This is a genomic window from Actinoplanes sandaracinus (assembly GCF_030009775.1).
Lineage (GTDB): Bacteria > Actinomycetota > Actinomycetes > Mycobacteriales > Micromonosporaceae > Actinoplanes > Actinoplanes sandaracinus.
This window is the reverse complement of the sequence record NZ_JASCTH010000012.1, coordinates 170,934-213,970: the sequence shown is the minus strand read 5'-3', so window position 1 is coordinate 213,970 and position 43,037 is coordinate 170,934. Positions and strand designations below refer to the sequence as shown.

Genomic DNA, 43,037 nt, shown 5'->3' with positions numbered 1-43,037 from the left:
TGCGGTGTGGGGTGGTGCTCGGCCCGCCCCGGGACCGCCCCACCCACGCTCCCGTCAGCGGAACCGGCGGATGAGGACGACCGCGACGGCGGCTACGGCCAGCGCGGCACCGGCTAGCGCGTACCGCTGCCTGTTGCCGGAAGCCTGATCCTGCAGCGTGCCGGTCGCGTCGGACGTCCGGTGCCGCAGCGTGCCGATCGCGTCGGACGCCCGGCCGGGCAGCGTGCCGATCGCGGTGGTCGCCCGCTCGGCGGCCTCGGCGGCTGTCTCGACTAGATGAGCACCGGTCTCCGCAGTGGCCTGTCTCGCCCCGCTGGCTTCGCCACGACCGGTCCCAGTAGCCCCAGCGGTTCCGGTGGCTCCACTGACCCCAGCGGGTCCGGTTTCCCTGGGCGTTCTCGCAGCCCCGGCGCTCCCGACGGCCCCGGGAGTTTCGGCAGTCGGGGCTGCGGTGGGCTGTGTGGTGGCGAACCCGGCTTCGCCAGGCGACGGCGCCCGGGTGGGATCGCCGCCAGGCTTCGCCTTGGCGGCTAGCGCGCCGACAGCCTCGGTAGCGGCCCCCGCCTTGGCGGCTACGGCTCCCGCGGCGTCCTTGATCCGGGCCGGACCAGCCTTGGCCGCCAGGTCGCTGGCGGCCTCGGTCATCCGGTGCCCCTTCTCCGCGATCGCCCCGGCCAGACGGCTCGTCGTGTCGGTTGCGGCTTCGACCATCTGGTCCTTCTTGTCCGCCGCGGCGTCGGTCAGCTGACTCTTCTTCTCCGCTGCGGCATCCTTGACCCGGCTGGGTACGTCCAGCTTCGCGACCAGGGCGGCGGCGGTCTCACCCATCTCAGCCCTGGTCTGCTCGATCTCGGCTCGCAGCGCCTCCGCCCGCTCCGAAGCCGTTCCGCTCTGGTCGTTGAGTGCCCGTTCAGCGGCGGCGGCGGTGTCATCGCTTCTGCTCTGATCCGGCGTACTGTGCCCACTCGCACCGCTTTGCCCGGCATGTTCCTGGTGTCCGGTGCGGTCCTGCTGATCGGCCGGCCTTCGTTGATCGGCGCGGTCCGGTTGCCCGGGCCGAGCCGATTGCCCGGAGTGAGCCCGATCCGGTTCCTGCTTCTCCGGCTTGCTCATGTCGTGCTGGGCTCGCGTGCCGGTCCGCTCCGTCGTGTCCGGCTCGTCGACGGCGAACGGTGGCGGCATCGAGCTGCCGCCCCACTCCGAAGGCTGCGGTTCCCGCGTAGGCACCGCTGCCCGGCCGGTCGCCCGGCCCGTCGTCGCCCCGGTCGCGGCGGACCTGGCTGTTGCCGGGCCGACCGCCTGCGAAGCGGCTGCTTCCGGACGGTTCGCCGTGGTCGCGCTGTCTCCCGGCGTGGCCCTCCCGGCAACGGTATGGCCGCCGGTGCTGCCAGAACCGGATCCCGTCTGGCTTGTGGCGGTGCCGGGGCTGGAGCCCGTCATGTGTTGTGCGGGGCTCGGCGTACCGGAACTGCCCGGCGATGCCGCCCTGGTCCCGGATGCGGCACCTGACGGAGGAGCGGCTGCCGGTGGAGGTGTGGGTTTCGGAGTCCCGGGATTCCGTGGAGGGGTCGCGTGACTGGCCGGGATCGACGCCGGTGGTGGGGTCGGTTTCGGCGTCCCGGGGCTACCTGTGGATGTCGTGTTCCCGGGCTTCCGGGCCGGTGTGCTGTTCGATCCCACCGGCTCCGCCGTTGTCGGCGCGGCGGAACCGGACCGTTCCGTGCTGCCTGAGGCCACCGGCCTGCCCTTTTCCGTCGGCATGGCGCCCGGCGGCGTGGCGCCGGCCGATGCGGAACCGGACGGTCGGGCGCCGGTCGGTGTGGCGCCGGCAGACGCGGAACCCGGCGACGCGGAACCCGGTGGCGCGGAACCCGTTGGCGTGGCGCCGGTCGATGCGCTGTGGGTCGATGTGGCACCGGTCGTCACTGTGCTCCGGGATGCCGGGCCGGGTGTCACCGTGCTGTGCCCGGTCTTGCCGGTCTCTGCCGTGCCAGCCGCCATGGTCCCTGCCTTCGCGGTGCTGGACGGAGTGCCGGCGGCCTGAGCTTCCGGTGAGGGCGGTCCTGAGGCCCGGCCCCCCGTGGTCGGCGGCGTGCCTGTCGGTGGGCCGTCGGCCGGGGCGCGGCTCGACGCCGGCGGGCCGGGCTTCGGCCGGTTGCGGTCGGGCGCCGCGCGGCGGGACTCGGTGCGGCTGCGGTTGGGGGAGCTCATCAGTGCGTCCCGCGCCGGGTCGCGGCCATGAACTCGTCCATGTCGCGGCGGCCGCTGGCGATCGCGGCATCAGGGATGGGTGGCACAGCTTCCTGGACCTCTCGTTTTCCGGCGATCGCGGCGATCCCGGCACCGGCCATGAGGACCACCGTCACGATCAGGGCGGCCACCCAGACCGGCATGACCAGCGACAGTGCCGCACCGGCGGTGAAGAACAGGGCGCCCAGCCCGTACAGGGCGATCACGCCGGCCCCGCCGAGCAGGCCCGCGCCCTTGCCGGCCTTCTTGCCTTTCTCGGTCAACTCGAGACGGGCGAGTGCCAGCTCATCGCGGACCAGGGTGGTCACCTGTTCGCTGAGTTGGCTCACCAGTTCCGCGGTCGAATGATCGGTTCGTGCGTCTGTGTGGGTCATCGTCCCTCCGTCCTGCGCCGTTGTTCTCGCAGACGTACCCCCACTAACCCCTACTAATCACCTCCAATCACCACACCCCATTCCGCGGGTACGGGTGGGACCGGCTCCGCCGGTGGACCTCTCCGCGCCGGCGCCGGCTTCGGCGGGCGGCACGGTGAGACGACCGACGCCGGGCACGGCCGGTTCGCTTCCGGTCCACCGGCCGGGTTGATGGCCGGGGCGAACCGCCAGCCCGCCGTGAATCAATCAATCCGCCCGGTGACTACGGGGTGCCCGGGGGAGAGGACGGGGCGGGGGCTTGCCGGGAGAGGTGGCGGGTCCCCGTGCTTACCCGGGCGGGTTGGCAGGGCGTCGGGCGTGCTCGGGCGGGTGGCGGGGCGCCGGCCTTGCCCCGGATAGGTGGCGCGAGCCCCAAGTCGCCCGGACAGGTGGGGCGGCGCTTCGGGCGTCCCCGCCAGATGGTGATCGGCCGGGGAGAAGCGGAAGGCGCGCTGCGGCGCCGGCCCGCGCGTTCGGTCGCGAACTGATCGGGACCGAACGCGCGGGGCCGTCAGCGGGCCGGGACCACCAGGCCGGTCTCGTAGGCGACGATGACGAGCTGGGCGCGGTCGCGGGCCTGCAGCTTGGCGAGCAGCCGCCCGATGTGGGTCTTCACGGTGGCGAGGCTGAGCTGCAGGTGGCCGGCGATCTCGGTGTTGGAGAGACCGCCGGCGACCAGGGCCAGAACCTCCCGCTCGCGCTCGGTGACGCTCGCCAGCGCCGCGGAGGGACGCGCGGGGGCGGGCTCGGGCAGGGTGGCGAAGTGGGCGATCAGCCGGCGGGTGATGCCGGGGGCGATGAGGGCGTCGCCGCCGGCCACCACCCGGACGGCGGCGATCAGATCGGCGGGCAGGACGTCCTTGAGCAGGAATCCGCTGGCGCCGGCCCGCAGCGCCGCGAACACGTACTCGTCGTAGTCGAAGGTGGTCAGGATCAGCACCCGCGTCGACGGGGTCTCCGGGGAGCCGCAGATCCGGCGGGTCGCCTCGATGCCGTCGGTGCCGGGCATGCGGATGTCCATGAGGATCACGTCGGGCTGTTGCTGCCGGGCCAGGGCGACGGCTTCGTCGCCGTTGCCCGCCTCGCCGACCGCCAGCAGGCCCGGGGTGGTGTCGACCAGCAGGCGGAAGCTGGCTCGCAGCAGCGCCTGATCGTCCGCGATGAGCACCCGGACCGGGTTCTCGGCCTCGGTCATCGCCCGATCCCGCCGATCTCTCCGATTCCGGCGGTTCCGCTGCCGATCCCGGCCGCGCCGCCGCCCTTCCCGGCAGCCGCGGCCGCGGGTGAGGGCGTACCGGCGGCGCTTCGGTGGCCCGAGCCGACGGCGGCGGCCTTGCCGGAGCCACCGGTGGATCGGTAGGGAAGGGTGGCGACCACGGCGAAACCGCCACCCGGACGCGGCCCGGCGCTGAACGTGCCGCCGTAGGCGGCGACCCGCTCCTGCATGCCGACGAGGCCCGTCCCGCCGCCGGACGCCGGTGCGGGCCGCCGGGCGCCGTCGTCGGTGACCGAGATCCGCAGCCCTGCGCCGGTGCTCTCGACGGCCACCCGGCACGAGGCGGGCGCGGCGTGCCGGACCACGTTGGTCAGCGACTCCTGGACGATGCGGTAGGCGGCCGCCGTCACCGACTCGGGGAGATCGTCCCCGACCTGGACGTCGAGGCGCACCGGCACCCCGGCGGACTCGGCCCGCTCGGCGAGCCGGCCCAGGTCCCGGAGGGTGGGCGGTGTACCCCACTCCGGTTCGGTGCGCAACGCGCCGACCACGCGCCGCAGCTCGGCGAGGGCGCCGCGGCTCTCCGACTCGATCACTTCGAGGGCGTCGCCGACCTCTTCGGGGCGCTGCCGGGCGACGTGGTTGGCGACCGCCGCCTTGACCGCGATCAGGCTGAGGCTGTGCCCGACCGCGTCGTGCATCTCGCGGGCGATCCGTAGCCGCTCCTCGGCGACCGCCTGCGCGGTGCTCTGGGTGGCGGTGATCCGGGCGTGCCGGCGCCGCTCGCGAAGAGTCCAGCCGATGGCCCAGCTCGCCCCGCAGATCAGCGCGGCGAAGACGACTCCGGCCGCGCCGGGTGAGTCGGATGATTCGGCGGAGCTGCCGCTGAACCCCATACCGACCAGCAGCACCGCGGTCGCCGTCACGGCTCCTGCGCCGCCCGGACGGCCGGGCACGAGAAGCCCGATCGTGTAGAGCGCGACTCCTGCGGCCGTCACCGGGGCGGGGGAGGCGGCGTTGGGGATGACCCGGGTGATGAGCAGGATCGAGGACGACGCGGCGATCGCGACGGCCGTCACGATCGGCCACCGGCGCCGGACGGCGAGCGGGCCACCGACCGCCACCCCGGCGAGCACGGCCACCCAGGCCGGCTCGGGCGACGCGCGGACCGAAGTGTCGGCGGCCGCGAACCAGCACAGCAGACCGGCCGCGACGGCGGCCAGCAGATCGACGGCCCGCTGCGCTGCCGGGCCCGGGCGTTGCACCAGAATGGACGGTACGGGCATGCGGCGAGCGTATCCATCCCCGTCTCCGGGTGCGTCCACCCCCGGACCGTCAGCCCAGGGTATGACTCCGGCCCTCCAAGAGCATTCCTGGGCTCGACGACAGCGGCAGGGGCGCGGCGGCATCGTCATGGCATGGCAGTCGAGTTGCACGACCTTGGCAAGAGATATGACGGCGGCGCCGGTCCGGTGACCGCGCTGGACGGCGTGACCACGCGTTTCGCCGAGGGCACCTTCACCGCGGTGATGGGGCCCTCCGGCTCCGGCAAGTCCACCCTGCTGCACTGCGCGGCCGGACTCGAAGCGCCCACCAGCGGCACCGTGACGATCGCCGGCACCCGGCTCGGCGACCTCGGTGAGACCGCGCTCACCCGGTTGCGCCGCGACCGGGTCGGGTTCGTCTTCCAGGACTTCAACCTGGTCTCGTCGCTGACCGCGGCGCAGAACGTCGCCCTGCCACTGCGTCTCGCCGGCCGCCGCGCCGACGACGAACTGGTACGGGCGGCCCTGGCCGAGGTGGGCCTGGCCGACCGAGTCGGGCACCGGCCGCGTGAGCTCTCCGGCGGTCAGCAGCAGCGGGTGGCGATCGCCCGGGCGCTGTTCACCCGCCCGGCGGTGCTCTTCGCCGACGAGCCGACGGGTGCGCTCGACAACCGTACGTCGCATCAGGTCTTGGATCTCCTGCGCGGTCTGGTCGACCGGCACGGGCGGACGATCGTGATGGTGACCCACGACCCGGTGGCCGCGGCCGTCGCCGACCGGGTGGTGCTGCTGGTCGACGGGCGGATCACCGATGAGCTGACCGGGGCCGACGCGGCCACGGTCGCCGACCGGATGACCGCGCTGGAGCGGGCATGCTGACCCGGGACCGAGCCGGCACGTTCGTCGCGATCCTGGTCGGCACCGTGATCGTCACGACTTTCCTGTTGCTGCTCACCTCGGCCCGGCCCCGCGTGCCGGACCGTTTCGAGGGGTTCGCCGCCGTGGTGCAGAGCCCGGCGGCCGCCAACCGGGCCGACGAGTTCGCCGAGCCGGTCCCGTGGCCGGCCGACACCGTGCAGTCCCTGGCGCAGCGGCTGCGCTCGGTTCCCGGCGTGACCGGGGTGACCGTGGACCGCGACTTCTACGCCCAGCCGCTGAAGGACGGACGGCCGGTTCCCGGCGTCACCCGCGGGCACGCCTGGCACGGGCCGGACCAGAGCGGCGCCGTCGTCGACGAGGCGCTCGGCGTGCCGGTCGGCGCCGACCTCACCGTGCTCACCGGTTCCGGGCCGGCGCAGTGGCGGGTCACCGGGCACACCGACCTGCCCGGGGTCCACCTGCCGGAGGAGGCGGCGGCCCGGCTGGCGCCCGGTGTCCGGACGATCGGGGTGTCCGGCGACGTCGATCCCGCCGCGCTGCGGGCCGCGGCCGGCGCCGACGGCACCGTCCTGACCGGAGACGACCGTGGCCGCGCCGAGTCACGCGCCGACGCCCGGGTCCGCTGGATCGGCATGCAGGTGCTCACCGCGACCGCCGCCGTCGCCGGGTTCGCCTGCCTGTTCCTGGTGGCATCGACCTCGGCGTACGAGGTGAACCAGCGCCGCCGCGAGATCGGCCTGCTCCGTGCGGTCGGGGCGACGCCGCGCCAGGTCCGCGGCATGCTCTACCGGTCGGCGCTGCTGCTCGGCGCCGCGGCCGCAGCGGCCGGCGTGCTCCTCGGCTCACTGGCCGCGCTGCCGATGGCCGCGTTGCTGGTCCGTGCGGATCTCGAACCGGCCGGCTACACCGTGTACTGGCAGCCGTGGGTGCTCGCCGTCGCGTTCGCCGCCGGTCCGCTCGTCGCCCTGGCCGGCGCCGCCACGGCCGCCCGCCGGGTGTCACGGATCGGCGCGCTCGAAGCCCTGCGCGTCGCCGAGTGGGAGCCCCGCGCGATGAGCCGGGCCCGCTGGGTGGCCGGCCTGATCGCGGTCGCCGCCGGTGTCGCGGCCGGTGTCGCGGCCGCGGCCAGCGAGAAGATGAGCGACCTGGGGTCGTACGCCCTCCTCGGCGCGATGGCGTTGATCGCGGGAACGGCCCTGCTCGCCCCGGCGGTGGTGCCGGCGCTCATCCGGCTGCTGCTCGCCCCGTTGCGCGGGGTCATCGCCACCCTGGCCCGCGAAAGTGCCCGCACCGCCGTCCGGCGGACCGCGTCGACCGCGGCGCCGGTGCTGTTCACCGTCGCGTTCGCGGTCTTCGTCACCGGGACGGTGCAGACCTCGGCCGCCGCCTGGGACACGCAGCGCGCCGCCGCGCTGCCGGCCGGCGACATCCTGATGCCGGACGACACTCCGGGGCTGCACGACGGGGTCGCCTCCCGGGCGGCGCTTGACACCACCGCCTACGTCGGCGGCCGGGCCGTGGTGGTGGTCGGGGTGGACGAGGTCCGGCCCGGAACGGCACTGCTCCCGGCGGAGAAGGCCGGCGCGGTCCAGGTCACCGTCACCTACGCCGACGGCGTGACCGAGACGTTGCCGGTGGCCGGCACCGCGCCGCCCGGCCCGTTCCGCGCCGACCTGATCGTCGCCCGCGACACGGTGCGGCAACACGACCCGTCCGCGCTCGCTCCGGCGGCCTACCCCGCCCCGGCCGGGCCGGCCGGACCGGGCGCGCGCAAGACCACCCCGGGCGACGTGGCCCGGCAGGCCGAGGTCGAGGACGACCGGCTGATCGACACGTTCACGCTCCTGCTGCTCGCCGTCTCCGCCGGAGCGGGCGCCCTCGCCGTCGTCAACACCCTGCTCATGACGGCCCGCCGGCGAGCGCCCGACCATCGGGTGCTGCGCCTGGCCGGCGCCACCGGGTCGCAGGTGCTGCGGGCGGTGGCCCTGGAGACGGGGCTGGCGGTGGTGATCGGCGCCCTGCTGGGCGGCGCGGCCGGCGTCGTCGCGGTCGCCGGGTCGGCCCGCTCGCTGGCCGCCCAGATCGGACAGGACGTCCCGACGCTGGTGTCGTGGCCGGTCATCACCACGACGGTGCTGGCCTGCCTGGTGCTCGCGATCGGCGCCGCGACGATTCCGGCCGCCCGGCTCACCCGGCGTCCGGCGACCGCGAGATAGGGCGACGGGGTGCGTACGCGGAACAGGATCAGCCGAGGTGAGAACCCTCACAGGCCGGTGTGGAGACCGTCAGGGCGAGAAATCCGGCGGGGGAACGGCCCGGGAGGGCCGCCGGATGCCCGTTATGCGGCTTGGCGCAAGTGGGGGCTGGAGTTACACGTGCGCCGGGCGGGTATAACGGTGCCCATGCCTGATGCGCCCGTGTTGCTCGCCGGACGGTACCGGCTCGGTGAGATCCTGGGCCGCGGAGGAATGGGCCAGGTCCTCCTGGCCCGTGACGAGACCCTCGAACGGGACGTCGCGATCAAGGAGCTCTACCAGCCGTTCGGCAGCGACGACGCGGCGTCCGCCCGGCGCACGCTCCGCGAGGCACGTGCGGCGGCGCGCATCAGCCACCCCAACGTCGTTCAGGTGTACGACGTACTGCAGCTCGACGACCGCACCTGGATCGTCATGGAGTACGTGCCCTGCCGGTCGCTGCGGGAGGAGATCGCCGAACACGGGCCGATCGACCCGTACCGGGTGGCCCGCATCGGCCTGGACCTGCTCGGCGCGCTGCGCACCGCACACCGTCTGGGCGTGGAGCACCGCGACGTGAAACCGGCGAACGTGCTGCTCGCCGAAGACGGGCGGGTCCTGCTGACCGACTTCGGCATCGCGGCGGTCGACGACGACGGCGTGATCAGCCGCTCGGACGTCCTGGTCGGGTCGCCCCAGTTCATGGCGCCGGAGCGGGCGCAGACCGGCGCCAGCGGGCCGGCGGCGGACCTGTGGTCGCTCGGCGCCACCCTGTACGCGGCGGTCGAGGGCCAGGCGCCCTACCAGCGTGGCTCGACGATGGCGACGCTCACCGCGCTCACCACCGAGGAACCGGACCCGCCCCAGCGGGCCGGCGCGGTTCGCCCCCTGCTGGACGGCCTGCTCCGCAAGGACCCGGCCGCCCGGATGACCGCCGAGGACGCGGAGAGCCTCGCCCGCGCCATCCTCGACGGCACGTTCGGCTCCGATGAGGCCTCGGCCGACGAGCGGCCGGCGCCCACCGGTCTGGCGGGGCTCGTCGCGGCTTTCCGGATCCCCCGGCCCCGCGCGTCGGGCGACTCCAAACCGTCCCTGTTCACCAGGGGTGGCGGGGCCAAGAGCGGCGCGGCGGCGGCCGGCGGTGCTACCGGTGCTGCCGCTGACAGCGGTGCGGCCAAAGGCAGTGCGGCGATCGCCGGCGGGCCGGGCGGGAGCGGCACGGCGGCAACGGCCGGGGACGCCGGCGCTGAGGCCACCGGCGGATCGGGCGCCGAGTCGTCCGGTGCGGCGCTCTCACCGGATGCCTCGCCTGGTGACGGCCCGAAAGCTGAGGCGTCCGGCGGGGCGGCGGGCGGCTCCCGTGACGCAGACTCGCCGCTTGCGGACAGCGCGGACAGCGCGGCTGGCCCGGGCGACAGCGAGCCGGACGCGGACGCTGCGGCCGGTCCCAGCGGCAGCGAGCCGGACGCGGACGGTGCGGCCGGTTCCGGCGGCAGCGAGCCGGACGCGGACGGTGCGGCCGGTTCCGGCGGCAGCGAGCCGGACGCGGACGGTGCGGCCGGTTCCGGCGGCAGCGAGCCGGACGCGGACGCTGCGGCCGGTCCCAGCGGCAGCGAGCCGGGTGCGGACGGTCCTGGCGACGGCGAGCAGGCCGCGGACGGTGCGGCCGGGCCGCGCGCCGCCGAGCAGGATGCGGGATCGTCCGGCACGGCCGCCGTCGTGGCTGATCCCGGTGGCGCCGAAGCGGGTGACCGGGGTGACGCCGAAGCGCCCGGCGATTCCCCCACGGTGGTGGAGGCGGGCCCGGCGGCCGTCTCTGACACCCGGATCGACGAGCCGGTCACCCAGCCAGCCGTCACGCCGGTCGCGCTGGGCCGTGGTGTCGTTCCGGCGCAGCGGCGCCCGCACGTGCCGGACAATGATGCGCCGCTCGCGCTGACCGGAAATGGTCGCTCACGCCGCGGCCTGGTCCTCATCGCGGCCACGCTGGCCGTCGTCCTCGCCGCCGGCACGGCGTGGGCGCTCGGCGCCGGAGACACCGACACCCCCGCTGCCAAGCCGGCGCCCACCGCCGCGGCGACGCCGGCGACGTCGGCGGGGCCGTCGACATCGCCTGCCGCGCCGCCGGTCGACGCCGTGCAGGCGCCGCCGCCGTCGACGGAGCCGGTCGCGAGCGCGAGCCCCGCCGGCCCGGCGAGCATGAGCCCCAGCGCGGGCGGTCGTCCGGAGCGACCGGACGGGTGGATCGAGCACAAGGACCCGACCGGCTTCTCGGTCTATGTTCCGGAGGGCTGGCAGAAATCGCAGGAGGGGACGATCGTCTACTTCCGCGCCGGCGGCAAGATCCTCGGTATCGACCAGACCAACCAGCCGAAGTCGAATCCGGTCGCCGACTGGCGCAGCCAGGCGGATTACCGGAAATCGCGGGGCGACTTCCCTGGTTACAAGGAAATCCACATCATGGCGGTGGACTTCTTCCAGAAGGCCGCCGACTGGGAGTTCACCTTCAACCGCGACGGTGTCCGCAAGCACGTCAACAACCGTGGCGCCGTGATCTCCAGCAAGAAGGCCTACGGCTTCTACTGGGAGACCCCCGACGCCGAGTGGAACGATCACCGCGACGATCTCCAGCTGGTCTTCGACAGCTTCCAGCCGGCGAAGTGAGTCACCAGTCGAGCAGGTCCACGGGTGCTCACCGAGAAAGGGAAAGGCACGTCACTGGTGAGCGTCTGGCCGTGCATCGCGACCGCGTGCTGGACATAGCGGCTCCCTTTCCGGCGGAACAGCCGCACCGTGACTGACTGGTAGGCGGTCAGATCGGGTTCGACCAGCAGGTACCAGTCGATGCCGGCTTCGGCGTAGAGGTGTTTTCTGAGCACTCTGTCGACGAGAACGGTGCCGTGCGAGGTGATCTCGCCGAGCAGGACGACCTCGGAACCGTCAGTCACCTCGACATTGCGCTTGTCGGAGGTGACCACCAGATCGGGGCCGACGATGGTGTCGGCCCGGAGCGAGACGTTGACCCCGTAGTAGGTACGAAGGCCCGCATCTGTCGCAGCCGATTGGATGGCGCCGATCAAGGGCAGGACGATGGCTTGATGGGGTCCTGCTCCGGCTGGGCCGGCCCAGAGCGCGCCTTGGATCAGGTCGACCCGGCTCATGGTCTCGCCGAGCGCAAGGTATTCGGCGGCGGTCCACGGCCGTGAATGGTCGAGCACGGAATCGAACACGAAGGTGATCCCCTCAGAAGTCGATCAGAAAATTGGTGCTGAGCGACATCGGGATCGGGTCGGCCGAGATCAGTGTTTCACCGTGTTTGGCGGTTGCCGCCTTGGCATATTGCTTGTCGCGTAGTTGGAACAGATGGAGGGAGACCGAACGGTAGTCCCCGAAGTCCGGTTCTGCGAGCAGGTGCCAGGGGATCCCCGCCTCGGCGTAAACCTGCATCTTCAGGCTTTGGTCATAGGCGGCGTTGCTCGGTGAGGTCACCTCGCAGGTGAGAACGACACCGGACACGTCGCCGAAGACGAGGTCACTCGGCTCCCTCTCGATGACGAGGTCAGGGGAGACGATCCTTCGCGGGGCCAGGCGCACGCTGACTGTCGTGCGCACTCGCAGGCCGGCGGTCAGCGCGGGCGGGCGGAGAAGAGTGGAGAGTGCCGAAGCGATGTCGTTGTGGCGCCGATTCGGTTCCGGGGTCACCCAGAGGCTCCCGTCGATCAACTCGATCTTGTTGAAGGACTCGTCGAGCGCGAGGAATTCCTCCTCGGTCCACGGACCCGAATGGCCATCCAGTGAGACCTTCTCCATGGCCAGAGTGTCGCATGTGCTCATGACGAAACTGTCGCATGACTACCCGTCGTGCGTCAACGGGTCGTGCGTCAATGGATGAGTGTCAGCGGGGGATCGCCTGGGTGGCCGCCCGCGCCGCTGCCGCCAGGCGCTCCGCGACCCCGGCGTGGTCGTCGGTGATTAGCCCGACCGTGACCCGCAGGTGCGGCGCCATGCCCGGCCCGACCGCGAACGCCGTCCCCGCCGCCGCCCCGATCCCGGCGCTGGCCAGGCTCAGCAGGGCGGCCTGCTCGTCGGCCACCGGCAGCCAGAGGTTCAGCCCTTCACCGGCCGGCAGGTCGATGCCGTGGGCCGCGAGACCGGTCGTGATCAGGCGGCGCCGCCGGGCGTACTCGTCCCGGGCGGCCGCCACCGCGGTGATCGACGCCGGGTCGGTGAGCATCGTCAGCAGCAGGTGCTGCAGCAGCCGGCTGGTCCATCCCTGGCCGAGCAGCCGGCGCTCCAGGATGGGGTCGAGGATCGTGGCCGGCCCGCTCACCGCGGCCAGCCGCAGGTCCGGCCCGTGCGACTTGGAGAAGCTGCGCACGTGCACGGTCTGCCGGGGCAGATGGGTCCCGACCGAGCAGAGCGGCCCGGAGGCGAGGTCGCCGGCCGAGTCGTCCTCCACCACGTACACCGCCGGGTGCCGGGCGAGGACCGCGGACAGCGCGGCAGCCCGCTGCGGTGACCACGACGCGCCGGTGGGGTTGTGCGCCCGGGGTTGCAGGAAGACCGCGGCGGGACGCCGGGCGAGGGCGGCCGCGAGCTGGTCCGGGAGCATGCCGTCGGCGTCGGTGCCGACACCCGTGACCGACACGCCGAGCGTCTCCAGCAGGTCGAGCAGGGGCGGGAAGCACGGGTTCTCCACCAGCGCCAGGTCGCCGAGCCGCAGCAGCGCCGACGCGACGTGGTCGATCGCGTCCATCGCCCCGTCGAAGATCGCCAGCCGTTCCGCGGGATGGGGCCAGCGGTCCCGCAGGAGGGCCGCGAGGGAGGGCAGCACCGGCTCGTCGAGGTAGCTGCTCGGGGCGGGGGAGAGGCCGCGGAGGTCCGGTATCGGCGGCAGTAGATGGGGGTCCGGCACTCCGGTCGACAGGTCCAGCCCGAACCCCGGGGTCTGCCGCAGGGCGGCCCGATAGCGGCCGGGCCCGCCGGCACCGGGGGTGGCGACGACCGTGCCGCGCCGCCCGTCCGTGCGGATGGCGCCGGCGCGTCGCAAGAGCTGCCACGCCGCGTTGACGGTGCTGGGGGAGAGGCGCAGCTCGGTGGCGACCGAGCGCACGGGCGGCAGTTTCGTCCCGCCGGGCAGGGCGCCCTCGCCGACGGCGCGGCTGACCGCTTCGGCCAGGCCGCGTGCGGTGGGTTCGGCGAGCCGGTCGATCACGGCCAGGTAGAACATTTTTGTGACAGTACAACCGGAGCATTGTACGGTCCAGAGTCGTCACATAATCTCGGCACATGATTCACATTGCGCACTGGATCGGCGGCGCGGAGCGTGCCGGCGAGTCCGGCCGGGTCGGCCCGGTCTTCAACCCTGCCACCGGCGAGCAGATCGCCGAGGTGGATCTGGCCGGCGCCGGCGAGGTCGACAGCGCCGTCGCGATCGCCAAGCGGGCCGCGAAGCAGTGGCGGGCGGCGAGCCTGTCGAAGCGGTCCGCGGTGCTGTTCAAGTTTCGTGAGCTGCTGGCCGCGAGCGTGGACGAGCTGGCCGCGATCGTCACCACCGAGCACGGCAAGGTGCTCGCCGACGCCGCCGGTGAGATCGCCCGCGGCCTGGAGAACGTCGAGTTCGCCACCGGGATCCCGCACCTGATGAAGGGCTCGTTCTCGGAGCAGGCCGCCGCCGGCGTGGACGTGTACTCGATCCGTCAGCCGCTCGGTGTGGTCGCCGGCGTCACCCCGTTCAACTTCCCGACGATGGTGCCGCTCTGGATGTGCGCCACCGCCATCGCCGCGGGCAACGCCTTCGTGCTCAAGCCGAGCGAGAAGGACCCGTCCGCCTCGCTGTTCCTGGCGCGGCTGTGGAAGGAGGCCGGCCTGCCCGAGGGTGTCTTCACCGTCGTCAACGGCGACAAGGAGGCGGTCGACGCGCTCCTGACGCACCCGGACATCGCGGCGGTCAGCTTCGTCGGCTCGACGCCGATCGCGAAGTACATCTACGAGACCGGCACCGCCCACGGCAAGCGGGTGCAGGCCCTCGGCGGCGCCAAGAACCACATGATCGTCCTGCCGGACGCCGAGCTGGACGCGGCCGCCGACGCGGCGATCAGCGCGGGCTACGGCGCGGCCGGCGAGCGCTGCATGGCGATCTCCGTCGTGGTGGCCGTCGGTGAGATCGCCGACCCGCTCGTCGAGGCGATCAAGGCCCGCCTGCCCAAGGTCAAGATTGGCAACGGCGCCGACGCCGGTGTGGACATGGGCCCGCTGATCAGCGCTCAGCACCGCGACAAGGTGGCCGGATACATCGCGGCCGGCGCCGCGCAGGGCGCGACCGTGGTCGCCGACGGGCGTAAGGCCGAGGGACTGCCGGCGGAGGGCTTCTTCCTGGGTACGACGCTGCTCGACAACGTCACGCCGGAGATGACGGTCTACACCGACGAGATCTTCGGCCCGGTGCTGTCGATCGTCCGCGTCGGCACCTACGCCGAGGCCGTCCAGCTCGTCAACGACAACGAGTACGGCAACGGCACCGCCATCTTCACCCGTGACGGCGGCGCGGCCCGGCAGTTCCAGTTCGACGTCGACGCCGGCATGGTCGGCGTGAACGTGCCGATCCCGGTGCCGGTGGCCTACTACTCGTTCGGCGGCTGGAAGGCGTCGCTGTTCGGCGACAGCCACATGTACGGCCCGGACGGCATCCACTTCTTCACCCGTGGCAAGGTCGTCACCTCCCGCTGGCCGGACCCGGGAACCTCGGCGATCGACCTCGGCTTCCCCCAGACTCGTTGAGGATGTTTTCGTGAGCGCTGAATCCCAGGTGCGCGCCGACGACCGCGCGCACGTCTTCCACTCCTGGTCCGCCCAGGGCCTGATCGACCCGCTGCCCGTCGCCGGCGCGCTCGGCAGCCACTTCTGGGACTACTCGGGCCGTCGGTATCTGGACTTCTCGTCCCAGCTCGTCAACATCAACATCGGGCACCAGCATCCTCGTCTGATCGCGGCGATCCAGGAGCAGGCCGCCAAGCTGGCCACCATCGCGCCGGCCTTCGCCAACGACAAGCGCGGCGAGGCGGCCCGGATGATCGCCGAGATCGCCCCGGCCGACCTCAACAAGGTGTTCTTCACCAACGGCGGCGCCGAGGCGAACGAGAACGCGATCCGGATGGCCCGGCTGCACACCGGCCGGCACAAGGTGCTCTCCACCTACCGCAGCTACCACGGTTCGACGGCGACCGCGATCACCGCGACCGGCGACCCGCGGCGCTGGCCGAACGAGCCGGTGGCGATCGGGGTGGTGCACTTCTGGGGGCCGTACCCGTACCGGTCGCCGTTCCATTCCGGCAGTCCCGAGCAGGAGACCCAGCGGGCCCTGCAGCACCTGCGGGACACCATCGTCTTCGAGGGCCCGGCGACGATCGCCGCGATCCTGATCGAGACCGTGGTCGGCACCAACGGCATCCTGGTGCCGCCGCCGGGCTACCTGGCCGGCGTGCGCGCGATCTGCGACGAGTTCGGCATCGTGTTCATCGCCGACGAGGTGATGGCGGGCTTCGGCCGGTGCGGCGAGTGGTTCGCGGTGGACCGGTGGGGCGTCGCCCCCGACCTGATCACCTTCGCCAAGGGTGTCAACTCCGGCTATCTGCCGCTGGGTGGGGTGGTGATCTCCGACGAGATCGCCGAGACGTTCCGGGAGCGGCCGTTCCCGGGCGGCCTGACCTACTCCGGCCACCCGCTGGCCTGTGCCTCGGCGGTGGCGAGCATGCAGATCTTCAAGGAGGAGGGGATCGTCGAGCACGCCCGCTCGCTCGGCGACGACATCATCGGCCCTTCACTGGCGGCGATGCGCGAGAAGCACCCGAGCATCGGCGAGGTCCGCGGGCTGGGCGTGTTCTGGGCGATCGAGCTGGTCACCGACCGCTCGACCAGAGAACCGCTGGTGCCGTTCAACGCCGCCGGGCCGGCCGCCGCGCCGATGAACGCCGTGGCCGCCGCGTGCAAGGACCGGGGCCTCTGGCCGTTCGTGCACTTCAACCGGCTGCACGTGGTGCCGCCGTGCACGATCACCGCGGAGGAACTGCGTGAGGGTCTCGCGATCCTGGACGAGGCACTGACCACGGCGGACACCTTCTACACCGGATAAACCCCGGAATGCGTTGCCGAAACGGGGTCAGGCATTCTGATTCCGTTTCGGCTTTGGAAATTACTTCGGATTCCCTTGCTAGCGCGCTCGCCGGTGTGACAAGGTCCCTCCAGTCCCGGTGAGAAGATCCACGACCGGAAGGCCGAAACCCCTGTGAGCACTCCTGTTCCCGTGCTGCGCAATTTCATCGCCGGGTCCTACACCGACACTGAGGACGGCGTCACGTCACCGGTGATCGACCCCAGCACGGGGGAGACGTACGCGCGGGCGCCGGTCTCCTCGCCCCGGGACGTCGAGGTGGCCGTGGCGGCCGCCGCCGAGGGTTTCGAGATCTGGCGGGACAGCACCCCGGCGCAGCGGCAGCGGGCGCTGCTGCGGATCGCCGACGCGATCGAGGCGCGGGCCGGCGAGATCGTCGCGGCCGAGGTCCGCAACACCGGCAAGCCGGTGGAGGCGACCCGCGCCGAGGAGATGGGCCCGATCCTCGACGAACTGCGCTTCTTCGCCGGCGCGGCGCGGATCCTGGAGGGAAAGGCGGCCGGCGAATACCTGCCGGAGCACACCTCTTTCGTACGCCGTGAGCCGATCGGCGTCTGCGCACAGATCACCCCGTGGAACTATCCGATGGTGATGGGCGTCTGGAAGTTCGCTCCCGCGATCGCGGCCGGCAACGCGGTGGTGCTGAAGCCGTCGGACACGACCCCCGTCAGCACCCTGCTGCTGGCCGAGATCGCCGCCGAGTTCCTGCCGCCGGGTGTGCTCAATGTGGTCTGCGGCGACCGGGACACCGGCCGGTCCCTGGTCACGCACCCGACTCCGCAGTTCGTGTCGATCACCGGGTCGACCCGGGCCGGCATGGAGGTGGCCTCGGCGGCAGCGCCCGACCTCAAGCGGGTCCACCTGGAACTCGGTGGCAAGGCCCCGGTCGTGGTCTTCGACGACGTCGACATCGCCGCCACCGCGACCGCGATCGCCGGCGCCGGGTTCTTCAACGCCGGCCAGGACTGCACCGCCGCCACCCGGGTCCTGGTGCACGAGCGGATCGCCGCCGACTTCACCGCCGCGCTCGCCGAGGCCGCCCGCGCCACGAAGGTCGGCGCGCCCAGCGACCCCGACGCCTTCTTCGGCCCGGTCAACAACGTGAATCAACTGGACCGGGTGACCGGATTCCTGGACCGCACTCCGGCGCACGCCGAGGTGGCCGCCGGCGGGCGCCGGATCGGTGATCGTGGTTACTTCTTCGAGCCGACCGTCGTCACCGGCCTGCGCCAGCAGGACGAGATGGTCCAGGACGAGATCTTCGGCCCGGTCATCACGGTGCAGACGTTCGCCGACGAGGCGGAGGCGGTGCACTGGGCGAACGACGTCCGGTTCGGTCTGAGCGCCAGCGTCTGGACCCAGAACCACGGTAGGGCCATGCGGGTGTCACGGCGCCTGGACTTCGGCGCGGTCTGGATCAACACGCACCTACCCTTCGTCTCCGAGATGCCGCACGGCGGATACGGTCACTCCGGTTACGGCAAGGACCTGTCGATGTACGGGTTCGAGGAGTACACCCGGATCAAGCACGTGATGAGTTTCAACGGCTGACCCGCGCCATCCCACCCCGCACCGCCCCCGCTCAGAGGTGATAGATGACCACTTCTCCCCCGCACGCCACGAGCGCGCCGCCCGGTGGCGGGCTGCGCGCCGGCCATCCCGCGATCGAGTTCGCCGGCGTGCGCAAGGACTACCTGTCGCACGGTGAGGCGGTGCCCGCCGTCAAGAGCCTGGACCTGGCGATCGGACAGGGGGAGTTCTTCTCGCTGCTCGGCCCCTCCGGCTGTGGCAAGACCACCACGATGCGGATGATCGCCGGTTTCGAGGAGCCCACCGCCGGCAAGGTGTTCCTCGACGGCCGTGACGTGACCGGCGTCGTGCCGAACAAGCGCGACGTCAACATGGTCTTCCAGTCGTACGCCCTCTTCCCGCACCTGAACGTGCGGGAGAACGTCGCCTTCGGACTGGAGCGCAAGAAGGTCGCGAAGGCCGAGATCAACCGGCGGGTCGGCGAGATGCTCGACATCGTCTCGCTGACCGGGTACGAGAAGCGGCAGCCCAAGGAGATGTCCGGCGGCCAGCAGCAGCGGGTCGCGCTGGCCCGGGCGCTGGTCAACCACCCGCGGGCGCTGCTGCTGGACGAGCCGCTCGGCGCGCTCGACCTCAAGCTGCGCCAGCAGATGCAGATCGAGCTGAAGCGGATCCAGCGCGAGGTGGGCATCACCTTCGTCTACGTCACCCACGACCAGGGCGAAGCGCTCACCATGAGCGACCGGATCGCGGTGATGAACGGCGGCCTGATCGAGCAGCTCGGGTCGCCGCGGGACATCTACGAACGCCCGGCCACCCGGTTCGTGGCCGGTTTCATCGGCACCTCCAACCTCATCGACGGCCGCGTGAGCTGGGCCGACCAGGGCCTCGCGGTCATCGACAAGGGCCCCGGCGAACGCGTCGTGGTGCCCGTCCCGGCCGGCGTCGGTGTGGGCCGCGACATCGAGGTCTCCGTCCGCCCGGAGAAGATCGACCTGCACCGGACGATCCCCGGCAACGTCACCGGCAGTCTTCTGTCCGGCGTCGTCACCGAGGTCGTGTACCACGGCACATCGACGAACTACACAGTGGCGACCACCGCTGGAACAGACTTCGTGGTCTTCGATCAGAATGCTCACGATGCAGAGGACGTCGCGTCTCGCGGTGAGCGCGTCTTCCTCACTTGGGCCCCGCAGCACTCGTACCCGATCGGAGTCTGATGTTCCAGACCAACAAGCCGAACCCCTCCCTCCTGCGAGGCATGACGCAGTCGCGGCTCGGCCGCCGCGACGCGCTGCGCCTCGGCGGGTTGTCGGCGATGGGCGCGTTCCTCGCCGCGTGTGGCGTGGAGGGCAAGGGCAAGCCGCAGGCCAGTATCGCCCCCGACGCCGTCGCGAAGTTCTGGGGCGGCAAGACCCAGAATGGCAAGCTCAACTTCGCCAACTGGCCGCTCTACATGGACCCGAAGCAGCCGGAACTGAAGAAGTTCACCGCCAAGACCGGCATTCAGGTGACCTACGACGAGGTCATCCAGGAGATGGGCCCGTGGTTCGCCAAGGTTCAGCCGCAACTGTCCGCCGGGCAGTCGATCGGTTACGACCTCATGGTCATCACGAACTCGGTCCAGTTCGGCCAGTTCCGTGACGCCGGCTTCCTGGCGCCGCTGGACCACGCGAAGCTGCCCAACTACGCCGCCAACGCGGCCAAGTCGTACTCCACCTCCGCGTACGACCCGGGCAACGTCTTCAGCATCCCCTACGCGTCCGGGATCACCGGCATCGCCTACGACCCGGACAAGATCAAGCGTCCGATCACCAAGCTCGCCGACCTCTGGGACCCTGCGTTCAAGGGCAAGGTCGGCATGTTCAAGGACCTCCAGGAGCTCGGCAACTTCGGCCTGCTCGCCGCCGGCCTCAAGCCGGGCGACTCCGACGAGACGGCCTGGAAGACCGCGGCCGCCAAGCTCAAGGAGCAGAAGGACGCCGGCATCGTCCGCAACTACTACGACCAGGGATACGTCGACGCGCTCGGCAAGGGCGAGGTCTGGATCACCCAGGCCTGGTCCGGCGACATCTTCCAGAAGAACGTCTCCGACGGCACGAACTACAAGTTCGTGATCCCCGAAGAGGGCGGCACCATCTGGACCGACAACATGACGATCCCGGTCACCGCCCAGAACCCGGTCGACGCCATCATGATGATGGACTTCCTGTACGACCTGGAGAACTCCACCACCCTCGCCGAGTACATCAACTACGTGTGCCCGGTCCCGGCCGCCCAGACCCAGATGAAGAAGCACGCGGCGGCGGCGTCCGGCGAGGACAAGGAAACCCTGCTCGCGGTCGCGGACAGCCCGCTGGTCTTCCCCGGCGAGTCGGAGTACAAGCGGCTGCACTACTACGTCGACTTCAACACCGCGGAGGAGAAGCAGGACTTCGAGCGGGTGTTCCAACCGATCGTGCTGGGGTAATAAATGGACCGGGTAAAACGTACACTCGCGCCTTATCTGCTCGTTCTCCCCGGCGGGCTGTGGCTCCTGCTCTTCTTCGCGGTACCGATGGTCACCATGCTGTCGTTGTCGTTGCAGGAAGGCGACGTCGTCAACGGGTTCGTCTTCACCGGCCACTGGCAGAACTACGTGGAGTCGATCGCCGACTACCAGACCCAGTTGATCCGCTCGCTGGTGTACGGCGCCATCACGTCAGGCATTCTGATCGTGATGTCGTTCCCGGTCGCGTACTGGATCGCCTTCTACGGGGGCAAGCGGAAGGCGACCTACCTCTTCCTGATCCTGCTGCCGTTCTTCGTGTCGTTCGTCCTGCGCACCATCTCGTGGCGGATGCTCCTCACCGACGACGGAGTGCTGCTGCACCCGTTGAAGGAGGCCGGGATCCTGCCGGACGACTTCCAGGTGCTCGGCTCGGCCACCGCGGTGATCGCCGGGCTGGTCTACAGCTTCCTGCCCTTCATGGTGCTGCCGATCTACGTGGCCCTGGAGCGCATCGACCCGCGCGTGGTCGAGGCGGCGCGAGATCTGTACGCCTCCCCGATCACCTCGTTCCGTAAGGTCGTCTTCCCGCTGGCGCTGCCGGGCGTCTTCGCCGGCGTGCTGATGACCTTCGTCCCGGCGAGTTCCGACTACGTCAACTCGGAACTGCTCGGCAGCTCGGAGACGACGATGCTCGGCCAGGTCATCCAGTCGAAGTTCCTGTCCAGTTCGGATTACCCGTCCGCTTCGGCGCTGTCCTTCACCCTGATGGCGTTGCTGCTGGCCGGCATCTTCGCCTACGCGCGGTCGCTGGGCACCGAGGACGTCATGAAGGTGGCCGCACGATGAGGGGCCGGTTCCGCCTGGGCGGCGCGCAGGTCATGCACGCCTACACCTGGCTGCTGATCGGCTGGCTGGTGGTGCCGATCTCGGTGATGATCCTGTTCGGGTTCAACGACCCGAGCGGCCGGTACAACCAGACCTGGCAGGGCTTCACCCTCAAGTGGTACGGCGAGGTGTTCGCCCTGGAGGCGCTCACCGACGCCCTGGTGATGTCGCTGATCATCGCGGTGCTCACCGCGCTGATCGCCGGCGCGCTGGGCACCGGCATCGGGTACGCGCTGGGCCGCTTCCGGTTCCGCGGGTCCGGCGGGCTCAACCTGCTGATGTTCGCCGCGATCTCCTCGCCCGAGCTGGTGATGGGCTCGTCCCTGCTGAGCATGTTCGTCTCGGTGGGGATCAGCCCGGGGCCGGTGACCATCACGATCGCGCACGTGATGTTCTCGGTGTCGTTCGTCGCGATCGTGGTCCGGGCCCGGGTGATGACCCTGGACCGCTCCCTGGAGGAGGCCGCCGCCGACCTCGGGGCGAGCGGCTGGACCACCTTCTGGAAGGTGATCTTCCCGATCCTCCTGCCGGCGATCTTCTCCGGCGTGATGCTCGCGTTCGCCCTCTCGATCGACGACTTCGTGATCACCAACTTCACCGGGGGCACGACCCAGACGTTCCCGATGTGGATCTGGGGCGCCACCCGGGTCGGCCTGCCGCCACAGGTCAACGTCATGGGCACGATGATCTTCGTGGGTGGCGTGCTGATCGCGGTGATCTCGAACATCCGGGCCGGCCGCAGGAGAGTCGCCGCCTGACCGACAGCGGACAGTGGCCCGGCGCTCCTCGGCGCCGGGCCACTGTCCGTTCCCGCGTCCGGGTGCCTGTCGCCGCAGTCGCGCAATCGTGCGGAAATAGTGGTCAATGCTCTTGTGCGCGACGGAATCCGTGGGCAGTATCGGATCAACATCTGGAACTAGTGGGAGAGATACCCGTGACAGACCGATCGCCCGCTGACGTGGAAGCCCTGTCCGACACTGCTCGAGACCACCTCTGGATGCACTTCACCCGGCTCTCGGCCTACCGGGACAACCCGGTTCCGGTGATCACCCGCGGTGACGGCTGCTATGTCTGGGACTCCACCGGCCGCCGCTACCTCGACGGCCTCTCCGCGCTGTTCGTGGTGCAGACCGGCCACGGCCGGCACGAGCTGGCCGAGGCCGCCGCCAAGCAGGCGAGCGAGCTGGCCTACTTCCCGATCTGGTCGTACGCCCACCCCAAGGCCATCGAACTGGCCGGCCGCCTGGCGGGCATGGCCCCCGGCGACCTGAACCGGGTCTTCTTCACCACCGGCGGCTCCGAGGCCGTCGAGTCGGCGTGGAAACTCGCCCGCTCCTTCTTCAAGCACACCGGCAAGCCGCTGAAGACCAAGGTGATCTCCCGTGCCGTGGCGTACCACGGCAGCTCGATGGGCGCCCTGTCGATCACCGGCATCCCGCCGTTCAAACAGGACTTCGAGCCGCTGGTGCCGAGCACCATGCGCGTGCCGAACACCAACTACTACCGCCGCCCCGACGAGAACATGACGCCGGAGCGGTTCGGTGTGTGGGCCGCCGACCGCATCGCCGAGATGATCGAGTTCGAGGGCCCGGACACCGTCGCCGCGGTCTACCTCGAGCCGGTGCAGAACGCCGGCGGCTGCTTCCCGCCGCCGCCCGGCTACTTCCAGCGGGTCCGCGAGATCTGCGACCGCTACGACGTGCTGCTCGTCTCCGACGAGGTGATCTGCGCGTTCGGCCGCCTCGGCGAGTACTTCGGCGCCGACAGGTACGGCTACCAGCCCGACATCATCACCGTCGCCAAGGGCCTCACCTCCGGGTACGTCCCCCTGGGCGCCATGATCGCCTCCGACCGCCTGGCCGAGCCGTTCCTGACCGGTGCCAACTGGTTCGCGCACGGCATCACCTACGGCGGGCACCCGGTCGGCTCCGCGGTCGCGCTCGCCAACCTCGACATCATGGAGCGCGAGGGCCTCAACCAGCACGTCCAGAAGAACAGCCCGCTCTTCCGGTCGTACCTGGAGCGCCTGCTCGACCTGCCGATCGTCGGCGACGTCCGCGGCGACGGCTACTTCTTCGGCATCGAGATGGTCAAGGACAAGGCGACCAAGGAGACCTTCAACGCCGACGAGTCCGAGCGCCTGCTCCGCGGCTTCCTCTCCACCGCCCTCTTCGAGGCCGGCCTCTACTGCCGCGCCGACGACCGCGGCGACCCGGTCATCCAGCTCGCCCCGCCGCTGACCGCGACGGAGAGCCAGTTCGCCGAGATCGAGCAGATCCTCCGCTCGGTCCTCACCGAGGCCCAGAACCGCCTCTGAGCACCTCACCGCGCCCCACACCGCCCTCGGCCGTCGGCGCCCCCCGCGGCTGGGCGCGCCGGTCACCGCCGGCGCGCCCTGCCGCTTTTCACACCCCGATCTCGTACGGGCCCGCAGAGCGCCGTGAGTCCCACCGCGATGACGCCGCCACGCCGGCCTCGGTGGACCAGAAAGTTCCGGAGCAATTTCGTAACTTGGCGCCGCCCTGAAGAGGTCACAGCGCGGTCGGAGCCCATTATCACGATAGTACGCGGGGACGAATCTTCGAAACTTTCGGCGACTAAGGCGAGATGGCGCTCGCCCGGCCGGGGAGCCGCATCCGCGCTGGTCCGTCGCCCGCCGGACGGAATACGGTCCGGCCGGTAAATCGTCCGGCGTCATGGTGAAAGCAATTATCGGGCCGAAAATCAATGCTCTGGCGAATGGCGTGGACGTAACCCCGCCGCGCATGGAGTAATGGTATTTCCGGGATCGTCGGGCGAAATCGCGCGGGGTCGTGGATGGGGCCGTCCCGCCCGTCGCACACGGCCTCTACCAGCAGACATGGCAGGCCGAGCGCGTTCTCTGGGCGTGGCGGCGTGCATATAGCCGAGTCCCGGGCGGTCGAAGAAGATCTTCGTTGTCGTATTGACGGAGTCAATTCCGCGGGCTTAGCGTACGGGTTGTCTCCCGCTCTCTTGGCGCGCGATCACGTCCCGATCGTGCGGAGCCCCCCATTCCCCGATTCCCCAGGAGTGACCTTTGACGAAGGCATCCCGCGTCGCGGTGGCCGTCCTCGCCGCATCGACGCTCCTCACCATCGGCGCTCAGCCGGTCCAGGCCGCGCGCACGACCGGGACCGCGGTCGCCGCCACGGCCGGCGGGCACGGCGGCCACGCCAGCCCTCCGCTGCGCCGTGTCACCCCCCGTGATCTGCGCATCGGCGCCGCCGTCGCCGGCGGCGGCCACCATCTGGAGCAGGACTACCCGGACCCGTTCACCCACGACCGCCCCTACCGCCGGGTCCTGGCGCGCGAGTTCGACTCCGTCTCGCCGGAGAACCAGATGAAGTGGGAGTTCATCCACCCCGAGCGCGACCGGTACGACTTCGGCCCCGCCGACGCGATCGTCCGGTTCGCACGCCAGCACGGCCAGGTCGTGCGCGGCCACACACTGCTCTGGCACAGCCAGAACCCGGAGTGGCTGGCCGAGGGCACCTTCACCAAGGCCGAGCTGCGGACCATCCTCAAGCGGCACATCTTCGCGGTCGTCGGCCGTTACCGGGGCCAGATCCATCAGTGGGACGTCGCCAACGAGATCTTCAACGAGAACGGCGAGTACCGGCAGGAGAACATCTGGATCCGGGAGCTCGGCCCGGGCATCGTCGCCGACGCCTTCCGGTGGGCGCACCAGGCCGACCCGAAGGCGCAGCTGTTCCTCAACGACTACGGCGTGGAATGGCCCGGCGCCAAGGTGGACGCGTACGAGACGCTGGCCAAGCAGTTGCTCGCCGACCGGGTGCCACTGCACGGGTTCGCCTCGCAGGCGCACCTGAGCACGCGTTACGGCGCACCGGAGCAGCTGCGCGGCGTTCTGCAGCGCTTCGACGACCTCGGGCTGTACACCGCGATCACCGAGCTCGACGTCCGGATGGACCTGCCGGCGGGCAGCGTGCCGACCGCCGAGCAGCTGACCGTCCAGGCGCAGTACTACAAGACCGTCCTGGACGCCTGCCTGGCCGTCGACGACTGCAACTCGTTCACTCTCTGGGGCTTCACCGACAAGTACTCCTGGGTGCCGGTGTTCTTCCCCGCTGAGGGCGCCGCGACCGTGATGTGGGACGACTTCCGCCCGAAACCCGCCTACTACACGGTGCGTCAGACCCTGGCCGACGCCCGTCGCAACGGCCGCTGATCCGGTAAGTCGCCTACCGGGGGCGTGGACCCGGCGTCCAGCGATGAACGGTCGCTGCGCGCCGGGTCCGTCCGCGTCGTGCCGGCGGTCAGCCGGAGACCTGACGCAGCAGCGCGTCCGCCCGCGTCGTGTCGCCGGCCTCCGCGGCGAGTTCGGCCTCGGCGAGCAGCTTCTCCCAGCCGGCGGGCGCCTGCCCGGCGGCGGCACGTTCCACGGCGGCGTCCACGGCGTTGCCGCGGCCGTCGGTGCGCAGGCCCCACCCGTACGGATAGAGGGGTTGATAGGTCGCGTCGCCGACGTTGACCGGGACCTGGGCCACCGACCGCGGCCAGCTCATCGACAGTCTGCCGGTGAAGGGCCGGCGGCCGAAGAGGACATCGGCGACGCCGGCGCCCTCGCTGCCGGGCAGCCAGGAGGCGACCAGGGCGTCGATCTCGCCGAGCTGGTCGGTGATCACCTGGGGGCGGCCGGAGACCAGCAGCACCACGCAGGCGGCGGCCGCGTCGCAGACCTTGTCGACGACGGCCTTGTCGGACGGCTGCAGGGTGAGGAGTTTCGGCTCCTTCTGCTGTGCGCTGCCCCGCGACCAGGCGGGGCTGCCGACGTCGCCGAACCCTTCGGCGTACGGGGTCTCGCCGACCACGACCACACCGATGTCGGAGGCGCCGATCGGGGCGGACGCGTCGGCGCTGTAGGTGACCGTCGCGCCGGGGGCGACCTCGCGGATGCCGTCGAGGATGGTGGCGCCGGGGACGGTGTCGCCGTTGCGGCCCTGCCAGTCGACGGTCCAGCCGCCGGCCTGGTTGCCGATGTCGTCGGCGTTGCGCCCGGCGACGTAGAGCGTGGCGTCCGGTTTCAGGGGCAGCAGGCGGTCGTCGTTCTTGAGCAGCACCTGCGACTTCGCGACGGCTTCGCGGGCCAGCGCGCGGTGCGGGGCCGTGCCGATCCCGCCGAGCGTGGCGTACGGATTCTCGAAGAGCCCGAGCTGGAACTTGACCCGCAGGATCCGCCCGGCCGCGTCGTCGATCCGGGCCACCGGGATCCGTCCGGCGCGCACCTCCTCCTTGAGGTGCTGCTGGAACTCGCGCGCGGTGGTCGGCTCCATGAACATGTCGATGCCGGCGGTGACTCCGGTCCGCACCTGCCACGCGGTGGGTTCGGGGCCGCCGGACGGGTCGGGGATCTGGTGGATGCCCTCCCAGTCGCTGATCACGAAGCCGCCGAAGCCGAGCTCCTCCTTCAGGGTGCCGGTGATCAGCTCCTGGCTGGCGTGCATCTTGACCGGGTTGCCGGGGCCGTCCTCGGTCCAGTCGACGCTGGAGTAGGACGGCATGACGCTGCGCACGCCGTGCCGGCTGACGGCCGAGACGTACGGGGCGAGGTCGATGCGGGCGAAGTCGGCCCGGCTGGTGACGGTCACACCCTGGTCGATGGCGTAACCGCTGTCGCCGGTGCCGTTCTCGGTGTCGCCGTCCCCGGCGTAGTGCTTGACCGTGGCGAGGACGTGGCCGTCGTGCAGCCCGTCGATGGCGGTGCCGAACTCGGCCACCAGGCCGGGGCTCTCGCTGAAGCTCTCGTAGGTGCGGCCCCAGCGTTCGTCGCGGGAGACGCAGACGCAGGGCGCGAAGTTCCACGGGATGCCGGTGGCCCGCATCTCCTCGGCGGTCGCCTGGTACACGCGCCTGACCAGGCCGGGGTCGCGAGTGGCGCCGAGGCCCACGTTGTGCGGGAACAGAGTGGCGCCGTGCGCGTTGCCGTGGCCGTGGACCGCGTCGATGCCGTAGAGCAGCGGGATCTTCAGCGGGGTCGCCAGCGCCGCCCGCTGCAGCGAGTTGACCATGTCGACCCAGGCTTGCGGTGTGTTGGGGCTGGGCACGGAGCCGCCGCCGGACAGGACCGAACCGAGCCGCCACTCGGTGACCCGGCCGGGTTCGCCGGCCACCTGGGTGCGTTCGGCCTGGGTCATCTGCCCGATCTTGTCGTCCAGGGTCATCCGGGACAGCAGGTCGGCGACCCGGCGTTCGACCGGCTGCCGGGCGTCGAGGTAGACGGGGTGCCCGCTGATCGTCTTCGCCGCCGGCGCCGAGACCGGGATGACGGCCAGGGTGAGCACGGCGACGGCGCCCAGCGCGGCGAGGCGGGAGCGTGGTCGCATTTCCGTACTCCTCGGTGGTCGAAAGGTGTGGCCGTCATCGGTGCGCCGGCGAGCTGTCCGGAAGGCGAACGCGGGGTTCGCGGCCACCGGCATATCGGTGACGGTAATTGTCCGGTTCCCGCCCCGCCTTGTACCGGGCTGGCGCATGCTGGGGGAACGGACTGCCGACGGAGCTGACATGGCCGTATTGCTGATCGCTGAGGACGACGAGGACATCGCCCTCGTGCTTGTCAGAGTGTTCAAGCGAACCGGAATGACGGTGCTTCGGGCATCGGACGGACGGGCAGCTTTCGAGACGATCGTCGAGCGACGGCCGGACGTTGTGCTCACCGATCTCGGCATGCCGGTGATGGACGGGTGGGAGTTGATCGAGGCGATCCGCAGTCATCCCGACGGCGACATCCGGCACATTCCCATCGCGATCCTCAGCGGCCACCTCCGTCCCGGCGACCCGCGGGCCGGATCCGCTCAGGTCTGCGCCATCCTGCTCAAGCCCTGCCCCAACGACCAACTGCTGGCGACCATGGAGGAACTGGTCACGATCGGGCCGCACGATCATGACGCGGCCGATAGCAGATGTCCTGCGGATATGCCGGTTTCGGTATGAAATAGTCTGTATTGGGTATGGGGGCGGGAAGCCCGTGACCACGGGCCTCGGTCGGAAGAATCGGGCGGGTCATGCTGGTGCTGGGCGAGGCGGCGGCCGCGCTGGACAACGGCGCGTTCCTCGGCGCGCTGCTGGAGAGCATGGACGCCGCAGTGATCGCCTGCGACCGTGACGGCCGGGTCGTCTTCGCCAACCGCGCGATGCGGGAGACCGCCGGCTTCGGACCGGACGGTCCGCTGCCACCCGATTTCGACGAGCAGGCCCACCGCCTGCTCACCACACCCGACCACCGGCCGATGTCACGCTCGGAGACGCCGCTGTTCCGCGCTCTCCACGGGGAGTACGTCGTCTCCGAGGACGTGCTGGTCCGCCGGCCCGGCCACCGCCTGCGGATCTTCAACACCAGCGCGCAACCCATCCCCGGCCCGGACGACGAGCGGCTCGGCGCGGTCGCCGTCGCCCACGAGGTCACCGCGCTGCGCCGGGTCGAGCGGTTCCGCAACTGCCACATCGCCGTCGAGCACGCCCTGAAGAAGAGCCGGACGGCCGCCGAGGCCGCGCCCGGGGTGCTCCGGGCCGTCACCGCCACGCTGGGCTGGCCGTCGGCCGAACTGTTCCTGATCGACCACGCCACCGGGATGCTCCAGTCGGTCGGGCACTGGGACTCGTCCGGCCTCGACCCCGAGGGCTTCTTCGGGCACACCCCGGTGCGCGGGCAGGCCATCACCGGCCGGGTCTGGGAGAGCGGCCAGCCCATCTGGGTGCCCGACATCGCCCTCAGCGCCGACCTGCGCACCGCCCACGAGCGCGAGCGGGTGCAGATCTGCCTGCGCCGCGGGGTCCGGACGGCGCTGGCGGTCCCGGTGCGCGACGGGGGCACCCTGCTCGGAGTGCTCACCTGTTACGCCGGCACCCAGGAGTACGAGCCCGACCTGCTCACCGTCCTGCTGGACGGGGTGGCGGCGCAGATCGGCATCTTCGTCGCCCAGCGCCGGGCCGAGGAGCTGTCCCGTCAGCTCGCCAGCGCCCAGGGCGACTTCGTCGACCTGGTCGGGCACGAGCTGCGCACCCCGCTCACCTCGATCACCGCCAACGCGACCCTGCTCGCCGAGGAGGCCGCCGGCCTGGACCCGGACGTCCGGCACATGGCCCAGGTGATCGCCCGCAACGCGGCCGTGCTGCAGCGGATCGCGGACAGCCTGCTCGACCTGGCCGGCCTCGACGGCGGGCATCTGCGGCTCGACCTCGGCGAGGTCGACCTGGCCGCGCTGCTCGCCGACGCGGTGACCGACCTGCGGCTCAAAGGCGACCGGCTCACCCTGGTCACCGAGCTGCCGGCCGAACTGCACCTGCCCGGCGACACCGGCCGGCTCCGCCAGGTCGTCGACGACCTGCTCTCCAACGCGGTCCGGTACAGCCCACCGGGCGCGCCGATCCACATCACCCTGCGCGCCGACGACACGATGGCGGACCTGTGCATCGCCGACAGCGGCATCGGCACCCCGGCGGAGGAGCAGGACCGCGTCTTCGACCGGTTCTTCCGCGGCAGCAACGTCCGCCACCACGGCACCACCGGCAGCGGGCTGGGCCTGAGTCTGGCCCGGGCGGTCATCCTGCTGCACGGCGGCAGCATCACCCTGTCCGACAACCGGCCGTCGGGCACGATCGTGTGCGTCCGGCTGCCGCTGGCCGGGCCCTGACCGGCGTCACACCGCCCGACGGCGATCGATCGCGTCCCTCGCCCGGGGCTACGCCGCCCGGCGGCGGCCGATCGCCTCCCTTGGCCGGGGCTACGCCGTGCGGCGGCGGTCGATCGCGTCCAGCAGGGCGGTGGCCCGCAGGCCCACGTTGATGCCGAGCCAGCGGGCCGGCTCCGGTTCCCACCGGCGTGAGCGGTGGTTCACCCACGGCAGGCGGGTCAGGTCGCTGTCGCGGCCCAGGATCAGATCAGCGAGGGTACGCCCACCGAGGTTCGCCGCCGCCACGCCGTCGCCCACGTAACCGCCCGCCCAGGCGACCCCGCCCCGCAGGCCGGCTGATGGCATCCAGTCGCGGGGGACGCCGAGCGGGCCACCCCAGCGGTAGGCGATCGGCGGATCGATCCCGAACAACTCGGTGATGGTCGCCCGCAACGCCTCGAACACCTCCGGCACCCGGTCGTACTCCGGCCGGATCCGCGACCCGAAGTGGTACGGCGCCCCGCGCCCGCCGAACGCGAGCCGGTCGTCGGCGGTCCGCTGGCCGTAGATCACCAGCCGCCGCTCGTCGGTGAACGTCTCCCGCCGGGCCAGCCCCACCCGCTGCCAGAACCGTTCCGGCAGCGGCTCGGTGACGATCATCAGCGAATAGACCGGGGCCAGGTCGCGCCGGTGCCCGGCCAGTCCCGCGGTGTAGCCCTCCAGCGCCCGGACCACGGTGCCGGCGCGCACCGTACCCCGGTCGGTGGTGATCCGCCCGGTCTTGATCCGCTGGACGCGGGTGCCCTCGTGGACGGTGACGCCGAGCCGCTCGACCGTCTCGGCCAGGCCACGCACCAGCTTGGCCGGGTGCAGGGCCGCGCAGTGTTCGCTGTAGAGGCCGCCGAGCACCCCGGTCGCCGCGCAGATCGCCGTCGCCTTCTCGGCGTCGATGAAGCCGGGGTCACGCTGCGCCCGGCGCAACTGAGCCGGGCCGCGGACCAGGGAGATCGTGCCGCCCTTGGCATAGTCGCAGTCGATTCCCTCGGCCGCGGCGGCGCGGCCGACCTCGTCGACGGCGTCGCCGAGCGCGCGGTGCATGGCGGCGGCCGCGTCCGGGCCGTACCGCCGGGCGAGCTTCGCCTCCGGGACCGGGAACAGGCCGGACGCCCAGCCGCCGTTGCGGCCGGAGGCGCCGAACCCGCAGTACTCCGCGTCGAGGACGACGACCCTCCGGCCCGGGTCGGCCTTGGCCAGGTAGTACGCGGTCCACAGCCCGGTGTACCCGCCGCCGGCGATGGCCACGTCGGCTTCGAGGTCTCCGGCGAGCGGCGGGCGCCTCTCGATCGGGCCCAGGCTGTCGAGCCAGAAGGAGGGGCTGTCCACCGGCTCTACCGAGTCCCCCAGGCGTAGGTCTGTTTGGCCAGACGCAGATACATGAAGGTGTCGGCGGCGCTGACGCCCTCGATCGTGCGCACCTTCTCGTTGAGGATGTCGAGTAGGTGCTCGTCGTCGGTGCAGACCAGCTCGACCAGCAGGTCGTACCGCCCGGCGCAGATCACCACGTAGTCGACCTCGGGGACCTCCGCGATCTTGTCCGCGATGGTCCGCAGGTCGCCGTTGACCCGTAGGCCGACCATGGCCTGCCGGGCGAAGCCCAGGGTGAGCGGGTCGGTGACCGCGACGATCTGCATCAGCCCGTTGTCGAGCAGCCGCTGCACGCGCTGGCGCACCGCGGCCTCCGACAGGCCGATCGTCTTCGCCAGCGTGGCGTACGACATGCGGCCATCGCGCTGCAGGTGCTCGATGATGAGTTTGTTGGTGTCGTCCAGCGTCACGTCCGTCACGGCGCGATTCTTCCCTGGAACGCTTGACGTAAGCAAAGGGGTCGCCCGTCAGGTGCGCAGCGCGCGGCGGAGGATGTCGAGGCCGCGGTGCAGGTCGGAGTCGGTGATCACCAGCGGCGGCAGGAACCGCAGCACGTTGCCGTAGGTACCGCAGGTCAGCGTGAGCAGCCCCGCCTCGTGGCAGGCCTTCGACACCGACGCTGTCCGGGTCGGATCAGGCTCGCCGTCGCCCCGGACCAGTTCGATCGCGATCATCGCCCCGCGGCCGCGCACCTCGGCGATCCCCGGGTCACCCGCGGCGATCTCCTCCAGTGCAGGCCTGAGCACCGACTCGATCCGCCGGGCCGCGGCGTTCAGGTCCAGCTCACGCATGGTCTCGATGGCGGCCAGCGCGGCCGCGCAGGCGATCGGGTTGCCGCCGTAGGTGCCGCCGAGGCCCCCGGCGTGCACCGCGTCCATCAGCTCGGCCCGCCCGGTCACCCCGGCGATCGGCAGGCCGCCGCCCATTCCCTTGGCCGTGGTGATCAGGTCGGGCTCCACGCCCTCGTCCTCGGAGGCGAACCACTGCCCGGTCCGGGCGAACCCGGTCTGGATCTCGTCGGCGATGAACACCGCGCCGTTCGCCTTCGCCCACGCGGCGATCGCCGGGAGAAAACCCTTCGCGGGTACGACGAAGCCGCCCTCGCCCTGGATCGGCTCGATCAGCACGGCCGCCACGTTGGACCCGCCGACCTGCTTCTCGATCACGTCGATCGCCCGGCGGGCCGCTTCCGCGCCGCTCAGCCCGCCGTCGCGCAGCGGGTACGACATCGGCGCCCGGTAGACCTCCGGAGCGAACGGGCCGAACCGGTGCTTGTACGGCATGTTCTTCGCGGTCAGCGCCATCGTCAGGTTGGTCCGGCCGTGGTAGGCGTGGTCGAACACCACGACGGCGGGCCGCCCGGTCGCGTGCCGGGCGATCTTGACGGCGTTCTCCACCGCCTCGGCGCCGGAGTTGAACAGCGCCGCCCGTTTCTCGAACGTGCCCGGCGTCAGCTCGATCAGCTGCTCGCAGACCGCCACGTAGGACTCGTAGGGCGCCACCATGAAGCAGGTGTGGGTGAAGCGCTCGGCCTGCCGGTGGATCGCCTCGACCACCCGGGGCGCGGCGTTGCCCACGTTGGTGACCGCGATCCCGGAGGCGAAGTCGATCCACTCCCGGCCGTCGACGTCGGTGATCGTGCCTCCGCCGGCGTGGTCGACGTAGGCGTTCACCACCGAGCCGACGCCCTTGGCGACCGCCGACAGCCGGCGCTTGTGCAGATCCGCAGACAGGCTCACGTCAGGCCCCCACGTTGTGCATGACGTGTTTGATGCGGGTGTAGTCCTCGAACCCGTACACCGACAGGTCCTTGCCGTGCCCGGAGTGCTTGAAGCCGCCGTGCGGCATCTCGGCGACCAGCGGGATGTGGCAGTTGACCCACACGCAGCCGAAGTCGAGGCGCTGCGTCATCCGCATCGCCCGGCCGTGGTCGGAGGTCCAGACGCTGGAGGCCAGGGCGTACTCCACGCCGTTGGCGTAGGCGACCGCCTCGTCCTCGCCGTCGAACCTCTGCACGGTGATAACCGGGCCGAACACCTCGTTCTGGATGATCTCGTCGTCCTGCCGGAGGCCGGAGACGACCGTCGGCGCGTAGAAGAAGCCGCGGTCGCCGACCCGCGCGCCGCCGGCCCGCAGCGTCGCGTGGTCGGGCAGCCGGTCGATGAAACCGCTGACCCGGGCCAGCTGGTTCGCGTTGTTGACCGGGCCGTAGAGCACGTCCTCGTCGTCCGGCGGGCCGGTCCTGATCCCACGGGCCTGCGCGGCGAGCGCGGCCACGAAGTCGTCGTGGATGCCGGGGGCGACCAGCACCCGGGTGGCGGCGGTGCAGTCCTGGCCGGCGTTGAAGTAGCCCGCCTCGGCGATCGCCGAGGCGGCCGCCTCCACGTCGGCGTCGTCGAAGACCACGACCGGGGCCTTGCCACCCAGTTCGAGGTGGGTGCGCTTGAGGTCGGCGGCGGCGCTGCCGGCCACCTCCATGCCGGCCCGCACCGAGCCGGTGATCGACACCATCTGCGGGGTCCGGTGGGTGACCAGGGCGCGCCCGGTGTCGCGGTCGCCGAGGACCACGTTGAAGAGACCGGCCGGCAGGAACTCGGCGGCGATCTCAGCGAGCAGCACGCTGGTGACCGGGGTCGTGTCGGACGGCTTGAGCACCACGGCGTTGCCCGCCGCGAGCGCCGGTGCGATCTTCCACATCGCCATCAGCAGTGGATAGTTCCACGGGGTGACCTGGGCGCAGACGCCGATCGGCTCGCGCCGCACATAACTTTCGAAGCCGTTCATGTACTGCCCGGCGGAGCGGCCCTCCAGCACGCGGGCGGCGCCGGCGAAGAACCGCAGGTGGTCGATGGCCGGCGGCAGCTCCTCGCTGGCGGTCAGGCCCAGCGGCTTGCCGGTGTTCCGCGATTCGGCGGCGACTAGCTCGTCGGAGCGGGCCTCGATCGCGTCGGCGAACTTCAGCAGCGCCCGCTGCCGCTCGCCGGGGGTGGTGTCACGCCACTGCGCGAACGCCGCCGACGCGGCCGTCATGGCCCGGTCGACGTCCTCGGCCCCGGACACCGGCGCCGAGGCGAAGACCTCGCCGGTGGACGGGTCGATGAGGTCCTCGTACCGCCCCTCGACGGGCGCGACGGCCTCGCCCCCGATGAGGTTGTGCAGTACCGACTTGGCGGTCATCCGGCCTCCAGATGTGGTATCAGCGCGATCGGCCCCATCTTTTCCGCTGAATCCGTTGTGAACAAGAGTGCACAGCTATATTTCCGCACGAAAACAGGGGCCGGCGTGAGGTTGCCGTCGAACGGTGACGGCCGGCGGTCAACCCGGGCGGCGCACCGCCAGAACCGCGACATCGTCGGTCGGCGACTCGTCCGACACCTCCGCCATGACGGTAGCGCAGACCTCCTCCGCCGTGCCGGCCCGAACCGTGGCGATCAGCCGGTCCAGACCGTCGTCGATCACCTCCCCGCGTCGCTCCACCAGACCGTCGGTGTAACAGAACAGCACCGCGCCGGGCAGCAACGTCAGCGCGGTGCTGCGCCGGGGCGCACCCGGGCGAGCCAGCCCGAGCGGTGGGTCCACCGGAATCCCGGCCAGCACGGCCGGGCGGCCGGGCGCGGCCAGGATCGGGCGCAGATGGCCCGCGGACGACACCAGCACCCGGTCGCGGCCCGGGCTCACCATCGCGTAGAGCGCGGTGGTGAGGCTGCCCGCCTCGAAAGCGTGCACCTTACGGTTCAGCAGAGTGAGCGCTTCGGCCGGATCGTCGCAGATCAGGGCGTACGCCCGGAGCGCGCTGCGGATCCTGCCCATCACCACGGCCGAGGCCAGCCCGTGCCCGGAGACGTCGCCGATCACCACGCCCAGCCAGCCGGACGGCAGGGTGAAGACGTCGTACCAGTCGCCGCCGATGCCGAACGCGTGCCCGGGCACATAGCGGGCGGCCAGGTCGACGCCGGGCACCTCGGGCAGCCGGGCCGGCAACAGGCTGCGCTGCAGCGCCAGCGCGGCCGTCTGGTCGATCTTCGCCGACCGGATCCGGCCGGCCACCGCGGCCCGGTCGGCCACCAACTCCAGCAGTTTGACGTCGTCGCCGTCGAACTCGCGGCGGCTCAGTGAGCCGACGTGCAGCACCCCGACCAGGTCGGTCCCGGCCATGATCGGTACGCCCAGCAGCGACCGGATGCCCTTCTCCAGCAGTATCGGGTTGATCACGTCGGCGCCGGTGACGTCGGCGATCCAGGCCGGGCGCCGGGTCGCGGCGATCCGCCCGGCGAAACCCCGTCCGACCGCCACGCGGAACCCGGCCCGCACCTCCTCCTCCAGACCCTTCGCGGCGGTGGCGACCAACTGCCGGGCGTGCTCGTCGAGCAGCAGGATCGCCGCGGTGTCGACGTCCAGCAGATCGCGCACCCGGTCCAGCAGCTCATCGAGGAGATCGGAGACGTCGAGCCGGGACAGCGTCGCATCGGTGACCGCTTCGAGCCTGCGCAGCCGCTCGTCGTCGTTGATGCGTGAGGGCACAGCAGCAGCCTAGTGTCTGCGTGGCCGCTCACGAATCAGCCCGGCGCACCTCCACCGGGGTCGACAGGACTCGGCCGGAGCCGGCCGGGCGCGCCGGGCCGGTCAGCTCGACCACCGCCTCGCACGGCAGGTCGGCGGCCGAGGTGCCGGCGAGGATCCGCAGCTCACCGGGCTCGACGAAGCGCCGCAGGTCGCGGCCGGTGAAAGCCGTCCGGTCGGTGTGCACCCGGAACGTGACGTCCGCGGCGGCGCCGGCGTCCAGCTCGACGCGCCGGAACCCGACAAGCTGAATCACTGGACGGGTGACCTCCGCGACCGGGTCGGACAGATAGAGCTGGACCACCTCGGAGCCGGCCCGGTCGCCGGTGTTGCGGACCCGCACCGTCGCGGTGAACTCGCCGTCGGTGGGCACCCGGGTCTGTGGGATCCGCAGATCGCCCACCGTGAACGTGGTGTACGAGCGGCCGTGGCCGAACGCGAACAACGGGGTGGGGTCGAGGTTGCTGGTGCCGGTGTGCACCGCACCGAGCCGGGGCTGGAGGTACGTGCCGGGCTGACCGCCCGGGTCCCTCGGGATCTGCACCGGCAGCCGGCCGCCGGGCTGGACCCGGCCGGACAGCACTCCGGCGAGCGCCGGCCCGCCCTCCTCGCCGGGCATGAACGCCTGCACCAGGGCGGCGGCCCGGCCGGCCACCTCACCCAGCGCGTACGGCCGGCCGGAGACCACCACCACCACCACCGGAGTGCCGGTCGCCAGCAGCGCGTCGAGCAGCTCCGCCTGCACACCCGGCAGGCGCAGGTCGGCGGCGTCGCAGCCCTCACCGGAGGTGCCGTTGCCGAACAGGCCGGCCAGGTCGCCGACGAACGCCAGGCACACGTCGGCGCCGGCGGCCGCGGCGACCGCCGCGGGGATCCCGGAACGGTCGGCGCCGTCGACGGCGCAACCGGGGGCGTACCCGATCTCGGCGCCCGGCAACTCGGCGCGCAGCGCCTCGACCGCCGTGGGCAGCTCGATCTCGGGCTTGACCCCCGGGTACCGGGGGAGCACGTGGTTGGGGAACGCGTAGCAGCCCAGGAAGGTGCGGGCGTCGTCGGCGCACGGCCCGACCACCGCGATCCGGCCGGTGCCGGCCAGCGGCAGCGCCGAACCGGGGTCGAGCAGCACGATCGAGCGCTCCGCGATCTCGGCGGCGAGCGCCCGGTTGGCGGGGGAGTCGAGCAGCACCTCGTCGGCGCCGGCCACCGAGGCCTCCGGGGTCCACTCCGGATCGAGCAGGCCCAGTTCCGCCTTCTGCGTGAGCACCCGGCGGGCCGCGCGGTCCACCAGGGACTCGGCGACCTCGCCGGCGCGGACCCGGCCGACCAGCTCGGCGCCGTACCCGATGGTGTCCGGAAGCTCCACGTCGATGCCGGCGGCCAGCGCGCGGGCGCCGGCGCCGCCGCTGTCCGCGGCCATGCCGTGCATGCTCGCCAGGAACGGGACCGACCAATAGTCGGAGACGACCGTGCCGGTGAAGCCCCACTCGTCGCGCAGCAGCTCGGTGAGCAGCCAGGGGTCGGCGCCGGCCGGCACCCCGTCGACGTCGGCGTAGGAGTTCATCACCGAACCGGCGCCGCCCTCACGGACCGCGGCCTCGAACGGCGGCAGGATCACGTCGAGCAACTCGCGGCGGCCCATCGGCACCGGCCCGTGGTTGCGGGCGCCGCGCGAGGCGGAGTAACCCGCGAAATGCTTGAGGGTGGCGATCACCCCGGCGCTCTGCAGCCCGCGGACGTACGCCGCCCCGACCGCGCCGACCAGATAGGGGTCCTCGCCGATGGACTCCTCGACCCGGCCCCACCGGTAGTCGCGGACCACGTCGAGCACCGGAGCGAGCGCCTGGTGCACGCCGAGCGCGGCCATGTCGCGCCCGATGGCGGTGGCCATCCGCTCGATCAGCTCGGGGTCGAAGGTCGCGCCCCAGGCGATCGCGGACGGGTAGACCGTCGCGCCGTGCATGGTGAACCCGGTCAGGCACTCCTCGTGCACCACCGCCGGGATGCCCAGCCGGGACGAGGCCATCACGATGCGCTGCTGGCGCACCAGCTCGGCGGTGCCCTCGGAGACGGTGATCGGGTAGCTGCCGTAGATCCGGGTGAGCTGACCGAGCCCGTGGCGGCTGGCGTCCTCCAGTGCCGGGCCGCCGCTGAACTCGTGCTCCATCGGGGCGACCGCGTGGTCGGTCTCCGGTTCGGGGCCGGCCGGGCCGGTGGCGCCCTTGTCCTTTCCGAGCCATCTGCTGCCCAACTGGGCGGCCTTCTCCTCCAGCGTCATGGCGGCGAGCAGGGCCTCCACGCGGGCGGCGACCGGCAGCGCCGGGTCCTGCCAGGGCTGATTGATCAACGAAACCTCCGAAACTTTCGGTACCGCTGGGCGGCGGGCCGGCGGGCCGCGCCGGACGGTGACGCGCCCACCGGCCCCGCTAACTCTGGCGCTCCGGGCACGGTTCAGGCAAGAGTCTTGACACTCCTCACGGCGAAACCCTACGTTAACGAAACCTCGCGTTAATTTGCGGCTGTCACTCGAAAGTTCCGGAAAGTTCCGGAACTCGAGGGTGGCGGCCATCGCCATATCGCCCAGCCGCCCCACCGCGGCTGCTTCGAGTACGGAGACCAGCGTGAAGCGCAGAAACTTCCTCAGCCTTTCGGCGGGCGCCGCGGCCGGCGCGGCCCTGACCGCGTGTGGCAGTTCCGGGCCCAAGGAGAAGGACACCGGTGGTACTGCCGCCAAGGGCGGAGCCACGTACTGGTCGCTCAGCGGCCTGCCGGGTGAGCCGATCCGCAAGGCGGCCGTCGACCGGTTCAACAAGGCCAACCCCGACACCAAGATCGCCGGGGAGTTCTTCCAGAACGACGCCTACAAGGCGAAGATCAAGACCTCGATCGGCGCCGGCCAGGGCCCCACGATGATCTGGGGGTGGGGCGGCGGCGGCCTGAAGAGCTGGGTGGACGCGGGCCAGGTCGAGGACCTGACCGACTGGCTCGCCAAGAACGCCGCCGTCAAGGACAAGATCCTGCCGTCGTCGTTCGGCGCGGGCACGGTCAACGGCAAGGTCTACGCGATGCCCGTCGAGACCGTGCAGCCGATCGTCCTCTTCTACAACAAGAAGGTCTTCGACCAGGTCGGCGTGCAGCCCCCGCAGACGTACGGCGACATCCTCGACCTCATCCCGAAGTTCAACGCCAAGGGCATCGCGCCGTTCTCGCTCGCCGGACAGTCCCGGTGGACCAACATGATGTGGCTCGAGTTCATGCTCGACCGCCAGGCCGGCTCCGAGGTGTTCGACAACGTCTTCGCCGGCAAGGCGAACGCCTGGTCGGACCCGGCCGTCCTGGACATGCTGACCAAGATCCAGGACCTGGTGAAGATGAACGCCTTCCAGCGGGGCTTCTCCTCCACCGCCGCGGACGCCAACGCCGACCAGGCGCTGCTCTACACCGGCAAGGCCGCGATGATGCTGCACGGCACCTGGTCGTACGGGATCCAGAAGGCCAACGGCGGCAAGTTCGTCGCCGACGGCGGCCTGGGCTGGATGAACTTCCCGCCGATCGACGGCGGCAAGGGCGACGAGAGCAACACCGTCGGCAACCCCGGCCAGTACCTCTCGATCTCCTCCAAGGCGACCCCTGAGGCCAAGGAGACGGCGAAGAAGTTCTTCGCCACCACCCTGGTCGACGAGGAGGAGAAGGCGGGCTGGGTCAAGTCCGGCGGCGTGCCGGTTCTGAAGAACAGCGACAGCCTCTTCACCGGCGACGAGGCGCAGTTCCTCAAGGACGTGTCCGCCATCGCGTCCGGTGCGAAGACCTTCGCGCAGTCATGGGACCAGGCGCTGAGCCCGACCGCCGCCGAGACGCTGCTGAACAACATCGCCAACCTGTTCCAGCAGAAGATGAGCCCGCAGGAGTGGGTGGACAGCATGAACGGGGTCATCGGCAAATGACGATGCTCGCTCCGCCCGCCGCACGGGTGCAGGAGCCCACCAGATCCGGCGGCGGGCGGGGCGGCTCCGTCGTGTGGATGGTTCTGCCCGCCTTCGGCATGTTCGTGTTCTTCGGGATCATCCCGCTGCTCGGGGTGCTCGCGCTCAGCTTCACCACCTGGAACGGCTACAACGAGATCGTGCCCTCCGGCCTGGACAGCTGGCGCGCGGCCCTCACCGATCCCGGCCTGCCGAACTCGCTGTGGGTCACCTTCCTGATCATGGCACTGTCCTGGCTGGTGCAGACGCCGCTCTCGATCCTGCTCGGCACGTTCATGGCCCGTCAGAGCCGCTACCGCGGCTTCCTCGCGGTGTTCTACTTCATCCCGCTGCTGCTCAGCTCCGCCGCCATCGCGATCACCTACAAGGCTCTGCTGGACCCCAACTTCGGGCTCGGCGCGGGCCTCGGGATCGACGCGCTCAACCAGGACTGGCTGGGCCAGGCCAACCTGGCCATCGGAGTGCTGATCTTCGTGGTCTCCTGGCAGTACATCCCGTTCCACTCGCTGATCTACCAGGGCGCGGTCCGGCAGATCCCGAAATCGATGTACGAGGCCTCGCAGATCGACGGGGCCGGCCGGGTCCGGCAGTTCTTCAGCATCACCCTGCCGCAGATCAAGTTCACGATCATCACATCGTCGACTCTGATGGTGGTGGGCTCGCTGACCTTCTTCGACCTCATCTACGTGCTCACCGCCGGCGGTCCCGGCGACGCCACCCGCGCCCTCGCGCTGCAGATGTACCGGCTCGGCTTCCAGGCCGACCTGATGGGCCCGGCCAGCGCGATAGCCGTGATCCTGGTCCTGGTCGGACTCGGCCTCTCGCTGCTGTTGCGGCGGATCGGCGGCCGGGCCGACGACAGCCAGATGGAAGGAGCCTGAGGTGGCAACCATGACTCCCGCCCCGGCGGGGACCGAGGCGAGCCGCCGGCCCTCGCCCCACGGCCACCGGAAACCCCGGGCGCGCCGGCTGCACCAACTCAACTGGGTCGGCGGCAGCCTCGGCTGGATCTGGCTGATCGTGGTGATGCTGCCGATCTACTGGGTCGTCATCACCAGCTTCAAGACGCAGGCGAACTACTTCATCACCAACCCCCTCAAGCCACCGACCGAGTTCACCTTCGAGAACTACCAGGTGGTCATCGAGAGCAACTTCGCCCTGTACTTCATGAACAGCGTCTTCGTCACCGCCGGTGCGGTGATCCCGGCTACGTTGATCTCGTTCATGGCCGCCTACGCGATCGTGCGCGGTGTCGGCAGCCGGTTCCTCAAGCTGGCCAACGGGGTGTTCCTGATGGGTCTGGCGATCCCGCTCCAGGCGGTGATCATCCCGGTCTATCTGATCATCATCCGGCTGCAGATGTACGACACGCTCGGGGCCATCATCCTGCCGTCGATCGCGTTCGCCATCCCGTTGTCGGTGCTGGTGCTGTCGAACTTCATCCGGGACGTCCCGAAGGAACTCTTCGAATCGATGCGGATGGACGGCGCCACCGAGTGGGGCACCATGTGGCGGCTGGCCTTCCCGCTGGTCCGGCCCGCGCTCGTCACCGTGGTGATCTACAACGCGGTGGGCATCTGGAACGGTTTCCTGCTGCCGCTGATCCTCACCGAGGGCACCGAGCAGAGCACCATCCCGCTCGCGCTCGCGACGTTCTCCAGCGAGTTCGGAGTGAACGTGCCGGCGGTCGCCGCGTCGGTGACGCTCACCACGGTCCCGATCGTGCTGCTCTACGCGATCGGCCGACGGCAGCTGGTCAGCGGCCTGACCGCCGGTTTCGGCAGGTAGCACGCAGTCCGTGACGACGATGGCCCGCCCGGTTCCGGACCGTGGCGGGCCGTCCGAACTCTGTTACAGCGGGAGGTCGGCGGTGCTCTCCCGGATCATCAGCTTGGTGACCAGCTCCACCCGCGGGGTCTCGATGGTCTCGCCGCGCGACAACCGCAACACCGTCCGCGCGGCGAGGCCACCCATCTCGGCGAGCGGCTGCCGCACCGTCGTCAGCGGCGGCGACGACCACCGCGACTCCGGCAGATCGTCGAACCCCACCACGCTGAGCTGGTCGGGCACCCGCAGCCCGCGCCGCCGCGCCGCCTCGCACACGCCCAGCGCCATCAGGTCGCTGGAGGCGAACACCGCCGTCGGCCGGTCGGCCAGATCGAGCAGCCGGTTGCCGGCCACGAACCCCGACTCGTGCCGGAAGTCGCCGGTGACGATCAGCTCCTCGTCGACGTGCGCCCCCGCGGCCTCCATCGCCGCCCGGAAACCGTCGAGCCGGGCCCGGCTGCACAACAGCTCCCGCGGCCCCGCCACGAACCCGATCCGCCGGTGCCCCAGCGACAGCAGATGGTCGGTCGCGGTGCGCCCGCCCGACCAGTTCGTCGCCCCGATCGTCGGCACGTCCGCCGCCACGCCGCCGGCCGGATCGATGATCACCACCGGCACCTTCAGCCGGTGCAGCTCACTGTGGATCGGCTCGGCCACGTCGGAGGTCACGAAGATCACGCCGTCGGAGGCGCGGGCCCGCAGGTTCTGCAGCCACTGGCGGGTGGCGCTGCTGCGCCGATGCACCTGCGACACCACCGTCCCGACGCCGGCCGTGTGCGTCACATCCTCGACGCCGCGGATCAGCTCCAGCGCCCACGGACTGTCCAGGTCGTTGAAAACCAGGTCGACCAGGCGGGCCCGGCCCGGGTGCCGAGAGTTGCGAGGCCGGTAGTCATGCTCCCGCAGCAGTCGCTCGATCAGCTCACGGGTGCTCGGCGACACGTCGGAACGCCCATTGAGCACTCGTGACACCGTTGGAACCGACACGCCCGCCGCTTCAGCGATCGCGGCGATCGTCACTCTTCCCCTGCCAGGTGCCACGGGGTGCTCCTTACCGCCGGCCCTTCTCGGCTGGAACTTTCGGAAACCGGCACCGGAATTCTGCCATGCCTGGACCGAACGAGAAACGCCTGGTCGGGCTGGAACCGCTCCCAAGTGGATTTCCGTCAGCGGAACGGCATTTCCGGCGCTCCGCCTCCGTGGCCGGGCGCCGGGCCGGCGGCCGGGCGCCGAACCGGCAGGAGACCAGCGGGGGGGTGTC

Annotated in this window: 33 protein-coding genes; 18 read left to right on the top strand and 15 right to left on the bottom strand. The window is 71.2% G+C overall.

Annotated features, from left to right (window positions below):
* Window positions 1-54 precede the first annotated feature (54 nt).
* Window positions 55-1,113, bottom strand: a complete 1,059-nt coding sequence (locus tag QLQ12_RS19935; RefSeq protein WP_282761790.1) for a DUF3618 domain-containing protein — start codon at window positions 1,111-1,113, stop codon at window positions 55-57.
* Window positions 1,114-1,663: 550 nt separating this feature from the next.
* On the opposite strand from QLQ12_RS19935, the gene QLQ12_RS19930 reads away from it, so the two are divergent.
* A complete protein-coding gene (locus QLQ12_RS19930) occupies window positions 1,664-2,044 on the top strand; it encodes a hypothetical protein (RefSeq protein WP_282761714.1) in 381 nt (126 codons plus the stop codon).
* A gap of 166 nt (window positions 2,045-2,210) precedes the next feature.
* On the opposite strand, the gene QLQ12_RS19925 is transcribed toward QLQ12_RS19930, so the two are convergent.
* The 3 genes from QLQ12_RS19925 to QLQ12_RS19915 form a co-directional block, all read right to left on the bottom strand.
* Window positions 2,211-2,624 (bottom strand): phage holin family protein, encoded by a 414-nt coding sequence (locus QLQ12_RS19925; RefSeq protein ID WP_282761713.1) that lies wholly within the window; start codon window positions 2,622-2,624, stop codon window positions 2,211-2,213.
* Window positions 2,625-3,174: 550 nt separating this feature from the next.
* Window positions 3,175-3,858, bottom strand: a complete 684-nt coding sequence (locus QLQ12_RS19920) for a response regulator (RefSeq protein ID WP_282761712.1) — start codon at window positions 3,856-3,858, stop codon at window positions 3,175-3,177.
* Window positions 3,855-5,165: a sensor histidine kinase gene (locus QLQ12_RS19915; protein WP_282761711.1), complete on the bottom strand. Its 1,311-nt coding sequence runs from the start codon at window positions 5,163-5,165 to the stop codon at window positions 3,855-3,857. Before QLQ12_RS19915 ends, QLQ12_RS19920 begins: the two co-directional genes overlap by 4 nt.
* A 132-nt stretch (window positions 5,166-5,297) precedes the next feature.
* Here QLQ12_RS19915 and QLQ12_RS19910 point away from each other — a divergent pair, with 132 nt between their 5' ends.
* The 3 genes from QLQ12_RS19910 to QLQ12_RS19900 all read left to right on the top strand — a co-directional run bounded on the left by QLQ12_RS19910 (window position 5,298) and on the right by QLQ12_RS19900 (window position 10,921).
* Complete coding sequence (locus QLQ12_RS19910) at window positions 5,298-6,023, top strand: ABC transporter ATP-binding protein (protein WP_282761710.1); 726 nt, start codon at window positions 5,298-5,300, stop codon at window positions 6,021-6,023.
* Entirely contained in the window at window positions 6,017-8,239 is a 2,223-nt protein-coding gene (locus tag QLQ12_RS19905) for an FtsX-like permease family protein (protein WP_282761709.1), read from the top strand. The genes QLQ12_RS19910 and QLQ12_RS19905 overlap by 7 nt, the downstream gene beginning before the upstream one ends.
* 186 nt (window positions 8,240-8,425) lie before the next feature.
* Window positions 8,426-10,921: a serine/threonine-protein kinase gene (locus QLQ12_RS19900; protein ID WP_282761708.1), complete on the top strand. Its 2,496-nt coding sequence runs from the start codon at window positions 8,426-8,428 to the stop codon at window positions 10,919-10,921.
* Here the strand turns inward: QLQ12_RS19900 and QLQ12_RS19895 are convergent.
* The 3 genes from QLQ12_RS19895 to QLQ12_RS19885 form a co-directional block, all read right to left on the bottom strand.
* On the bottom strand, window positions 10,870-11,475 hold the full coding sequence (locus QLQ12_RS19895; RefSeq protein WP_282761789.1) for a Uma2 family endonuclease: 606 nt from the start codon (window positions 11,473-11,475) through the stop codon (window positions 10,870-10,872). The two genes, QLQ12_RS19900 and QLQ12_RS19895, sit on opposite strands and share 52 nt — an antisense overlap.
* Window positions 11,476-11,500: 25 nt before the next feature.
* Window positions 11,501-12,067, bottom strand: coding sequence for a Uma2 family endonuclease (locus QLQ12_RS19890; RefSeq protein ID WP_282761707.1), 567 nt, complete (start codon window positions 12,065-12,067; stop codon window positions 11,501-11,503).
* A gap of 85 nt (window positions 12,068-12,152) precedes the next feature.
* On the bottom strand, window positions 12,153-13,487 hold the full coding sequence (locus QLQ12_RS19885) for an aminotransferase class I/II-fold pyridoxal phosphate-dependent enzyme (RefSeq protein ID WP_282761706.1): 1,335 nt from the start codon (window positions 13,485-13,487) through the stop codon (window positions 12,153-12,155).
* A 59-nt stretch (window positions 13,488-13,546) separates the two neighbouring features.
* On the opposite strand from QLQ12_RS19885, the gene QLQ12_RS19880 reads away from it, so the two are divergent.
* The 9 genes from QLQ12_RS19880 to QLQ12_RS19840 all read left to right on the top strand — a co-directional run bounded on the left by QLQ12_RS19880 (window position 13,547) and on the right by QLQ12_RS19840 (window position 25,543).
* Window positions 13,547-15,037 carry a CoA-acylating methylmalonate-semialdehyde dehydrogenase gene (locus QLQ12_RS19880; RefSeq protein ID WP_282761705.1) on the top strand — a complete coding sequence of 497 codons (1,491 nt, stop codon included), beginning with the start codon at window positions 13,547-13,549 and terminating at the stop codon, window positions 15,035-15,037.
* A gap of 10 nt (window positions 15,038-15,047) precedes the next feature.
* Complete coding sequence (locus QLQ12_RS19875; RefSeq protein WP_282761704.1) at window positions 15,048-16,388, top strand: aspartate aminotransferase family protein; 1,341 nt, start codon at window positions 15,048-15,050, stop codon at window positions 16,386-16,388.
* 153 nt (window positions 16,389-16,541) lie between these two features.
* On the top strand, window positions 16,542-17,978 hold the full coding sequence (locus QLQ12_RS19870) for a gamma-aminobutyraldehyde dehydrogenase (protein ID WP_282761703.1): 1,437 nt from the start codon (window positions 16,542-16,544) through the stop codon (window positions 17,976-17,978).
* A 44-nt stretch (window positions 17,979-18,022) separates the two neighbouring features.
* The gene (locus QLQ12_RS19865) at window positions 18,023-19,177 is read left to right on the top strand and encodes an ABC transporter ATP-binding protein (protein WP_282761702.1); all 1,155 of its coding nucleotides are present in this window, start codon (window positions 18,023-18,025) and stop codon (window positions 19,175-19,177) included.
* On the top strand, window positions 19,177-20,427 hold the full coding sequence (locus QLQ12_RS19860; protein ID WP_282761701.1) for a polyamine ABC transporter substrate-binding protein: 1,251 nt from the start codon (window positions 19,177-19,179) through the stop codon (window positions 20,425-20,427). Before QLQ12_RS19865 ends, QLQ12_RS19860 begins: the two co-directional genes overlap by 1 nt.
* A gap of 3 nt (window positions 20,428-20,430) precedes the next feature.
* A complete protein-coding gene (locus tag QLQ12_RS19855; RefSeq protein ID WP_282761700.1) occupies window positions 20,431-21,294 on the top strand; it encodes an ABC transporter permease in 864 nt (287 codons plus the stop codon).
* Complete coding sequence (locus tag QLQ12_RS19850; RefSeq protein ID WP_282761699.1) at window positions 21,291-22,091, top strand: ABC transporter permease; 801 nt, start codon at window positions 21,291-21,293, stop codon at window positions 22,089-22,091. Before QLQ12_RS19855 ends, QLQ12_RS19850 begins: the two co-directional genes overlap by 4 nt.
* A 176-nt stretch (window positions 22,092-22,267) precedes the next feature.
* Window positions 22,268-23,650, top strand: coding sequence for an aspartate aminotransferase family protein (locus QLQ12_RS19845; protein WP_282761698.1), 1,383 nt, complete (start codon window positions 22,268-22,270; stop codon window positions 23,648-23,650).
* A gap of 741 nt (window positions 23,651-24,391) precedes the next feature.
* Complete coding sequence (locus tag QLQ12_RS19840) at window positions 24,392-25,543, top strand: endo-1,4-beta-xylanase (RefSeq protein ID WP_282761697.1); 1,152 nt, start codon at window positions 24,392-24,394, stop codon at window positions 25,541-25,543.
* An 88-nt stretch (window positions 25,544-25,631) separates the two neighbouring features.
* On the opposite strand, the gene QLQ12_RS19835 is transcribed toward QLQ12_RS19840, so the two are convergent.
* Entirely contained in the window at window positions 25,632-27,698 is a 2,067-nt protein-coding gene (locus QLQ12_RS19835) for a glycoside hydrolase family 3 protein (protein WP_282761696.1), read from the bottom strand.
* Window positions 27,699-27,876: 178 nt separating this feature from the next.
* Between QLQ12_RS19835 and QLQ12_RS19830 the strand changes: the two genes are divergently transcribed.
* Together QLQ12_RS19830 and QLQ12_RS19825 are read left to right on the top strand one after the other, a co-directional pair.
* The gene (locus QLQ12_RS19830; RefSeq protein WP_282761695.1) at window positions 27,877-28,305 is read left to right on the top strand and encodes a response regulator; all 429 of its coding nucleotides are present in this window, start codon (window positions 27,877-27,879) and stop codon (window positions 28,303-28,305) included.
* A 71-nt stretch (window positions 28,306-28,376) separates the two neighbouring features.
* Window positions 28,377-30,005: a sensor histidine kinase gene (locus QLQ12_RS19825; RefSeq protein WP_282761694.1), complete on the top strand. Its 1,629-nt coding sequence runs from the start codon at window positions 28,377-28,379 to the stop codon at window positions 30,003-30,005.
* A 90-nt stretch (window positions 30,006-30,095) separates the two neighbouring features.
* On the opposite strand, the gene QLQ12_RS19820 is transcribed toward QLQ12_RS19825, so the two are convergent.
* From QLQ12_RS19820 to QLQ12_RS19795, 6 genes are all read right to left on the bottom strand, one after another.
* Complete coding sequence (locus tag QLQ12_RS19820) at window positions 30,096-31,367, bottom strand: NAD(P)/FAD-dependent oxidoreductase (protein ID WP_282761693.1); 1,272 nt, start codon at window positions 31,365-31,367, stop codon at window positions 30,096-30,098.
* A 5-nt stretch (window positions 31,368-31,372) separates the two neighbouring features.
* Window positions 31,373-31,828 carry an Lrp/AsnC family transcriptional regulator gene (locus QLQ12_RS19815; protein ID WP_282761692.1) on the bottom strand — a complete coding sequence of 152 codons (456 nt, stop codon included), beginning with the start codon at window positions 31,826-31,828 and terminating at the stop codon, window positions 31,373-31,375.
* Between the two features lie 48 nt (window positions 31,829-31,876).
* Window positions 31,877-33,148, bottom strand: a complete 1,272-nt coding sequence (gene gabT / locus QLQ12_RS19810; RefSeq protein WP_282761691.1) for a 4-aminobutyrate--2-oxoglutarate transaminase — start codon at window positions 33,146-33,148, stop codon at window positions 31,877-31,879.
* Window position 33,149: 1 nt separating this feature from the next.
* Window positions 33,150-34,586, bottom strand: a complete 1,437-nt coding sequence (locus QLQ12_RS19805; protein ID WP_282761690.1) for a gamma-aminobutyraldehyde dehydrogenase — start codon at window positions 34,584-34,586, stop codon at window positions 33,150-33,152.
* A 138-nt stretch (window positions 34,587-34,724) separates the two neighbouring features.
* Window positions 34,725-35,930, bottom strand: a complete 1,206-nt coding sequence (locus QLQ12_RS19800; RefSeq protein ID WP_282761689.1) for a PP2C family protein-serine/threonine phosphatase — start codon at window positions 35,928-35,930, stop codon at window positions 34,725-34,727.
* A gap of 28 nt (window positions 35,931-35,958) precedes the next feature.
* Window positions 35,959-38,313, bottom strand: a complete 2,355-nt coding sequence (locus QLQ12_RS19795) for a glycoside hydrolase family 3 N-terminal domain-containing protein (RefSeq protein ID WP_328518292.1) — start codon at window positions 38,311-38,313, stop codon at window positions 35,959-35,961.
* A gap of 274 nt (window positions 38,314-38,587) precedes the next feature.
* Here QLQ12_RS19795 and QLQ12_RS19790 point away from each other — a divergent pair, with 274 nt between their 5' ends.
* From QLQ12_RS19790 to QLQ12_RS19780, 3 genes are read left to right on the top strand one after another with little or no spacing between them, the layout of a single operon-like run.
* Complete coding sequence (locus QLQ12_RS19790) at window positions 38,588-39,910, top strand: extracellular solute-binding protein (protein WP_282761688.1); 1,323 nt, start codon at window positions 38,588-38,590, stop codon at window positions 39,908-39,910.
* Window positions 39,907-40,830 (top strand): carbohydrate ABC transporter permease, encoded by a 924-nt coding sequence (locus QLQ12_RS19785; protein ID WP_282761687.1) that lies wholly within the window; start codon window positions 39,907-39,909, stop codon window positions 40,828-40,830. Before QLQ12_RS19790 ends, QLQ12_RS19785 begins: the two co-directional genes overlap by 4 nt.
* A gap of 10 nt (window positions 40,831-40,840) precedes the next feature.
* Window positions 40,841-41,737: a carbohydrate ABC transporter permease gene (locus QLQ12_RS19780; RefSeq protein ID WP_282761787.1), complete on the top strand. Its 897-nt coding sequence runs from the start codon at window positions 40,841-40,843 to the stop codon at window positions 41,735-41,737.
* A gap of 63 nt (window positions 41,738-41,800) precedes the next feature.
* On the opposite strand, the gene QLQ12_RS19775 is transcribed toward QLQ12_RS19780, so the two are convergent.
* Window positions 41,801-42,817, bottom strand: coding sequence for a LacI family DNA-binding transcriptional regulator (locus tag QLQ12_RS19775; protein ID WP_282761686.1), 1,017 nt, complete (start codon window positions 42,815-42,817; stop codon window positions 41,801-41,803).
* Window positions 42,818-43,037 lie beyond the last annotated feature (220 nt).

Coding starts and splice junctions, on each gene's coding strand:
- QLQ12_RS19935 (WP_282761790.1), bottom strand. CDS start 1,113: ATGAGCAAGCCGGAGAAGCAGGAACCGGATCGGGCTCACTCCGGGCAA.
- QLQ12_RS19925 (WP_282761713.1), bottom strand. CDS start 2,624: ATGACCCACACAGACGCACGAACCGATCATTCGACCGCGGAACTGGTG.
- QLQ12_RS19920 (WP_282761712.1), bottom strand. CDS start 3,858: ATGACCGAGGCCGAGAACCCGGTCCGGGTGCTCATCGCGGACGATCAG.
- QLQ12_RS19915 (WP_282761711.1), bottom strand. CDS start 5,165: ATGCCCGTACCGTCCATTCTGGTGCAACGCCCGGGCCCGGCAGCGCAG.
- QLQ12_RS19910 (WP_282761710.1), top strand. CDS start 5,298: ATGGCAGTCGAGTTGCACGACCTTGGCAAGAGATATGACGGCGGCGCC.
- QLQ12_RS19905 (WP_282761709.1), top strand. CDS start 6,017: ATGCTGACCCGGGACCGAGCCGGCACGTTCGTCGCGATCCTGGTCGGC.
- QLQ12_RS19900 (WP_282761708.1), top strand. CDS start 8,426: ATGCCTGATGCGCCCGTGTTGCTCGCCGGACGGTACCGGCTCGGTGAG.
- QLQ12_RS19890 (WP_282761707.1), bottom strand. CDS start 12,067: ATGGAGAAGGTCTCACTGGATGGCCATTCGGGTCCGTGGACCGAGGAG.
- QLQ12_RS19885 (WP_282761706.1), bottom strand. CDS start 13,487: ATGTTCTACCTGGCCGTGATCGACCGGCTCGCCGAACCCACCGCACGC.
- QLQ12_RS19880 (WP_282761705.1), top strand. CDS start 13,547: ATGATTCACATTGCGCACTGGATCGGCGGCGCGGAGCGTGCCGGCGAG.
- QLQ12_RS19865 (WP_282761702.1), top strand. CDS start 18,023: ATGACCACTTCTCCCCCGCACGCCACGAGCGCGCCGCCCGGTGGCGGG.
- QLQ12_RS19860 (WP_282761701.1), top strand. CDS start 19,177: ATGTTCCAGACCAACAAGCCGAACCCCTCCCTCCTGCGAGGCATGACG.
- QLQ12_RS19855 (WP_282761700.1), top strand. CDS start 20,431: ATGGACCGGGTAAAACGTACACTCGCGCCTTATCTGCTCGTTCTCCCC.
- QLQ12_RS19850 (WP_282761699.1), top strand. CDS start 21,291: ATGAGGGGCCGGTTCCGCCTGGGCGGCGCGCAGGTCATGCACGCCTAC.
- QLQ12_RS19835 (WP_282761696.1), bottom strand. CDS start 27,698: ATGCGACCACGCTCCCGCCTCGCCGCGCTGGGCGCCGTCGCCGTGCTC.
- QLQ12_RS19830 (WP_282761695.1), top strand. CDS start 27,877: ATGGCCGTATTGCTGATCGCTGAGGACGACGAGGACATCGCCCTCGTG.
- QLQ12_RS19825 (WP_282761694.1), top strand. CDS start 28,377: ATGCTGGTGCTGGGCGAGGCGGCGGCCGCGCTGGACAACGGCGCGTTC.
- QLQ12_RS19805 (WP_282761690.1), bottom strand. CDS start 34,586: ATGACCGCCAAGTCGGTACTGCACAACCTCATCGGGGGCGAGGCCGTC.
- QLQ12_RS19785 (WP_282761687.1), top strand. CDS start 39,907: ATGACGATGCTCGCTCCGCCCGCCGCACGGGTGCAGGAGCCCACCAGA.
- QLQ12_RS19780 (WP_282761787.1), top strand. CDS start 40,841: ATGACTCCCGCCCCGGCGGGGACCGAGGCGAGCCGCCGGCCCTCGCCC.